This is a genomic window from Solwaraspora sp. WMMD791 (assembly GCF_029581195.1).
GTDB lineage: Bacteria > Actinomycetota > Actinomycetes > Mycobacteriales > Micromonosporaceae > Micromonospora_E.
On the sequence record NZ_CP120737.1, the window covers coordinates 2820344 to 2876749 of the forward strand.

Genomic DNA, 56406 nt, shown 5'->3' on the forward strand with positions numbered 1-56406 from the left:
ACCGAGCACAACACCACCGACGGGTACGCCGACTGGGTCGACCACGCCGACGACCTGCTGGTGATCTGCGGCCAGGAGGTCGTCACCCGTACCGGGCACTGGCTGGCCATCGGTCTGCCACCCGGCCACCTCGTCGACTGGCGGTACGGCAGTGACGACAGCGCCGACGCCTGCGCCGACCGGATCGGCCGGCAACTCGACGACGTGCACCGGGCCGGCGGGCTGTGCGTGGTGGCGCACCCGTACGCGCCCTACCCGTCGGGCACGTTCGAATACCCGTACCAGGGCTTCGACGCCGTCGAGGTCTGGAACGGACAGTGGGCATCGGACCTGCCGTGGAACGCCGACAACGAGGCGGCGTTGGCCGACTGGACCGCGAGTCTGGCGGCCGACCTCCACAGGGGTGGCTGGCGGCCGGCGATCGGTAACAGCGACACTCATCTCGCCGGCCAGATCGGCATCCCGCACACCGTCGTCCGCGCTGGTGAGCGCACGGTGGAGGCACTGTTGGCCGGCATCGCCGCCGGTCACAGCTGGATCGCCGGCTCGACACCGGCGGAGCCACGGTCACCGTCGCGGTCGAGGTCCGTGGCGTGCCGTCGGGCGTGGTCGAGATCCATACCGACCGGGGTACGGCGTACCGGGTGCCGCTGACAGCCGACGGCGCCGGCAGCCTTCGGTGGCGCACAGATGCCACGGCGTCGGTGTTCGTCCGGGTCGAGGTGCGCCACCTCGATGGGCGGCTGGCTGCCCTGACCAACCCGGTCACGCTGGCCTGATCCCGTCCGTGGCGTACGGTCGGGCGTGATCTGTTCCGACGCCGACCGGGGTACGCCATGCGCCGGGGGCTGACCTTCCTGTTCGCGGTGGCCGCCGGTGCCGCTGTCGCCAACCTCTACTGGGCGCAACCGCTGCTCGACCTCATCGCCGCCGACCTCGACGTCACCACCGCGACGGCCGGTCTGCTGGTCACCGCCACCCAGATCGGCTACGCCGTCGGGATCCTGTTCCTGGTGCCGCTGGGCGACATTCTCGACCGACGCCGGCTGGTACCGGCGCTGATGCTCTGCGCGGCGGGCACGCTGGTGGCGTGCGCGCTCGCGCCGTCGTTCGGCGTGCTGCTCGTGGCGATCACCGCGCTCGGGGTGGCCACGGTCTCCGGGCAGTTGCTGACCCCGCTCGCCAGCGATCTCGCCGACGATGCCCGCCGAGGCAGCGCGGTCGGTACGGTCGTCGCCGGGATCCTGACCGGCATCCTCGCCTCGCGGACCATCAGCGGGCTGGTCGCCGACGTCGCCGGCTGGCGGGCGATCTTCCTGTTGGCGGCGGTGGTGGCGGTCGGCTTCGCCGTGGTGATGTACCGGGCGATCCCGTCGCTGGCGCCGAAGACCCGGCTGGCGTACCCGGCGCTGATCGCGTCCGTCGCCGTGGTGGTCGCCCGCGAACGCGCGGTCCGGTGGACGTTGGTGCTGTCCGCCATTGGCTTCGCCGCGTTCACCATGTTCTGGACGGCGTTGACGTTCCTGCTCAGTGGCCCGCCGTTCGACTATCCGGTGTCGGTGATCGGGCTGTTCGGCCTCGCCGGGCTGGCTGGCGCGGTCGCCGCGCAGCGCAGCGGCCTTCTGCACGACCTGGGCTGGTCGCTGCCCGCCACCGGCGCGGCGTGGGTCCTGGTGCTCGCCTCGTTCGTGGTGGCGTTGTTCGCCGGCCGCAGTGTCCTGCTGGTGATCGTCGTGGTGGTCGTGCTCGACGCCGCGTTGCAGGCGGCCGGGATCCTCAACCAGTTGCGAGTGCTGGCCGTCTCGCACGAGGCACGCAGCCGACTGAACACGGCGTATGTGACCGCGAACTTCCTCGGCGGCGCCGCTGGCTCGGCCGCCGCCGCGATGCTCTGGGTGGCCGGCGGCTGGACGGCGGTGTCGCTGGCCGGGGTGGGGCTGAGCTGCTTCGCCCTGGCCCTGTGGGTGGTGGGCCGTCGGCACGCGCTCGTTCCGGTCGACCCACTGGCCAGATAGTCAAATGGTTTGTATATTCAACCACGTGACACGTCCAATGAGAGAACCGACGTTCTGGATCCTGACCGCGCTGGTCGACCAGCCGCGACACGGATACGGGGTGATTCAGCAGGTCACCAAGCTGTCCGGCGGTGAGACGCGGCTGCTGGCGGCGACCCTCTACGCCGCGCTGGACCGGCTGGCCGCCGAGGGCCTGGTAGCGGTCGACCGGGAGGAGGCGGTCGACGGACGACTGCGCCGCTACTACCGGCTCACCGACTCCGGCGGTGCCGCGCTGGCCGCCGAGACGCAACGGCTGAGCCGCAAGGTGGCGACCGCGTCCCGACTGCTGGACGCGCTGCGCCCACCGGCCGGGCCGGCCACGGTGGCATTCGGATGAGCCCGGCCGCGCCCGCCCGCTTCCGGCGCTACCGCCTGCTCGTCCGCGCCTACCCACCTGGGCCACGCCGCGCCGAACTGCTCGACACGATGCTGATGGTCGCCGAGGACACCGGCCGCCGCCGGCCGAGCGCCCGCGAGGTCGTCAACGTGCTCCGGCACGCCCCCCGCGCCCGGCTCGGGCGGCCGGGCAACCGCCTCGTGGTGCTGGTCGCCGTCCTCGTCTCGATCCTCAGCGGCTTCGTCGCCGCGTCGCTGACCGCCCGTGCCTTGGGCGAGACCGACCGACCGCTGCCCGGTGCAGCGGAGATGGCCACCATCGCCGGCCTGGTCACCCCGGACGTCGAGGTCCCACCGCTGCAACGGCACGACGGGGTCTTCGTCAACGGCAACGGCGAGGCACAGTTCGGCCAGGTCCGGTACGAGACCGACCACGCCGCCCCGATACCGGACCTGCGCGCGTACGACGCCGAGGTCGCCGACCGGCTGACCGCCGCTGGCTGGCGGCTCGGCCCGACGTCCTACTCGGGCACGGCGGAGACCCTGACCGCCACCAGGGACGGCTGGCTGCTGACCTTCAGCAACTTCTACTACTCCACGGAGCCGGCGGACGGCGGACGGTTCGAGGTCTCGGTGCGCCGGGTCGAGCCGACATCGATGCCGATCGGTTTCGCCGCCGGTGGGCTGCTCGGCATGGTGTTCGGCTGGTTCCTGACCGGGTGGGCCAGCCGCCGGACCGAACACAGCGCCGCGGCCAGTGGCGTCCTCGCTCTGCTGGCCATCATGGCCGCCGGCAACTCCGCTCTCCTGATCAACTCCGTCGTACGGGACTACCTGACGATCATCGACCAGGGGTTCTCCCTCCACGAGGGACCGATCTGGTCGTGGACCGTGCCCGGTGACGAAGGCATGTTGCTCCTCTTCCCGACGATCCTCGCCACCATCGTCGCGGGAGTCATCCTCGCGGTGTCCCGGCGACCGCGCGGCACCACGCCCCACCAGGTCGCCACCAGGTCGACGCCCGCCCGGGTCGGCTGGACCCTGATCCTCGTCACGTTCGGCCTGGGCGTGCTCAGCGCCTGCACCGGTTTCGGCCTGTTCGGCTTCGACCTGTTGATCGCGGCCCTGCTGATGGCGATCGGGTTGACCGTTCACCGGATACGCAACCGGCGGGCCGCCCCGACACCGGTCACCCCGGACCCGGGCCCGGACAGCGACGCCGGGCACCACCAACCTGGACTGGCCACCTAGCCGACGGCGAGCACCTCGGCCCGGCGTGGGGCACTGGCCATCGCGCCGGGCCGGGTCACCGTCACCGCCGCCGCCCGGCTCGCCCAGCGGGCCGCGTCGGCGATCGCCGCCCCGTCGAGCAGCGCGTCGGCCAGCGCCGCGCAGAAGGTGTCTCCGGCACCGGTGGCGTCCACCGCATCGACCTGCTCGGCCGGCACCAGGAGCTCCCGGTCGGCGGTCACCACCAGGGCACCGTCGGCACCGAGGGTCACCACCACCGGCCCCCGGGTGCCCAGCGACCGGGCCAGCGCGGCCAGCGTGGCGGCATCGCCGGTCCCGCCACCAGCCACCGGCGAGCCGGCACCGGCCAGCGCCGCCAGTTCGCCCCGGTTGGGCACCAACACGTCGACCCTGGCCAGGGTCGCCGCGTCGATCGGCCGGGCCGGTGCCGGGTTCACCACGACCAGGCCCCGGGCGGCGGCCACCGCCGCCGCCACCACGGCGGCATCGACCTCCTGCTGCAGCAGTACGGCGGCAGCGTCACCGATCAGGTCGGCGTACGGCCGCAGGTGCTCGGGGGCGAGCCACATGTTGGCCCCGGAGCTGACCGCGATGGTGCTGTCACCGTCGGCGGTGACCAGCACGATCGCCTGCCCGGTGGGGCGGGACGCACGCAGCACCGCCGAGGTGTCGACGCCTTCAGCGACCAGCAGCCCGGTCAGCCACTGCCCCTCAGGGTCGTCGCCGACCGCGCCGACCATCGCCACCGAGCGGCCCAGCCGGGCGGCCGCCACGGCCTGGTTGGCGCCCTTGCCGCCACCGGCCCGGGAATGGTCGGCGGCGCTGAGCACCGTCTGCCCGGGGTCGGGCAGCCGGTCGAGGGGCACCACCACGTCGACGTTGAGGCTGCCGACCACCACGATGTCGGGCATCTCGGCTCAGTCCTGCGCGGCGGGACGCCAGGCGTGCGCGAGGAAGTCGGCACGCGGCGGGGCGAACACGTCCAGGTTGATGCACGGTCCCTCGGTCGGCTCGACGTAGTGCTCGGCGCCACGCGGCACCAGCAGCATCGAGCCCGGACCCATGTCGTGCGGTACGCCGTCGACGTAGTAGTTGCACCGGCCGCCGAGGATCATCACCAGCTGGTCGAAGTCGTCGTGGGTGTGCGGGTTGAGGTCCATCCCGACGGCGAGTTCGTGCCAGGCGAGCACCACCTCGTCGGTGGCGTACACCTTGCGTCGCACACCGGGGCGCACCTGTGTGGCCGGGATGTCGTCCCAGTTGACCGAGGTGCGGTAGAGCTGCGGGTTCAGCACGTCCGGGCTCCCTTCGAGGGTTCAGCTGTCGGTGGCGAGTTGGCGCAGTCCGGCGCCGAGCAGTTGCAGATCCGAGCCGGCGACCAGGTAGTTGGCGCTGGTCAGCCCGTACCGGCGCAGGGTGTCGTCGGCGCGGCCCGGCGCCCACCCGCCCAGGGTGACACCGGCGGCGCGGGCAGCGTCGGTGATCTCGCCGACCCGGCGCAGCAGCGGCGCCTGGTCGTCGGTGGTGGCCAGGCCGAGGCTGACCGCCAGGTCGGTGGTGCCGGCGAAGGCGACGTCGACGCTGGCCGCGCCACGGGCGTTGGTGAGCAGGTCGGGCAGCGGGTCGTCGGTGTCGGCGGTCTCGATCTGGGCGACCAGCAGCGGCGGATCGGCGGCCTCGGCGGCCAGGTAGGCGTCCAGGCCGGCGGCCCCGTACCCGGCGGCCGGGTGGGCGAGGCTGATGCTGCGCCGGCCGACCGGCGCGTACCGGACGGCGGCCTGCAGCGCGGCAACCTGCCCGCAGGTGCGTACGGTGGACAGCTGCACCCCGGCCGCACCGGCCTCCAGCAGCCGGTTGACCTGTGCCGGGTCGACCGCCGCCAGCCGGACCAGGGCCGGCAGACCGAGCAGTGCGGCGTGCCGCAGCTGCCCGGCGGCGGTCCGCTCATCCAGCCCGGAGTGCTCCAGGTCGACCACGACGAAGTCGAGGCCGGCCTGGGCGGCCAGCTCGACCGCGTCGGTGCCGGGCAGCTTGAGAAACGTGCCGACCACCCGCCGGCCGCGCCGCAGCCGCTCGCGCAGCGCGGCCCGGCCGGTGTGCACCCCGGTACGCATCACGGTCGGTCCTCAGCTGGCCCGGCCGGCGGCACCGGCCTGGTCGGTGGGCAGGCCCCGCCACGGTACGGTCGGCACCCGCTCGCCGGCCAGCAGCACCACTTCCGGCTCCAGCCGGGGCGCGGTGATCTGGTTGCCGGCCGCGTCGGGCAGCACCGCCTCGTCGGCGTCGGCGAGCACGGTGACGTGCGCCGGGCCGCCTTCGACGAGGCTGCCGTAGCCTTCGGCGTCCAGGCCGGTCAGCCGGGCCGGGGCGCTGGTCACCCGGGGCACGATCTGCGCCATGGTCATGCCCAGCGCACGCAGCTTGGCCATGCTGGTGACCAGGTCGAACACCGGGCCACGCCAGTTGCGGGCGGAGGTGTCCGAGGTGATCACGTCGGGGTAGAAGCCCTGCGCGATCGCCGGTTCGGCCACCTTGAAGCTGAGGTTGCTCTTGCCGTGCGCCGACTCGAACAGCACGCCGCGCTCACGGGCGGCGTACACCTCGGGCAGTACGGTGCCGTCAGCCATGATCCCGTACGGCTTGCCGGTGTAGCAGTGCGCGACGACGTCGCCGGGGCGCAGCATCTCCAGCACGGCCGGCAGCGGCTCCGGGGTCTCCCCGATGTGGATCATCAGCGGCAGGCCGGCGTCGGCGGACAGCTCCAGGGACCGCTTGAGCAGCGGGCGCCAGTCGTGGCCGACGACGTCCTCGGAGAGCCGGATCTTGAAGCCCCGGACCCGGTGCGGGTTGTCGGCGGCGACCGCCAGGGCGTCCTCGATCACCAGGGTGTCCGGGTTGATCAGCTCGCCGAACCGGAAGTCGATCAGCCCGAGGACACTGACGTTGAGGAAGTTGACCAGCCGCATCCGCGCCGGCGCGGCCACGTACCGCTCGAAGGCGGCGAAGGTGGAGGCGCCGACGGTGCCGGCGTCGCAGGCGGCGACGACACCTCGGTGCAGGTGCGCCTCGTCCGGCGGGGCACCCACCTTGGAGACCTCGGCGAAGATGTGGGTGTGCCCCTCGACCAGGCCGGGCAGCACGTACCGGCCGGCGCAGTCGATCACTTCGCGGGCGTCGCCGGCCAGGCCGGGAGCGATCCGGGCGATCCGGTCGCCGGTCACCGCGACGTCGGCCACCTGGCTGGCGCCGGTGGCCGAGTCGAACACCTCGCCGCCGGCCAGCACCAGGTCGTACCGGGGAGCATTCTCAGTCATGGGTCTGCGGCTTTCTGTGCGAAGGAGAGTTTTCGGCGGGATCACCGGCGGGGGTTTCGGCGGGGGTTTCGGCGCAGAACCGGGTACGCAGCGGCAGCACCCCGCCGACCGAGACCTCGACCAGGTCGCCGGGGCGCAGGAAGCAGCCCCGGTCCTGGCCGGTGCCGGCCGGGGTGCCGGTGAGCACCACGTCGCCCGGTTCGAGGATCACGTACCGGGTGATCCAGGCGAGCAGCTGCGGCACCGGGAAGATCAGGTCGGCGCTGGTGGCCTCCTGGCGTACCTCGCCGTTGACGGTGGTCCGCACTTCGATGGCGTCGCGGTCGGCGACAGCGGCGATGTCGAGCACCGAGGTGCCGAGCGCACCGAAGCCGGGGAAACTCTTGGCCAGGGTCGGGTTGGCCGAGGCGGCCATCACGTCCCGGGCGGTCAGATCGTTCGCGGCGGTGATGGCGGCAACGTGCGCCCAGGCCTGTTCGGCCGGCGTACGGTGCATCCGGGCCCCGATGACCAGGGCGATCTCGCCTTCGTAGTCGGGTTGGCTGCTGACCGAGGCGGGCAGTGCCACGGTGGCGTCCGGGCCGGAGCCGGCGCTTGCCGACTTGAGGTAGAGCACCGGTTCGGTGGGTAGCGCCCGGCCAGCGGCCCGGGCCTTGCAGTGGTAGTTGAGGCCGACGCCCCAGACCGCCCGGGTGCTGCCCAGCGGGGCGACCAGGTCGGCGGTGAGGGTGTCCAGCGGTAGCCGCTCGCGTGCCGACGCGGTCGCCGCCGGGGCGAGGCCGGCACCGGCCCGCAGCAGATCGGCCACGTCACGGTACGGCAGGTCGAGCAGTTCGGCGGTGCCGTCGCCGCAGATGCGGGCCAGCCCGCGCCGGGTGGCGAGCAGCGCAAGCCCGGTCGGTGCGTCGGTACCGACGGTCTGGCCGGTGGTGGCGGCCGGACCGGTGCCGGGGGTACGCCGCGCGTCGGCGGCCGGGGCGCTCACGCGGCGTCCGAGGAGTGGCCGGGGACGGTGCTCAGTGCCGGGTTGACCAGCGGCGCCAGGTTGTTGACGGCGGCGGCTGCCTCGCCGAAGCCGACCGAGATCAGCCGCACCTTGCCGGGGTAGTCGGTGACGTCGCCGGCGGCGAAGACCCGGGGCAGGTTGGTGCGCATCGACCGGTCGACGGCGATGTGCCGGTTGGTCATCTCCAGCCCCCACTGCCGCATCGGGCCGAGGTCGGCGATGAAGCCGAGGGCGGCCACCACCGCCTGGGCGGGCAACTCCTCGCGCCCGTCGCCACGGACCTCGCTGATGGTCACCGAGGTCAGCTGCGGGTCGCCGGCGATGCCACTGACCTCGTACGGGGTGACCACCCGCACCGTGGAGGCGTGCAACTGCTCGACGCTGCGTTCGTGGGCTCGGAACTGGGGCCGGCGGTGCACCAGGGTGACGCTGGTGGCGTACGGCTCCAGGGCCAACGCCCAGTCGACGGCGGAGTCGCCGCCGCCGACGACCACCACGTCCTGGCCGGCGAGCTCCTCCAGCCGGGGCACGAAGTAGCGCAGCCCCCGACCGAGGTGGTCGTTGCCGACCGGCAGCTCGCGCGGGGTGAAGGTGCCGATCCCGGCGGTCAGCAGGACCGCCTTGGCGCGGACCTGGCTGCCGGCGTCGGTGCCGATCCGTACGTGGTCGTCGGCGCTTGTCAGCTCCACGGCGCTCTCGCCCAACAGGAAGGTGGGTTTGGCGGTGGCGGCCTGGGTGAGCAGGGCGTCGACGAGCTGCTGCCCCTTGATCGCCGGCAGGCCGGCGATGTCGAAGATCTCCTTCTCCGGGTAGAGGGCGGCGATCTGCCCACCCGGTTCGGGCAGCGAGTCGACGATCGCGACCGTCATCCCCCGGAATCCGGCATAGTAGGCGGCGTAGAGCCCGGCCGGGCCGGCACCGATGATGGCGAGGTCGACCTCGTGTTCGATGCTGCTCATCAGCTGGCCCCGCCGCTGACCGCCGGATGGTCGTGGCCGACCCGGCCGATCTTGCGGGCACCGCCCGGGGTGCCGATCTCGGTGAAGAACTCGGCGTTGATCGGGCCGAACCGGGCCTGATCGGCGGGCAGGTCGTCCAGGTGGAAGATCGAGGTGACCGGGCAGACCGGTTCGCACCGACCGCAGTCGACGCACTCGTCCGGGTTGATGTACATCATCCGGTCGCCCTCGTAGATGCAGTCCACGGGGCATTCCTCGACGCACGACCGGTCCTGCACGTCCACACATTCGTCGGTGACCACGTAGGTCATCGGTCCTCCTGCGCCAATGGGGGGCAGTCGCCGGTCCGGGCGTCCCGGCACCCTCCGCGACCTGCGCTCATCGGGTGGGGCGGCGACCTGGTTGATGTCACGTCACGCTAGAGACACCGCCCCGGCTATGTCAACATGCGAGACGTCATCTTGGATAACTGTCACGGCGGTGATGGGATGAGGCGATGAGCGAGGAGCGGATCGTCGAGACGCTGGCGGTGCTGACCGCCGGACCGACCCCGTACGGTCACGAGCAGGCGACCGCGCGTCGACTCGCCGGCTGGGGCCGGGCCACCTGGCCGCAGCTGGACTGGCGGGTCGACCCGCTTCCGGTCAGTGCCGAGGCACCACACAGCGCCAACCTGGTCGTCACCGCGCAACTCGGCCCTCAGGCACCGGAACTGCTCATCTACTCCCACCTCGACACGTCCCTGACCGGCGCGGCGGAATTCGACGAACCGGTCACCGGCACCTCCGGTGGTGCCCTCGGCCCGTGTCCGGTCGGCGGCTTCCGCCGGTCCACCGGACCGGACGGCACCGTACTGATCAGCGCCTTCGGCCTCGGTGTCGCCCGGGCCGCCGCGGCCAGCGCCCTGGTCGGGTTCACCACCGCCGCCGACGCGCTGCGGGCCGCCGGCCGGCCGCACCGGCTCACCCTGCTGCTGGCCGCCGCCGGCACCCACCGGTACCACCCGCACGGCGGCACGCCCAGTGGCGTACTGCATCACCTGGACCGCCACGCGCCGCCAGCGGCGGCAGTGGTCGCCAAGACCGGCCCGGCCGGCGTGCTCACCGCCGAACCCGGCGCGATGTTCCTGCGGGTACGGTTGAGCACCGCGTTCCACCCGGTGCTCGCCCGCGAGACCGCCGTACCACCCGGGGGCCTGCTCGCCCACCTCGGCACCGTGATCGCGGCGCTGGAGGAGTTCCGGCGCCGGCACCTGGCCGACCGCACCGACCCGACCGCACCGGTCGGCGCCGAGATCGGCATCGGCGCGGTCCGGGCCGGGCAGCCCGGCAAACCGGATCTGCTGCCCGGGCGGCTCGACCTGTACCTCTATCTGGTGACCGTGCCCGGCGACGACCCGGCGCGGATCCGGACCGGGCTGCACACCGCGCTGACCGCCGCTCTCGCCGACTCCCCACTGGCCGACTGCCGGGTCGCGGTGGACGGGCAGCTGGTGCATCCGGCCGCCGCCACCGGGGCGGACGCGCCCATCGCGCGGCACGCCGAGGACGCCTGGACGGCGGCCCACGGCACGCCGCCGTCGCCGGTCACCGGGTGGACCGGGTCCACCGACGGGGTCGTGCTGCGGGGTCGCGGCGTACCCACGGTGCGGCTCGGGCCGCCGTCGCGCGGACCGGACCCGGCCGACCCCCGGCTGGACCGGTACGCCGTCGCCGACCTCGTCCGGTTCGCCGACATCTACACCGGCATCGCGTTACGGCACGCGGGTGCATCGACAAGATAAGGTACCGTATGCCATGATGCTGTCTCACTTTCCGTGCATGTACCGGCGGTCGATGCCTCGTCGCCGTCGAGGCGCAGCCGCGACTCCGCGCCTTCGCCGCGCATGCCGCGCCTTTCGTTAGGAAGCCAGATGGCGGACGACAGCCCCCCGGCTGCCGGGCAGAGCGCCCCGGTGGCGGAGCCCGCGGTGGCCGGCCCTGTGGTGGCCGAGCAGAGCGCCCCGGCGATCCAGACCGTGCAGCGCGCCGCGGTGATCCTCAACGCCTTCACCGCCGCCCGCCCCCGGCTGAGCCTCAACGAGCTCACCGCCAGCCTCGGCACCAGCAAGGCCACCGCCCACCGTTACACCAAGGCCCTGCGGGAGAGCAACCTGCTGCGCTACGACGAGCGCGAAGGGCTCTACTCCCTCGGCCCGCAGATCCTCACCCTGTCCGCCGCCGCCCGCGCCGCGATGCCGGTGATCAGCATCGCCGGCCCGCACATGCAGCAACTCGTCCGCGAGGTCGACGAGACCGTGGTGCTCAGCGTCTGGGACGGCGACACCGCCGTGGTGGTCCGCGCCGACGACAACACCGACCGGGTGATCCGGGTCAGCGTACGGACCGGCTCCCGGCTGTCGCGGACCGAATCCGCCCAGGGGCGGGTCTTCTGCGCGTTCCTGCCGGCCGAGGACGTCCCCGGCCTCGCCGACGACCTGGCCGCCTCGGCCGAGCTGCGGCACGAGGTCGACAAGATCCGCCGAACCGGGATCTCCGCCAACACCCCGTCGGTCAACGGGGTCCGCAGCATCGCCGCGCCGATCTTCCGGGGCCAGACGCTGATCGCCGCCATGGCGATCGTCGGCACCACCACCTCGGTGCCGGAAGGCACCGACAGCCCGCTCGCCGCCGCCCTGCAGCGGGCCGCCGCGGTGGTCACCGCCGAGCTTGGCAGCGTCACCGGCAACGGCCACCAGCCGGGCAATGGCAACGGGCGTACCGCCGGCACCGGCACCGGGCGCGGCGGCCGGCGCTAACCGGCGATCGCCCCCAGCGCCTCGGACAACTCCCCCGCCGCCTGCCGCAGCCGGTCGGCCGCCGCTACCTGCGCCGCGCCGGCCAATGCCGCGCTGGTGCCGAGCACCGCGAGCGCGGCCACCACCTGGGCACGCTCGAACACCGGGGCGGCGATGACCCGTACCCCGAAGTCCTCCGGTGAGTTGACCGCGAACCCGTCGCGGCGGACCTGCGCGACCACCTCGCGCAGCGCGGCCGACAACCGCAACTGCCGGGCCACCACCGGGCTGTCCTGCTCCGGGAGGAAAGCGCAGAACACCCGGCCCTGCGCCGAGCGGGTCAGGTCCAACGGCGACCCGGTACGGACGCTGAGCCGCACGTCGCCGCTGGTGTTGTCCATGCAGCGGACCACAGTCGGCGCCTCGCCGTTCCAGACGCTGAGCACCGAGGTCTGATTCGTCGACCTGGTCAGCTGATCCAGGAAGGGCTCCGCGACGGTGACGATGGGCAGCGCCGCGCGGGCCGCCGCCTCCATCGCCAGGATCTGCGGCCCCAACGTGTAGGTGGCGGTGGCGACGTCGAAGCGCAGCAGATTGGCGGCGCGCAGCGCCCGCGCGTACCGGTGGGCGGTGGCCCGGCTGATCGCCAGGTCGGCGGTCAGCTCCGCCAGGGTGAGGCGGGGCCGTTCGACGGTGAACGCCTGCAGGATCGTCGCGGCGCGCTGCACCGTCTGGATGGCCGGCCCGTCGCCGGTCACCTCGTCAGTCGGGTTCGCCGGCCGGCCTGTGACCACCACGGCGCCACTCTACCTACCCGCACACCCCTGACCCGTGACGATCTTGCACTTATCGACCGACAAACTCGACATTTCGTCTCGATAAGCGCAAGATCGTCGCGATCTTGGAAGGTCAGCCGGCGGCGGTCCGGCCGGCGGCGAGTTGGCGGTGCACCTCGCCGGAATCCCAGTAGTCGATCCGGTGCGCGATCAGGCCGTCGGCGTCCACCTTGAAGCGGAACATCCCACGGATGCGCACCGGCACCTTGCCCGCCGAGACCAGCCGGAACGACATCCGGTACGCCACCGCCGCCCGGTCACCGGCGACCAGCAGGTCCTCGATCTCGTAGTGCAGGTCGGCGAACTCGGCCAGAAACCCGTCCAGCCGGGCCCGGTACGCGGCCCGGCCGGTGACGGTACGTCCCAACGCGGCGGTGTGCTCGTTGACGAAACCGACGCTGACGCAGTCGGCGACCGCGTCGGCGTCACGGGCGTTGAGCGCGGCCAGGTAGCGCCGCACCGCCTCACCGGTGCGCTCGCCGGTCAGGCCCACAGCCGCCGTACGGTGTCGAACACCTGCTGGTCGTGGGAGATCTCGATGACGTTGCCGTCGGGGTCCTTCAGCGCGCAGATGTAGCCGACCGGCGGCGGCATCTGCCGCGGCTCCCAGTGCAGGCAGCCCAGCTCACGGGCACGCTCGGCGATCTCGTCGACGTCGGACCGGTTCGGCACCTCGATGCCGATGTGCGCGAACGGGTGCAGCAGCCCGAGCTGGCCGCCCTTGTCCTTGTTGAACGAGACCAGTACGAGCACGAACGGTGTCTCGACCTGCTTGTCGTTGGAGAGCCAGACGCTCTCGCCGTCAGCGTCGGCGAACCGTTCGACCACCACCAGCGGGGTGAGTGAGGTGTAGAACGAGATGGCCTTGTCGAGGTCGCCGGTGGGCAGTGCCACGTGCGTCCAGCGGGCGTGGGTCAGGCCGGTGGCCACAGGAACCTCCAGGTGCCGAAAAGCTGTTACTTCCGCGTCTACCAGGCTATTCAGCACGGTACCGAGCGACCATGTGCCGGGGACACAAACCGGCGGACAGTGCTTCGATCCGGCGGGACGGTGTCCACCGCCCCCGCCCGTGCCAGCGTGGTCGGTACACGTCTGGGAGGTCAACTGATGCGCTATCGCACACTCGGCGGCACCGGGGTCGAGGTCAGCACGCTCTGCCTGGGCACCATGATGTTCGGTGCCTGGGGCAACCGCGACGAGACCGAATGCCACCGGATCGTCGACGCCGCACTCGACGCCGGCGTCAACTTCGTCGACGTGGCCGACGTGTACGCGCACGGCGAGTCCGAGGAGATCCTCGGCCGGGCGCTGCGCGGCCGGCGCGACGACGTGGTGCTGGCGACCAAGTTCCACGAGCCGATGGGTGACGACCGCAACCGACGCGGCAACTCCCGGCGTTGGATCCGCCAGGCCGTCGAGGGCAGCCTGCGGCGGCTCGGCACCGACCGGATCGACCTGTACCAGGTGCACCGGCCGGACCCGGGCACCGATCTCGACGAGACCCTGGGCGCCCTGTCCGACCTGGTCCGCGAGGGCAAGGTGCTGATGATCGGCAGCTCGGCCTTCCCGGCCGAGGAGATCGTCGAGGCGCAGTGGGTGGCACACCGGCGCCAGCGGGAGCGCTTCACCACCGAGCAGTTGCCGTACTCGATCATGGCGCGTGGGGTGGAGGCCGGCGTCCTGCCGACCTGCCAGCGGCACCGGCTCGGAGTGCTCGCGTTCAGCCCGCTCAACGGTGGCTGGCTGACCGGCAAGTACCGCACGGCGGACGTACCGGACGACTCCCGGGCCGGCCGCAACGGCGACCACTTCGACTTCCGCGACGCTGCCGCCCGGCAGCGCAAACTCGACATCGTCGGCGAGTTGGACACCCTCGCGGCGCAGGCCGGCCTCACCCTGATCGACCTGGCGTTGGGCTTCGTACTCAGCCACCCGGCGGTCACCAGCGCGATCATCGGACCACGTACGCTGCCGCAGCTGCACAGCCAGCTCGGCGCCGGCGACCTGGCGACGTTGCCGGCCGACGTGCTGGACCGCATCGACGAGCTGGTGCCGCCGGGCAGCAACGTCAATTCGGCCGACGCCGGCTACCAGCCGCCAGCGCTCACCGACCCGACGCTGCGGCGACGCTGACCGGTCCTTCACCCGAAGGGTACGGCCGACGGTACGGCGGACGGGCGACGCGGCGGGTCATGCCGCGCGGATCAGCAGCAGCACCACCGCGCCGAGGTAGATCGCCGGAATGGCGACGCCCTCGAACCCGATTCCGCGTCGCTCCCGCAGGATCAGCCCGGCGGCGAGGGTAGCTGTCAGCAGGGTCGTCGCTCCGGCCAGCAGAAGCCCGGCCGAGGCCGCGTCGCTGTAGATCGACCCTGGCCGGTACGTAGCGTCGGCGAGGAAGATCATCAGCGAGTCGAAGGCGTTGCCGCCGAGGATGTTTCCGACGCCGAGGGTCAACGCGCCGATGCGTACCGCCGCGATCAGAGCGACCAGCTCCGGCAGTGACGTGATCGCGGTGGTGATGGTGAATCCGACGAAGCCGCTGGGTAGCCCGGTCGCGGCGATCACCCCGAGGCCGCCCTGCCCGATCAGGTAGCCGGTGCCGCCGACCAGGACGGCGAGGGCGGCCAGCCGCAGCCACAGCCGGCGGGTGCTCGGCCCGCCGGCTGCCTCGCCGTTGGCGTCGTCCGGCACGTCCTGGCGGGTGTCCGAGGTCTGCTCGGCCCGCCACATCGGGTCGCGCCGCAGCCGACGCACCAGGTGCAGCCCGTACAGGTAAAGGATCGGGATGAGCAGACTCACCGGGTGCACCCAGCCGACGGTGAAGGTCGGGGTGGCGTAGGCGACGATCGGCAGACAGAGCAGCGCCACCAGCACGAGCGCCTGCATGATGTTCTCCAGCGAGGCGGCGGCGTGCTCGATGTTGGAGCGCCGGTAGAGCAGGTCGGCGATGGCCAGCCAGACCGTCTGTACGGCGATCCCGCCGATCGGATTGGCGATGGCGAACTGTGCGTCGCCCTGCCACGCCCCGATCGCGGTGGTGGCGATCCCGGGTAGCGAGGTGACCGCGCCGAGCAGCAGCGCCCCGGCGACGGCTTCACCCATGCCGGTCCGGTCGGCCAGGGTGTCGGCGGTCGTGGCCAGGGACTTGCCTGCGGCGACGATGACCACCAGGGCGACCACGAGCGCGGCGACGCTCGGGCCAAGGGGCCAAGCTGGGCCGGTCACCGCAGCGCACCCTCACCTCTCGGCGGGTGGCCCGGCGACGATGGGCACAGCCGAGCGCTGTTCGTCCGTTCAGATCCCATGATCGCTATCCCTACCCGGTCACCGTCGCGGCGAATCATCGGGCCGTGGGCCGGTGCGACGGTACGCGTTGGAGAACGTCACCCGCTGAGCGGGCGGGCGGGAGCCCAGCCCTACGCGGACGCCGGGAACCGGTCGATGTTGCGCTCGACCCACACCCGAAGCGCTGTCAGCGGCAGATTCGCGTCCGCGCCGAGCGGGGTGAGGGTGTATTCCACCCGCAGCGGCACTTCGGCGAAGACCTCGCGGGTGACCAGTCCGTGCTCTTCCAGCCGACGCAGCGTATGGGTCAGCACCTTCGGGCTCACTCCCTGCAGACGGTCGCGAAGCGCACCGAACCGCAGCGGACCGTCCTCCAGCGCACCGAGGGCCAGCGCGCTCCACTTGTTGGCCAGCAGGTCCAGCATGTCCCGGCAGGGGCAGGCGGCGGCGTAGACGTCTCTGGGGCCGCAGTCCGTCGACAGGCTCATCAGGCAATAGTACCCCTTGGATACTTGGCTCCCTTGTCGGTAACTACTACCTTCGGAATATCTTTCCGGGCATGACCGAGCAGATGCCGGCGGTGGCATACCGCCACAACCTCCCAGTTTCCGATCCGGCCAGCCTTGAGGACCTTGTCCTACCCGTGCCGGTGCCTGACCCGCGCGACCTGCTCGTCCGGGTCGAGGCGGTCTCGGTGAATCCGGTGGACACCAAGGTCAGGGCCAATGTGGCACCCGACGGTACGCCAAGGGTGCTCGGCTTCGACGCCGCCGGTGTGGTCACGGCGACCGGGGCCGGGGTCACCCTCTTCCAGCCCGGCGACGAGGTCTACTACGCCGGATCCATCGCCCGGCCGGGCACCAACTCGCGGTTCCATCTCGTCGACGAGCGCATCGTCGGCCACAAGCCGCGCAGTCTCGGCTTCGCCGACGCCGCTGCCCTGCCGCTGACCACGATCACCGCCTGGGAGACACTGTTCGACCGGTTCCGGCTCGGCCCGGACAGCGAGGGAACCCTGCTCGTCCTGGGCGGCGCCGGAGGAGTCGGGTCGATGGCCATCCAGTTGGCGCGCGCCACGACCCGGCTCACGGTGATCGCCACCGCGTCGCGACCGGAGTCCCGGCAGTGGGTCGAGGGACTCGGTGCCCACCACGTCATCGGCCACCATGATCTGGTCCGGGAACTCGGCCCGATCGCTCCCCACGGTATCGACTACGTGATCTCACCGAACACCACAGATGCCTTTGGGGCATTTGCCGAAATCCTCCGCCCCGGGGGCCAGATCACGGCGATCGACGAGCCGCAAGGACTGGACCTGCTGTCGCTCAAGAGCAAGAGCATCACGTTCCACTGGGAGTTCATGTTCACCCGACCGCTCTTCGGCGGGCCGGACATGATCGCGCAGCACCGGCTACTCGACCAGGTCGCCGACCTGGTCGAGCGCGGCGTGGTCCGCAGCACCGCGACGACGACGCTCAGCCCGATCAACGCCACCACTCTGCGCCAGGCCCACAGCATGGTCGAAACGGGACGGATGATCGGCAAGGTCGTCGTCACCGCTTGACGACCGCGCGGCACGGGCCGGGACGGCGTGGAGCGCGTCGGAGGCATCCGCCTCCGACGCGCTCCACGCCGGAGGCGCTAGGTGGTGCCGCGCTGGAACGGTTGGGCCAGGGCTCTGGGTTCGCGGTGCTGGGTGGCAAAGACCAGCATGGCGAGCAGAGCAAGCAGGTACGGCGCGGCGATCAACAGTTGCGAGTTGACCGTGATGCCGAGCGCCGGCAGGGCCAACCGCATCGCGTCAGCCAGGCCGAAGACGGCACAACCGATCATGGTCCGGCCCAGTCGCCAGGCACCGAAGATCACCGCGGCGATGACCAGGTAGCCCCGACCGGCGGTCATGTTCTGGTTGAACGAGCCGACCTCACCGACGGCGAGGTAGGCGCCGCCGAGCCCGGCGAGCAGGCCGCAGAAGAGCAGCGCCTGCCGCCGCCGGTGGTTGACCTTGATCCCGCTGACGTCGGCCGCCTGTGGGTTCTCCCCCACCGCCCGCAGCTCCAGACCCCACCGGCTGCGTTCCACAAGCCACCAGGTCAACGGGATCGCGATCAGCAGCAGGTACGCCGGCCAGCGCTGCACGAACAGCATCGGCCCGATGATGGGGATGTCGCGCAGCACCGGGATGTCCACCCGCCACACCTGGTGGCCGGTGAAGGTGCTGATGGTGATCAGATAGCTGGTGAGGCCGAGAACGAGCGCGTTGAGCACCAGACCGACCACGAAGGTGTTGATCTGTGCCCGGTGCGACAGGTTCGCGTGCACCACCGCGATCAGCAGTCCGATCAGCGCGCCGGCCGCCAACCCGACAGTCGCGCTGCCGGTGGCGCTGGCGACCGCGATCGAGCCGAACGCGGCACCGAGCATCATCGCCTCGACCGAGATGTTCAGGGTGCCGGCGCGCTGGGCGACGTACTCGCCGCAGGCGGCGAACGCGAGGGGGATGGTCAGCCGGGCCCCGCTGGACAGGATGGTGGCGATGTTGTCGGCGGCGCTCATGTCAGCTTGCCTTCCATAGCGTTCTCCTTGCTGCCGCTGGCCCCGGGGCGACCGTCGGGGTCGGACCCGTCGGCCTGCGCCACGTCGGCCTGCGCCACGTCGATCTCCGGCACGTCACGGCCGGGGGCCGCCGGGTCGTCGGAGGGTGTGGTCGGGGTGGGCAGCCCACCGGCGGGCGGTGGGGTGCCGGCCGCCTGTGCGCCGGCCCGGCGCCGGCGCAGCATGCCGATCACCACCGGCGGTGCGACGAAGGCCAGCACCAGCAGCGCCTTGACCACATCCACCAGGAACGACGGCACGCCGGTCGCGGCGAGGAAGCTGCCGCCGGCCCGCAGTACCCCGAACAGCACCGCGACCGGGATGGCCAACAGCGGATTGTTCCGGGCGACCAGGGCCACCAGCAGTCCGTCCCAGCCGATGTTCAACGACATGCCGGGCTGCAACCGGTGGCTGCCGACCGGGCTGGTCAGCAGCAGCGCCCCGGCGAGACCGGCGAACGCCCCCGAGATGGCCAACGCCATCCCGCCGAGGGCACCGACGCGCACCCCGGCGTGTTGCGCGGTGACCGGGTTGAGGCCGAGCATCTTCAGTCGGAAGCCCCAGCGGGTGCGGGTCATCGCCAGGCTGAGCGCGACGGCGACCAGGATCGCCAGGATCAGGCCGCCATTGACCTGCAGGTTCGGGTACTCGCCGAAGGAGCCCAGACGGCCGTTGTCCGGCAGCGGGTTGGACTGCGGCGAGACGACGCCACTGCCCAGCCGGGACTCCTGCAGCAGCCAGGGAGTGTTGACCGCGAACGCCACCAGCTGCTGGGCGAGGAAGGTCATCAGCAGGGTGCTGACCACGACGTTGACGCCCCGGAAGCGGTACATCAGCGCGCTCAGGCCGGCCCAGGCGCCGGAGGCCAGCAACGCGGCCAGCAGCACCACGACCAGCAGCGTCGGCCCGGGCAACGCGAGCCGCAGCCCGACCCAGGCACCGGCCAGCGCGCCGATGAGCACCTGGCCCTCCTGGCCGATGTTGAAGAACCCGCTCCGGGCGCTGACGCAGGCGCCGACCGCCACCAGCAGCAGCGGCGCGACGTAGAGCAGCGAGTTGCTCCACGCCCGCGGGCTGGACATGCTGCCCTGGTAGAGGGCCTGCACCGAGGCGCTCGGCGAGCCACCGGTGACGGCGATCAGCAGGGCGGACAGGCCGAGGGCGGCGGCCACGGTGGCCACCGTCGCGGCGGTCACCTGCCAGCCGCCGACGCCGGGGTTCAGCCGGGCGAGCAGCCGCCGGGCGGTGCCGTCGAGTCCGGTCGTCGCGGTCATCAGTGGCTCACCCCGCCGACCAGCATGCCGAGCCGCTCCGCGGTGGCCTCCGCCGTGGTGAGCACCCCGACGATGCGTCCGGAGGAGATCACCGCGATCCGGTCGGCCAGGGCCATCACCTCCTCCAGCTCGGTGGAGATCAGCAACACCGCCACCCCTTCCGCCGCGGCACGCCGCAGCCGCACGTACATGTCTTCGATGGCGCCGACGTCCAACCCGTGGGTGGGTTGGGCGGCGACCAGCACGGTGGGTCCGGCGGACAACTCGCGGGCCAGGACCACCCGCTGCTGGTTGCCGCCGGACAGGCTACGGACCGGGGTGTCCGGCGACGGGGCGACGATGTTGAACTCGGCCATCCGCTGCCGGGCGATCTGGTGCATCCTGCGCCTGCTGAGCACGCCGCCGGCGCCGGAGACCGCCGCCAGCGACTTCATCGCCAGGTTCTCGGCGATCGTCATGTCGAGCACCACCCCGGAGCGGTGTCGGTCCTCGGGCACGATGCCGAGTCCGGCGCGGTGCAGCGCACCCGGCCGGGCCAGGTCGACCGCCGTGCCGGCGATCTCGACCGTGCCGGCGTCAGGGGTCAACAGCCCGGAGAGCAGGTCCCCGAGGGTGGCCTGGCCGTTGCCCTCCACGCCGTACAGGCCGACGATCTCGCCGGCGGCGACGTCCAGGCTGAGTGTGTCGAGGATCTTCAGGTCACCGAGGAGCACGGTGACGTCGTCCAGCCGCAGCGCCGGCGCGTTCTTGGCCGGTGCGGCCGGCCGCTCCGGCTCCACCGCCGGCGGGTCGGCCGGGGCGGCGGCCTCCACCGGCGCGCCGGACTCCGTGGTCGGCCGTTCGACGGGGAGCAGGCCCAGCGCGGCGCTCTCCGCCCGTAGTGACACCTCCCGGCCGACCATCTGCCGAGCCAGCAACTGCGGGGTGGTGTCGGCGGTGGCACCGTGGAAGACCACCGCGCCACGGCGCAGTACGGTCACCCGGTCGGTGGCCGCGATGATCTCGGCCAGTTTGTGGCTGATCAGAATGACAGCCCGGTTCTCCGCCTGCACCACCCGGCGCAGCACCGTGAACAGTTCGGCCGACTCCGCCTGGGTGAGCACCGACGTCGGCTCGTCCAGGATGAGCACCGACGGGTCCCGGCGCAGGCACTTGATCAGTTCGACCCGCTGACGTTCCCCGGCAGAGAGCCGGTCCACCCGGGCCAGCGGGTCGATCGGCAGGCCGTACCGCGTGGCGACCTGCTCGACCTGCGCGCAGGCCGCCGCCTTGTCGACCCGGCCGGTGTCGCCGAGGATCACGTTCTCCCAGACCGCCAGCGGCTCGATCAGGCTGAAGTGCTGGTGCACCATGCCCAGCCCGAGTTCGGCCGCCACCTGCGGTGTGTCGATCTCCACTGGTCGGCCGTCCCGCTCGATCGTGCCGGCGTCGCGGTGCACCAGCCCGAGCAGGATCTTCATCAACGTCGACTTGCCGGCCCCGTTCTCGCCGAGGAGGCCGTGGATCTCACCGGGTCGTACGGTGAGATCCACGGCGTCGCAGGCGACGACCGGACCGTAGCGCTTGCTCACCGCGCTCAGGGTGAGCGCCGGCGCCTGCTGGTCGTCGGTGTCCACAGTCCGTTCCACCTCGTTGTCGGCTCAGGCAGCGGGGTCAGGGTGCGTTCGGTGGCGGGGTCAGTTGCCCAGCCGCTCCACCTCGGCCGCGGTGTCGATGCTGCCGCTCGCGACGTCCGCCACGAACGCGTCCATCTTCTCCGTCTGCTCCGGCGTCGGGTTGCAGATCTTGATCGCCGGGTACGGGTCGACACCGATCTGCCACACCTTCGTGGTGCCCATCTCCAGCTCGCCGTCGGCGAACAGGGTCAGCGCGGCCGCGAAGTAGGCACCCGGGTCGAAGATGACCGAGATGTCGAACTCCGGCTCGGTCGACTCGCACCGGTCGGTGCCCGGGGTCAGCGTCAACGCGTCGTTCTCGTTGGCCAGCGCGGCCGCCGCGTCGGTGGCCCCGCCCAGGTACGGGTAGACCACGCCGACGCCCTGGTCGACCTGCGCCTGCACGGCCTCACGGGCCTTCGCCGAGTCGTTGAAGTCACCGGTGTAGGTGATCACCAGGTCGGCCTCGGGGACGACCATCCGGATGCCGGCCTTGAACGCGCGGGCGGCGTTGATGGCGAAGTCGACCTCCATGCCGGTGACGAACCCGGCCTTGGTGTCGCCGCTGTCGGCCATCAGCAGGCCGGTCGCGTAGCCGGCGGCGAGCATGCTCTGGTTCGGGTCGTCGCTGGAGATGACGATCTCCGGCGTCTGCGGGATGTTCTCCGACGACGGCACGTACCAGGCGACGTTCTCGCAGGCCGGTTCCGTGGAGGCCGGGATGGCGTCCTTGAGCTCGGAGGCACCGAGGGCGACCATGTCCACGCCCTGCTGGCACAGCGCGCGGGCGGCGCTGAGCGCCTCGGTGGGCGGCACCGAGCCGCGCTTGATGACCTCCCAGCCCTGCTCGTTGGCGAACCGCTCGGCCTCGGCGACGAAGCTCTCGTAGTAGCCGTTGTCGTTGATGTCGCCGGGGCTGAGCACGCCGATCAGCACCTTGCCGTCGGCGTTGACGTCCGGCTGGCCGGCGATGACGGTGCCGCCGCCCTCGCTGCCGGCCGGGGCCGGCGCGGTCGCGTCGTTGTCGGCGCAGCCGACCAGGGCAAGGCTGACGGCGCCGGCGAGCAGCGCCGCCGCACCCTTACGAATCCGTATTGTCACTGCGGTTCCTCTCACTGTGGGGGCGTCACGCCGGCCGTGCCGGTCCGGTGTGCGCGGTACTCGGTCGCCGGCACGGCAGGCCAGCGATGCGGGATGTCGATGCCGGCCCGACGCAGCAGGTCCGCGCGGCGTCGCGTGGCCTCGGTACGCAGGGCGTCGACGTCGACGGTGGTGACTCGGCGGTCCCGGATCACCGGCCGGCCGTCGACCAGTACGTCCCGTACGGTGTGGCTGGCCGCCCCCCAGACGAGCTGGGTGGCCAGGTCACCTCGCGGGGTCCACGCGATGGTGCGGGTGTCCAGCACGACCAGGTCGGCGGCCTTGCCGACCTCGATCGAGCCGGTCAGCTGCCCGAGCCCGACGGCGGCCGCGCCGTCGATGGTGGCCAGGGCGAAAACCTCGTCGGCGCGCAGCGGGTCGGCCGCGCCCCGGTCCCGCTCCAGCCCGGCGAAGAGCCGGGCGGCGTGCCACACGTCCGGGGTGTCGCCGGCGTTGTGCGAGTCGCAGCCCAGCGCCAGCCGGCCGCCGGCGCGCAGCAGTTCGGTGTGTCGGCCAGCCCGGGTGAAGCCCTGCCCGAGCCGCAGGTAGGCGCCGGGGCAGGAGGCGACGGCGGCGCCGCTGGCGGCGAGCACGTCGACTTCGTCGTCGTCGAGCCAGACGGCGTGGCCGAGCAGCAGTCGGGGGCCGAGGACCCCGAGGTCGCGCAGGTGCAGCACCGGGCGGGGGCGACCGGCCACCGCGTACGCGGCCGGGTCGTCGGCGCTGGGCGACAGGTGCCAGGTCATCGGTACGTCGAGCCGCTCGGCAAGCTCGGCGGCGCCGGTGAACAGCGCGTCGCTGGCCAGGTCGTGGCCGACCAGGGTGACCCATCCGGTGACCCGGGGGTCACCGGCCAGGGCGGTGACCGTCTCGGCCTGGGCGGCGAGGGTGTCGGCGGCGGGCATCGCGTACGGGGCGTCGGCGACGTCCCAGCCCCAGCCGCCGACCCGGGCCCGGATCCCGGCGGTACGCAGCCCGGCGGCGACCCGCAGCGGATGCCCGACGGTGCCCGGCTCCAGCAGGGTGGTGACGCCGTGACTGAGCGCTTCGACGGCGGCGAGGGTGGCGGACAGTTCGTCGTCGTCGCCGGTGACGGCGGCGTGCAGCGGCACGATCCAGTCGAAGATGGCCTGCCGCGCGGGGACGTGGTCGGGGATGCTGCTGCGGATCAGCGGGTCGGCGGTGGTGTGCTGGTGGGCGTCGACCAGGCCGGGGACGACCAGGCAGCCGGCGGCGTCGAGTTCCGGGCTGTGCGGGTACGCCACCCGCAGGGCGCCGGTGGGGCCGATGTCGGCGATCCGGCCGTCGACGACGGCGATCGCGCCGCCGGTGACCACCTCCCGGCCAGGGGCCATGGTGACGATGTCGGCGTCGACGATCAGCAGGTCGGCGGTGCCGGTGGCACCGTCGACGGGCTGGGCGGAGGTCGGGGACGTGGTCATGGCCGGATCAGGATCTTGCCGACGAGGTCACCGGACTCCTGCCGGGCGTACGCCTCGGCGAGGTCGGTGAGGGGGTATTCGGCGGCCCGGACCACCCGCATGCCACCGGCGAAGAAGACGTCGAGCATCGCGGCGAAGTCGGCCGGGGTGTAGGCACCGGCGCCGAGCAGCCGCAGGCCCCGGTGGTAGACGTTGGCCAGTGACAGGCTGACCTGGTCACCGCTGGTGTTGCCGAGCAGGACCAGCCGCCCCTCGGTGCGCAGCATGCCCAGCGAGAGGTTCCAGGTGGCCGCGCCGACGTGGTCGACGACCAGGTCGACGCCGTGGCCGTCGGTGTACGCGGCGACGGCGGCGGCCGTCCGGTCGTCGAGGTCGAGCACGACGTCGGCCCCGAGGTCGGTGGCGGCGGCGCGCTTGGCCTCGGTCCGGGCGATCGCGACGACCCGGGCACCCGCCCGGCGGGCGAGCTGAATGGCGGCCATGCTGACCGCGCTGGTGGCCGCCGGGATCAGCACCGTCTCACCGGAGCGCAGTTGGCCGACGCGGTGCAGGGCGTTGAAGGCCACCGCCCAGGCGGTGGGCAGGGCGGCGGCGTCGGCGAGCGCGATGTGGTCGGGCACCCGGTGGGCGAGCGCGGCCGGTACGGCGACGTACTCGGCGAAGCCGCCGGGGCGGTTGCCGCCGATGACCGCGACGGTGGCGCAGTAGCCCGGGTTCCCGCTGACACAGTGGGCGCAGCGTCCGCAGCCGGTGGTGGGGTCGACGACGACCCGGTCGCCGACCCGCAGGCTGGTCACGGCCGAGCCGGCCGCGACCACCCGGCCGGCGAGGTCCATGCCGGCGATGTGCGGCAGCGCGAATCCGGGAAGCAGCCCGGGGCCACGTCGTTGCAGCAGGTCGAGCCGGTTGAGTGCGGCGGCGTCGACGGCGACGACGGCGTCGGTCGGGCCGGCGACGGGCTCGGCGAGGTCGTGCAGGCGCACGACCTCGGGCCCACCGAAACCGGTCTGAACCATCGCTCGCACGGTGCCCCTCCGCTGTCTACCAAACGATATGCCGTCTTGCATTGTGATGCAGGTTGCTTAGCGACGTACTTTGCCTGCGGGCCGGCGGCCTGTCAACGCCTCGACCGAAACTGGCTCAGCGACGTAACGTGCCCGTGATCCGCGGGCCGCCAGCGGACCGTCAAGATCGCGATCGACCTGCGGTTATCCGGCACCGGCCGCAGTGATCAGCAGCTCCCGCGCGACCAGCGCGGTACGCAGCACGGCAGCCGTCGACGGATCCAGCGGATCCACCCCCAACAGCCGCTTGATCAACCCGACCCGGTAACCCACCGAGTTACGGTGCAGATGCAGTTGCTCACTCACAGCTTGCCTGCTGCCCCCGCTGGCCAACCAGTGGTCCAGGGTGTGCAGCAGATCGTCACGCCCGGCGATCGGCCCCAGATGGCGGTCCACGAACCAGTGCAGCCGCTCGTCAGGCACCGCCAGCAGCAGTTGCGCCACCCCGGCCCGGTCGAACGGCAGCTCACCGGCTGGTGCGCCCGGCGACAGCCCCGACGGGCCCCCCGGATGGCGCAGCAGCAGCCCCAGCAGCAGCCGTGCGTCGCGGAACGACTCCGGCGTCCGGCCCGGGTCGGCGACCGCGCGACCGCAGGCGACCAGGACCTGCCCGGCGCCGACGATCTGCTCCAGCCGGCGGCGCAACCGGGTGACCTCCCGCTGCGGGTCGTCGTGCAGCAGCGTCCAGCCGTACCCGTCCTCGGTCAGCACCGGCCGGTCCAGCCAGGTCAACGCCGAGGCCCACCGCCGCCGCTGGGCACCCGTGTAGCCCAGGGCGACCGCCGCGTGCGGCTGGTCCAGCCGCCAGCCGTACCCGGCGGCGGCCCGCAGCAGCTCCTCGCGCCCGGCCACGGCTCCCGCACCGGGGCCGTCACGCAACGCCCGCAGCACCGCCTCGGCACCGACCGGTACGGGCGGTTGCGGCGGCTCACGGCGTACCGCCTCGATCAGCAGCGCGGTGACGGCGGCCCGGCCATAGTCGATCTGGCGACCGTCGACCGGCTCGGCCAGCAGCAGTACGCCGATTCGCCGACTGCCGGTCCCGACCGGTACCACCCGACCGAGCCAGCCGTCGGTGCACCGCACCCGCTCGGCACCGAGCAGCTCGGGATCCGCCACCCGCCCACCGGGCCAGCCGCCCCGGCGGCGGTCGACCCCGCTACCCGATCCCCCTGCACCATCGTCCCGGCCGCTGTCGCCGCTGTCGGCCAGCAGGTCCCCGGTCGGGCCGACCAGGCGCGCCCCGGTGCCGGCGACCTCGGCCAGCCGGGCCAGCAGCACCGGCCAGCCGGCACCGCCGAAGGCCAGATCGGTCAGCCACTGGGCGAACTGCTCCGGGTCCGGCTCGGCCGCCACCGACAGCCGTGGCCGGGCCGGCACCGGGCGTTCGGCCGGGCCGGTCACGTCGGTGGTCGATCGAGCAGCCGGACCGCGACGGCCTTCTCCTGGGTGTACTCACGCAGCGCCGCGTACCCGCCGCCCCGGCTGAACCCGCTCTCCTTCTGCATGTTGAACGGGAACCCGATCACCCCGGCGTCGTGGAACTGATTGACCGCCACCTGGCCGCTGCGGGCCTGTCCGGCGATCCGCAGGGCGCGGGACACGTCCGAGGTCCAGATGCAGGTCAGCAGACCGAAGTCGGTGCCGTTCATGATCGACACCGCTTCCTCGGCGGTCCGGAAGCTCTGCACCGCCAGGACCGGGCCGAAGACCTCCTCGCGGGCCAGCCGCATCGACGAGTCGACCCCGTCGAAGACCGTCGGGGCGACGTACCAGCCGTCGCCGGACCCGGACGCCGCCGACGCCCCGCCGGTGACCAGACGCGCCCCGGCCGCCGGGGCCTCGGTCAGGAAGTCCCGGACCCGCTCGTACTGCGCCTGGCTGACCAGCGGACCCATGTCGAGATCCTGGTCCCAGGAGCCGACCCGGACCTGCGCCATCGCGGCGGCGACCCGCTCGACCACCTCGGCGCGGATCGACTCCTGCACCACCAGGCGGGATCCGGCGTAGCAGTTCTGCCCGGCGTTCTCGGTGATCGACGCGACGATCGCCGGCACCGCGGCGTCGAGGTCGGCGTCGGCGAAGACGACGTTCGGCGACTTGCCGCCGAGTTCGAGTTTGACCGGTACCAGATGCTCGGCGGCGGCCCGCATCACCGCGCGGCCGGTGACCGTGGAGCCGACGAAGCTGATGTGGTCGATGTCGGGATGCCCGGTCAGGGCCACCCCCGCCTCGGGCCCGAGCCCGGTGACGACGTTGAGCACCCCGGGCGGCAGGCCGGCCCGTCGGGCCAGCTCGGCCAACGCGAACGGTGCCAGCGGTGCGATCTCCGAGGGCTTGAGCACCACCGTGTTGCCGGCGGCCAGGGCCGGAGCGACGTTCGCCGCGGTCAGCACCGCCGGTACGTTCCACGGGATCACCACGGCGCAGACCCCGTACGGCTCCGGCCGGGTGTAGCCGAAGTAGTCCGGGGTACGGGTGGGCAGGGTGACGCCGGTGAGCTTGTCGGCGGCACCGGCGAAGTAGTCGACGATGCCGTGCGCGATGTACATGTTGAGCCGGCCACCGGAACGGGGTTTGCCCACGTCACGGGCCTCATGGACGGCGAGGTCCTCGACGTGGGCGGCGATCAGGTCGGCCCACCGACGCAGCATCGCGCCACGCTCGCTCGGGGACGTGGCCGCCCAGGCGGGGGCTGCCCGGCGGGCGGCGGCGACGGCGCGGTCCACGTCGGCGGCGCGGGCCCGGGCCACCGGCTGGATCGTCTCCCGGGTGGCCGGGTCGAGCACGGGGAGTTCCCCACCGTCGGCGGCCGCCTCCCAGGCACCGTCGATCAGCTGGCGGGCAGCGGGAATGTCCAGGTCAGCCATGGTGGAATCCTTGACCCTTCATGTTCCGCATGTCAAGATGCAGTCTCGCTTTGTGAGTCATCGGGGAGGTCGTGTGCGTATCACGGCGGCGGTTGTGAACAACGCGGGGGGCCCGTTCACCCTCGAGGAGGTCGAGCTGGCCGAACCTCGTCCGGACGAGGTACTGGTGCGGGTGCACAGCGTCGGCATCTGCGGAACCGACCTGGAGTTCGCCACCTTCTTCCCCACCCCCGCCGTCCTCGGCCACGAGGGCGCCGGCGTGGTCGAACAGGTCGGCGAACGGGTCACCGGGATCTCGGTCGGCGACCACGTCGCGATGAGCTTCACCTCGTGCGGCACCTGTTCGCTCTGCCTGACCGGCAGCCCGGCCTACTGCCGCAGCTTCGACGCGGTCAACTTCACCGGCCGCCGACCCGACGGCAGCAGCGCCCTGTCGCGCGACGGCGAACCGGTCAACGGCCACTTCCTCGGCCAGTCGGCGTTCGCCAGTCACGTCGTCGCCCCCGCCCGCGCGGTGGTGCCGATCAGCAAGGAGATCGACCTACGCCTGGTCGGACCGTTCGGCTGCGGGTTCGGCACCGGCGCGGGCGCGGTGCTCAACGTGCTCCGGCCACCGGTGGGGTCGACGATCGCCGTGTTCGGTGCGGGCGCGGTCGGCGTCGCGGCGATCCTGGCCGCCCGGGTCGCCGGCTGCTCGACGATCGCCGCCGTCGACGTCAACGCCGACAAGTTGGACACCGCCCGGCTGCTCGGTGCCACCCACGGCGTCGACTCGCGCACCGGCGACACCAGGGAGTTGCTGGCCGCGATCGCACCGCACGGCTTCGACTTCACCATCGACGCCACCGGCCGCGAAGAGGTGGCGCGGACCGCGGTCGAGGCGTTGGGCCCGCTGGGCCGGTGCGGGATCGTCGGGGTCGGCCCTAGTGAGCAGATGAGCTTCGACTGGCGCAGCATCCTCAACGGGCGCAGCGTCACCGGCATCATCGGTGGCGCCAGTCTGCCCCAGGTGTTCCTGCCGAGGCTGCTGGATCTGCACACCGCCGGCCGGTTCCCGGTCGACCGGCTGCTGAGCTACTTCCCGTTCGCGCAGATCAACGAGGCGGTGGCGGCGGTCCGCAGCGGTACGGTCGGCAAGGCCGTCCTGACCTTCTGAGCGCCCCCACCGGCCCGACGATCTTGCAGATATCGAGAGCTTTTGTCCGATATGTTCGTTGATAAGTGCAAGATCGTCGGGATCATGGGGATCATGGGGCAACGCGGCCACCCTGGCACGACAGACCAGGCGAGTTACGGTGTCTCAGAGTGAAACATTGTCTCGCAATGTGAACCCGATTACTCTCGGCGACAGACACCCAGTGGCGCGGCTGGGAAACACCGCGCGGTAGCCAGCATCCGTGGAGCTCGTGCGCCATGACTGACTTCGACCACCACTCCGCCACGTGCAACGCCGACCCGGTCGGCTACTACCGGACGTACCGGGAAAAATGCCCGGTCGGGAGGACCACCGCGCACGGCGGCTTCGTCTACACCACCCGGTACGCCGACGTGGTCCGCGTCGCCCGCGACGACGACACCTTCTCCTCCGCCCGGGCCACCGCCGGCGGCGACGGCACCGCCATCGTCATACCCCGGGGACCCGGCCTGGAGCAGTACCCGATCGAACTGGACCCGCCGGCCGCCACCGGCTACCGGGACCTGATCAACCCGCTGCTCACCCAGGACGCGGTGGCGAAACTCGCCCCGATGATCGCCCGGCACACCACCCGGATCATCGACGCCTTCATCACCGAAGGCTCCGTCGACTTCGTCCGCGACCTGACCAACCCGCTGCCGGCCGCCGTCACCCTGGACTGGCTCGGCTTCCCCGAGTCGGACTGGGCCAAGCTGGCCAAGCCGATCCACGACATCTTCGCCGCTCTGCCCGGCAGCGACCGCGCCATCCGGGGCGCGCAAGGGCTGGCGTACCTGGACGAACGGATCCGGGACCTGATCCGCGACCGCCGCGCCGAACCCGCCGACGACGCGGTCAGCTACCTGGCGGCCCAGCGACGCGCCGACGGTGAACCGTTCAGCGTCGACGAACTCGTCTCGGTGATCGGGCTGCTGGTCGCCGGCGGCGTCGACACCACCACGTCGCTGACCGGGTCCACCCTGGTGCACCTGAGCCGTCACCCCGAGCAGCGCCAGCGGCTCATCGACACCCCGGACCTGCTCGACAGCGCCACCGAGGAGTTCCTGCGGGTCTTCGCCCCGTCGCAGTCGATGGCCCGCACGGCCCGTGCCGACGCGGAGGTCGGCGGCTGCCCGGTCAGCGCCGGTGAGCGGGTCCTGATCCCCTGGGTCGCCGCCAACCACGACCCGGCGGTCTTCCCCGACCCGGAACAGGTCCGCCTCGACCGCGACGCCACCCGCCACCTCAGCTTCGGCATCGGCAGCCACCGCTGCGCCGGCGCGCACCTGGCCCGGCTGATGTTCCGCGAGATGATCACCCAGGTGCTGACCCGGCTGCCGGACTACCAGGTCGTCGACGACGGTCTCGTCGGCTACCCCACCAAGGGGAACCAGACCGGCTGGGACGCCATCCCGGCCGTGTTCACCCCCGGCCGCCGCGCCGCCGACGCGGCGGCCGGAGGTGCCCCGGTGGCCACCCGCCCCGGCGGGGACCGGGATCTGGTCGTCGAGGCGGTCGCCCGGGCCGCCGACGAGGTGCTGGAGGTACGGCTGGCCGCCGCCGACGGCGCACCGTTGCCGACCTGGGCACCCGGTGCCCACCTGGAGGTCCGGCTGCCGTCCGGTCGACTCCGGCAGTACTCGCTCTGCGGTGACCCGGCCGAGACCGGGCACTACCGCATCGGCGTGCTGCGCGAGACCGCCGGCCGGGGCGGCTCCGTCGAGCTGCACACCGTCGCCACCGCCGGCGCGACGCTGACGGTACGGGGGCCACGTAACCACTTCCCGCTGGTCGACGCGGACGCGTACCTCTTCCTGGCCGGCGGCATCGGGATCACCCCGATCCTGGCCATGGTCCGCGAAGCCGTCCGGCGCGGTACGCCGTACCAGGTCGTCTACGGCGGCCGCAGCCGCGCCTCGATGGCCTTCGCCGACGAGCTCGCCGCCCTCGCTGGCGACCGGGCCGTCCTGCTACCGCAGGACGAGGCCGGACTGCCCGATCTGGCCGCGCTGATCGGTGGCGTCGGCGACGGCACCGCCGTCTACTGCTGCGGCCCCGGCGCGATGATCAACGCGGTGGAGCAGGTGTGCGCCGACGCCGGACGTAGTGCGCAGCTGCACGTGGAACGCTTCGCCGCCGGCGACGACCTGGAGGTGCCGTTCGACCCGGCTGCCAACACCGAGTTCGACGTGCACCTGGCCCGTACCGGCGTCACCCTGCGGGTGCCGAAGGACAAGCGGATGATCGAGGTGCTGCGCGAGGCGGTGCCCGGCCTGACCTACGACTGTGAGAAGGGGTACTGCGGCGCGTGCGAGACGCGGGTGCTGGCCGGTACGCCGGAGCACCGCGACTCGCTGCTCACCGCCGACGAGCGGGCCGCTGGCCGCAGCATGATGATCTGCGTCGGCCGGTGCAGCTCCGACCGCCTGGTGCTCGATCTCTGACCGCAGGTGTACGGCGAAGGGGCGGGACCGGTCGACCGGTCCCGCCCCTTTCCACGTCACGAACGTTCGTGGGTTCGTGGTCACGAACGTTCGTGGGTTCGTGCCATGGGCACGGATGGCCAGGCGACATGCGGACGGCCCGCCACGCTGCGACATTGGAGCGTGACGGGCCGTCCACGTACCGGGAGTGGTCAGTTACCCCACTCGAGGTTCACCTCGGCCGCCTCGGCGATCCGGAACCGGCCGCCCGGCACCACGTCCGCCGCGCCCCGGTCGCTGACCACGTTCTTGCCGAAGCCGTCCACCAGCGGGCGGCCGACGTCGCGCTTGAGCCACAGCCGCAGCAGGTGCCGGCGGCGCTCCGGCTCCGGGTAGTCGACGTAGCCGGTCCGCGAGTGCAGGGCGGCGTAGTTCAGCAGCCACTGCACGTCGCCGGGCTGGAAGTTCATGTCCAGCGCCAGGCCGGGCTCCTGGGAGATCTCGTCGTAGAGGTGCAGCAACTCGATCTGCGCCTCGGTGAGCCGGGGCACCTCGGGGTAGTCCTGCGCCGAGAAGATCATCGAGCTGCCGGCGTACGTGCTGAAGATGCCGTCGACGTAGCTGCAGATCGGCGACAGGTAGGTCTTCGCCGGGGCGTCGTGGTCCTGCTTGTACCAGTCCCAGTGCCACGGCTCGAACAGCAGCGGCGCCAGGTCCGGGCGGCGGCGCAGGATCTCGTTGTAGATGGTGGTACCGCTGACCAGGCTGCTCGCCCCGCCGTCCTTCGCCGCGCGCAGGCACATCAGCGCGACGACGTCGGAGCTGTCGGAGTGGAACGGCAGCCGGTCCCGCACCCGCGACGGCAGCGCCGACGGGTCGTCGAGGGTCTTGTTGGAGGTGGCGATGACGTGGTCGAGCACGTCGCCCATCTGGTTCTGCGCCATCGGTACGCCGAGGTGCAGCCCCATCAGGAAGAAGATCGCGCCGGCCAGGGTGTCGCCGTACTCCTCGGTGCGCAGCCCGCGGACCAGGATGAAGCCGCGGCCGGAGTCCATCTGCTGGGCGCACTCGGCGTTGAGGCCGGCACAGACCGGCAGCGGGTAGTCGGCGGCGGTCACCGTACGCAGGTCGGGGTCGTCGGCGACGAACTGACGGCCGACGGTCTCCAGTTCGGTCCGCTCGGCGTCACTGAGGTGGTAGATCCATTCGGTGGACGTGCTCAGCTCGTCGCCGCGCCAGGCGGACGGGCCGGAGATCGGGGCGAGGTCGATTGCGGTCGTCATGATGATGCGCTCCGAGGTCGTCGATTCTGATGGGAGAGTTGCCGGTGTCCCGGTGCGACGCGGGTGGGCATCGGTTGCACCGGTGCTTCAGGACAGGGCTGGCTTCCCGCCGTACCAGCGGCGCACACGTGCGCGTGCGCGGCGGTCGACGGGACTCGAATCAGAACGGGGTCTGCGGGTCCCCGGCAGCGGTCCCGGGGCGCATGCCCTCGCGCGGCGGGTGGACCCGCAGCGGCTCCTCGTAACCGCGCACCAACAATCCAGAGCCTTGCGGAACTCGGATCATGGCGGTCTCCTGCGGCTATGTGGTCGTGCCGTCCAGCCTAAGCCAGCACCAGCCAGCCGTCAACAGAGACGCCATCTCGCAATACGATCAGCCATCCCGTCGTTCCGTTACCGCCCGACCGGAATCCTCCTGCTCGCCGGCCGTCGTGTACAGCGGCGGCAACGTGGCCGATGGTCCGAGCTGGCTGCCGGAGCACGTCGGCGGCGGTGAAGCGCAGGACCAGCCAGCCGAGATCGCGTAGGGCGTTGAACCAGCCCAGCCGAGATCGCGTAGGGCGTTGAACCGGCCCAGCCGAGATCGCGTAGGGCGTTGAACCGGCCCAGCCGACCCGGTCGGCGCACACCGGGTCAGCTGCCGGACGACCCTCAGCGGCGGACGGCGGCGACCGCGTCGTCGTAGAGGGCTTCGATGTCGAGTTGACCGTCGCTGCGCACCCAGGCCGTGGTGGCCACCTCCATGCAGGAGATGGCGGCGGCGACCACCGCGCCGGCCCGCAGCTCGGCGATCGGGTCCGACGCGGTCGACGCGGTCCGGGCCATGATGCCGGGGACCAGCACGTCGATCCACTGCTGCTGTTTCTCGATGTGCCGGGCACGCAGCGCCGGCGACTGTTTGAGCATGCGGTTGATCTGCAGGAACTCCTGCAACGAGTACGGCATGGCCTCGAGGAGCGTCTTCAACGCCGCCCGGATCGCCGTCCAGGGGTCCTCGTCGGCAGGTCGGGCCGCCAGCGCGGCTCGGACGATCTCGCCCTGTTCGGCGTGGTCCCCGAGGACCATGTCCTCCTTGGTGCCGAAGTAGTGGAACAGCGAGCGCCGCGAGATACCGACCTGGCGGGCGATCTGGTCCATCGTGGTGGATTCGTAGCCCTGTGCCAGGAACAGCCGCATCGCCGACGCCGCGATCTCGGCGCGGACCGCCCGACGGGTGCGGTCCCGCAGCCCTTCCTGGGGAGCCGCCTCGTCAACCATGCAGCACAGCGTACCCATCTTGCACTTGAAACATGTATTGCACTGAGTGCAGATTGCGGATAGAGTGCAGGAAACATCGGCTTCGAGGAGATGGCATGCCGCCCGTCGACTACCGCGACCAGACCACCCTGATCACTGGCGCGAGCTCCGGCATCGGTGCCGAGTTCGCCCGCCAGTTCGCCGCGCGCGGCTCCGACCTGGTGCTCGTCGCCCGCCGTGAGGAGCGCCTGCACCGGTTGGCCACCGAGTTGACCGCAGCGCACCGGGTTCGGGTCGAGGTGCTCCCGGCAGATCTGAGCCTGCCCGGGGCCGGCGAGCGGCTCGCGGAGCAGACCAACAGCCGAGGAATCACGGTGACGAGCGTGGTCAACAACGCCGCCTTCGGCACCGCCGGCCCGTTCCACCGGGAGGACCCGGACAGACTGCGGGACGAGATCGCGGTCAACGTCACGGCCGTGGTCGACATCAGCCGGGCCTTCATCGGCCAGCTGCACACCGCCGCCAACGGCGTACTGATCAACGTCGCCAGTCTCGCCGGCTACCAACCCAGCCCGAACCTGGCGGTGTACGCGGCAACGAAGGCGTTCGTGCTGCACTTCACCGAAGCCCTCTGGTACGAGAGCCAGGGCACCGGCCTGCGGGTGCTGGCACTGACCCCCGGCGTCGTCCAGACGGAGTTCTTCGAGGTGCTCGGCACCGACGAGGTCAACGGCCCGCTGCCCGCGCAGACGGCGTCCGAGGTGGTCGCGACGGCGCTGCGCGCCCTCGGACGACGCAACGGCCCGCCGAGCGTGGTCTCGGGCCGGCTGAACCGGCTGGCCGCCCACGGTGCCCGGCTGCTCAATCGCCGGCAGGCCGTCCAGATGATGGGCCGGATCAATGCCCGGTACGACACTGCCACGACAGACAGCGCCAGCAACACAGCGGCGTGACGGCCGCCGGGGACATGGTCAGCAGCGGTCGAGGTCGGCGCGGGTCAGCAGCGACCGCAGCCGGATGCCCTCGGCGGCCAACGCCGATGCCCCACCCTCCTGGCGGTCGATCACGCACAGCGCGGCGTCGACCACGGCACCGAGCTCACGCAGTTGGCGCGTGGAGCTCACCACCTGCCCGCCGGAGGTGACCACGTCCTCGACGACCAGCACCCGGCGGCCGACTACCGCCGCGCCTTCGGCCAGCCGGGCGGTGCCGTACTCCTTCGCCGTCTTTCGCACGAAGGCGCACGGCAGCCCGGTGTGGCGGCCCACGGCGGTCACCACCGCGATGCCACCCATTTCCAGCCCGGCGAGCACCTCGGTCTCCGCCGGCACCAGCGCCGCCATCCGCTCGGCCAGCGCGTCGAGCAGGACCGGATCAGCCTCGAACTGGTACTTGTCGAAGTATTCGTCGGCCACCCGCCCGGAGCGCAACACGAACCGGCCGGTCAGCCGGGCGGTGGCGTCGACCCGGCGGGCCGGATCCGCAATGTCCACCCTGGCATCGTCCCAGCCGAGCGGGCCCGTCGCTGACGCAGGCAGCGGCCTCGGTAAGGGCTGAAGAGTTGGGCGACGTGGTCAACAGTCGTCGAGGTCGGCGTAAGAGGCAGCCTCAGCCTGCGGTGTAGCGGATTCCACCAGCCACCACCGTGGCCAGCACGGTGCCGGCGGGCAGCGCGTCGGCGTCCGGGGTGAGCGGATCGACGTCGAGCAGGGTCAGGTCCGCCGGCTCACCGACCCGCAGCACCCCGCCGCCCCAGCCGGCCCCCGGGTTGCCGGCCACCTGCGCCGCGCCGGTGGTGAACAGCGCCAGCGCCTGCGCGGCGCTGACCGCCTGGTCCGGCCCGAGTGGCTCGTCGCGGCCCCGGACCCGACGGGTGCGGGCCTGCCAGATGCCGTGCAGCACCGACATCGGCGGACCCGGTCCGTCGGAGCCGCCGCCGACCGTCACCCCGGCGTCCAACCAGGCCCGAAGCGGGTTCGCGGCGGCGGCCGCTGGCTCACCGAGCCGCTCGATCAGGTTGAGCCCGAACGCCCATTGCAGCGCCGGATGCGCCGACACCGGCACGCCGAGCCGCCGCGCGGTCGCCATCGCCTCCGGTCCGGGCCCGAGGTAGGCGTGGATCAGGTGGAAGCCCAGTCCGGCGATCGGCGTACCGGCCGCGACCTCGGCGAAGACCGCCAGGGTCAGGTCGATCGCGGCGTCGCCGACGGCGTGCACGCCGACGCCCCGACCGTGCGCCGCCGCCGCCACGCAGTGTGCCCGCAGCGTCTCGGTGCGCAGACTCTGGTTGCCGTGGTAGCCGTCGGTGCCCGGCCACGGCGACGAGCGCAGTGCGGTGCCGAGCGAGCCGCCGCCGTCGAGGAAGAGCTTCGTCGGCCCGGCGCGCAGCAGCCCGGGTGCGACCCGATCAAGATCAAGTTCATCGAGGGTACGTCGCAACTGCGCGTCGTCCACGTCGTCGCCGCCGAGCGGCATCGCGACGGTACGCAGCCGCAGCGCACCGGACCGCCCGGCCGTCGCGTACGCGGCCAGTTCGGCGGCCGGCACCGCCGGATCGACGGCGGTGGTGATGCCATGGGCGAGCAGTTCCGCCTGGCCGGCGGTGATCCAGTCGATCCTCGTCCGCTGGTCCGGCTCCGGAATCACCGCACGGACCAGGGCGACCGCCGGATGCTCGACGAGCAGCCCGGTCGGGGTGCCGTCGGCGTACCGGTCGATCCGTCCACCCGGCGGGTCCGGGGTGGCGGCGGTGATCCCGGCCAGCCGCAACGCGGTCAGGTTGGCGATGCCGTCGTGGCCCTTCCGGTCCAGCAGCACCGGCCGACCAGGGGCGGCGGCTTCCAGCTCGGCGGCCGACGGCAACCGGTGTTCGGCCAGGTCACCGGGGTCGAAGCCGGCGTCGGCCTCGATCCACCGACGGGTGGGGTACCGGCGGGCGTACCGGGTGATCCGGTCGCAGATGTCGCGGACGCTGGTCGCGTCGTCCAGGCCGACACGGGCGGCGGCCCGGCCGGCCCAGATCAGGTGCACGTGGCTGTCGACGAAGCCAGGCAGCACGACCCCGCCGGGCGGGGCGAGGTGCGGCGTACCGGTGGGGACGGCGTCGCGGACCGCGCGCAGGTCACCGACGGCGACGATCCGACCGGAGCGCACCGCCACGGCCTCGGCGCGCGGCGCGGTCGGGTCCATCGTGTGCACGTCGCCGACGACGAGCAGGTCACCGCCGGTCACGATGTCACCTGCCGGGTGGCGAGCGTTTCGTGCAGGCTCCGGGCGGTGTCCGCTCCGGCGTGCACCGCGTCGTGCAGCCGTGCCGGACGCAGCGCGTCGCCGCAGCGCAGCACGGGACGGCCGGCGGCGACCTCGGCCGCCGCGTCGTACAGGTCGTGTCGGGGCCGCCGGCCGATCGCCGCGACGATCAGTCCGGCCGGCACGGTCTCTCCGTTCACCTGCACCTGCCGTTCCTCGGTGATCCTGGCCCGGCCGCCGAGAACGAGCCGGACGCCGAGGTCGGCGAGCAGGTCGGTCCAGGTCGGTGGGTCGTCGGGGGGCTCGGTGTCGAGCACCCGGGTGGTGTCGCCGATCAGGGTGACGTCGGCACCCCGGCGGGCCAGCGCGGCGGCGGTGCTGGTGCCGGTCCGGCCGGCGCCGATCACCACCACCGGGCCGTCGGACGGCGGCGGCACCGTGCCGCGCAGGACGTCGAGCGCCGGTACGGCACCAGGCAGCAGCCGCTGATCGCTGCCGGTGGCGACGAGCAGCCCGGCCCACCCCCGGCTCAGCTCGCCGGGGTGCAGCGGGGCGTCGACGACCTCGACGCCGCTGGCCGCCACCCGGGCCGTCAACCAGCGCAGGTACGGGGCGAAGCTGTCGTGCACACCGGTGTCCACAGCGTCCCGCAGCGCGCCGCCGAGCCGGCCGCCGGTGTACAGCCGGACCCGGTGGCCGTGCCCGGCAAGTGTGTGGGCGGCTTCCAGACCGGCCGGTCCGGCCCCGGCGACGATCACCGACCGGTCCAGTGCGGGCCGGGGCGACAGGGTGCGAGGCGGCCGGCTCAGGGTCGGGCTCGACGCCGGACCGGCGGGCAGCCGGCTCAGCGTCGGGTTGACGGTGCAGGCGACCGGACGGCCGACCAGAGCGGCGCGGGCGTGGCAGCCGTCGTTGCCGCGTACGCACGGGCGGATCCGGTCGGCGGCGCCGGCCAGGGCTTTCGCCGCCCAGTCGGGGTCGGCGAGGAAGGCCCGGCCGAGCGCGACCAGGTCGGCGGTGCCGTCGCGGATCAGCGTGGCGGCCTGCGCCGGGTCGGTCACCCCACCGCAGGCGATGACGGACAGTCCGTACCCGCGTAGCTCACCGGCCGACCGCCAGGCGGCACCGGGCGGTACGGCGGCCGGCGGCACCTGCCGTACCCGGGTCTCGTGGTTGCCGGACGAGACGTGCACCGCGTCGACCTGACCGGCGGCGGCCAGGGTGCGCACCAGGGCGGCGGTCTCGGCGAGGACCTGGCCGCCGGGTTCGTGGTCGAGATCGGACAGCCGTACGGTGAGCGCCACCTCGGGCGGCAGCGCGGCCCGGCAACGGGCGACGACCTCCAGCAGGATGCGGCGTCGCCGGGCCGGGTCGCCACCGTAGCCGTCGGTACGGCGGTTGGTCTGCGGCGACAGGAACCCGGCGAGCAGGTAGCCGTTGGCGGCCTGGATCTCCACGACCCGGAATCCGGCCCGGGCGGCGCGGTCGGCGGCCCGGGCGAACCCGGCGACGACCTCGGCGATCTCGTCGACGGTGATCGCGCGCGGGCGCAGCCCGAGGCGGCGTTCGATGGTCGGCCAGGGCACCTCCGAGGCGGCCACTGCCTCGCCGGGCAGGGTGCGCTGTCGGCCGGCGTGGGCGATCTGCAGACCGGGCACCGACCCGGCGGCGACGATCCGTTCGGCGACGGCGGCGAGCGCGGCGGCGTGGTCGTCGCTGGCGATGCTGAGGTGACCGGGGAAGCCACGAGCGGTGTCGTCGTCGATCGCGGTGAACTCCACGATGGTCAACGCGCTGCCTCGGCCGACCCGACCGTAGTGGTCGCGGTGCCACGGCTGGGCGAACCCACCCGGGTCGGCCGCGCCGGTCGAGGTGGGTGCCTTGACGATCCGGGACCGCAGCCCGACCGGCCCGAGTCGGTACGGGGCGGCGAGCACCGCCGCCGATTCGGTGGGGTCCATCAGCCGCCCCGCAGCACCCGCGCGGCACCGTCGGCGCGGGGGTCGCTGGCGGCGTCGAGGCCGGCCGGGGTGAGCCGGGCCAGTTGCACGTGCCCGGCGTCGTCGTGACGCTGCGGTACCTGGACCACCTGCAGGTCGAGGTCGCCGGCGGTGGCGCGCAGCGTGGCGGCGTCCGGGGTGTCGGGCTCCAGCAGCAGGCTGGGCCGGTCCTGGCCGACGTCGCGGGCACCGATCACCCACCGGGGCCGGGCCAACAGTCCGGCCGGGTCGGTGGTGGTCAGCGCGTCGGCGGCGACCTGGGCCAGGATCCACGGCTGGGCCCGGCCGCCCTGGCAGCCCAGTGCGAGCACCCGGTCCGGGCCGACGGCGATCGCCGGGCACAGGGTGTGCGGTGGGCGGGCACCGGGGCGCAGCCGACCGGGGTGGGCCGGGTCGAGGCTGAACACCGACCCCCGGTTGTGCAGCACCAGGCCGGTGCCGGGCTCGCAGATGCCGGCGCCGAAGGTCTGGAACACGCTCTGGATCAGGGTCACAGCGGTGCCGTCACTGCCGACTGCGGTGACCGCGACGGTGTCCCCGGCCGGCTTCGGACCGGTCGGCAGGGTCGGCCCGGTCGGGGCGTCGGTGCGCAGCAGCAGTCCGTCGAGGTCGATCGGGCCGGTCCGGGGATCACCGAGCAGGGTGTCACGGCTCTGCTCGGCGATCCGGGCGGTGGTCAGCGCGGCCGACGGGTGGTCGGCGGGGGCGGTGGCGGTCGCTGTGGCGAGCATGGCCAGCAGGGTGGCCCCCTGGCTCGGCGGCGGGGCGACCGACCAGGTCACCTCGGAGCCGGCGGCGGCGTACCGCAGTGGGTCGGTGATCTCGGCGGCGTGCCCGGCGAGGTCGGCGGCGGTCAACGGGCTTCCGAGGGCGGCCAGCCCGGCGGCCAGCGTTTGGGCGAGCTCGCCCTGGTAGTAGTCGCGCCAGTCGGCACCGATGGTGCCGAGGGAGCGGGCCAGCGCCGGCTGGCGCAGCACCGACCCGGCTGGCAGCGGCGTACCGTCGCCGTCGAGCAGCAGCGCCGCCAGGCCGGGGTCGGCGCGGATCACGTCGATGCGGCGCAGGATCGCCGCGGCCAGACCGGGGCTGACCGGTACGCCGCCGACGGCCAACTCGACCGCAGGTGCGAGCACCCGGGCCAGTGGCAACTGGCCGCCGAGGCCGGCCAGCGCGGCCCAGCCGGCGACGACACCGGGCACGGTGACGGTGAACGGCCCACCTGGCGGCATCCGGTCCCCTGCGGCGCGCAGCGCCGCGACGTCGATGCCGGCGGCGGCCGCACCGATCGACAGCACCGCCCGGACCCGGCCGTCGGGGGTGCGGACCAGGGCGGTCAGGTCACCACCGGCCGAGCACTGGTGCGGGTAGGCGACGGTGAGCGCGGCAGCGGCGGCGAGGGCGGCGTCGACGACGCCACCTCCGGCGGCCACCACGTCGGCGGCGGCGTCCAACGCGGACGGGTGTGGTGCGGCGAGCGCGATCTCGGTCGACATGCGGATCAGTCTCGCCGGGGTCAGCCGCGCTGGATCAGGATGGTACGGGCGAACGCCCCGTCGGCACCGACCAGCTTCGTCGGCAGGCAGACCAGTTCGTACTCCCCCGGCGGTACGGCGTCCAGGTCGGCGTTCTCCAGGATGATCACGCCGGAGCCGAGCAGCGCGTGGTGGGCGTCCCAGGTGTCGGTGCGCCGGTGGCTCTCGATGGTCAGGTAGTCGATGCCGATCAACGCGACCTGCTGGTCGATCAGCCAGCGGGCGGCTTCCGGGGAGAGCCCGACCCAGGAATCGGCGCGCTCGGTCTCGCGCAGCGGGCCGGCGGAGTTGCTGGTCTTCAGCAGCACCCGCGACGCTCCGGCGACACCGGCGGCGACCAGGTCGTCGACGGTGACGTCACCGTCGACACCGGTCAGGTCGGCGACGATCGCCGGGCCGACCAGGGTTTCCAGGGCGACCTCGTCGATCGGGGTGGCACCGTCGACGAAGTGCGCGGGGGCGTCGACGTGGGTGCCGGTGTGTGCGCCGAGCCGCCACCTTGTGACGTTGGAGGCGTCGCCGTTGGCCAGCGACTCGACGATCTCCACCTCGGGCTTACGGCCCCAGTGCAGCATCTTCGGATGGATCGGCAGGGTGATGTCGTAGATCTTCACGCGGGTCCTCCGGGCGTGGCGGGACGGGCAGGGCGTGGCGGGACGGTCAGGGCCGGCGCGACGGTCAGGGCCGGTGGGTGGGGTCGGGCCAGGGTTCGCGGACGGCGGCGGCGACGGCCCGGGCGGTGGTGGCCACGCAGCGGTCGAACTCGGCGCGGCCGTGTTCGGCGGTGGCGTCGGCGACGTCGCGGCCCCACACGCCGGTGTCGCTGACCTGGTCCATCCGGTAGTCCCAGAAGGAGTCGACGTCCCGGTGCGAGGTGGCCTTCTCCATCTGGACCAGGTCCGGGTGCAGGTGCAGCATCACCGAAGTCTCGAAGTAGTTGGCGTGCATCAGGCCGCGGCCGTAGTAGACGTGCCCGTCGACCTCCGGCCCGGGGTACATGGTCACGTAGGCCAGGGCCCGCACCCGCGCGTCGCGGTGACGTACCCGCAGTTTCTCGGCGGAGACGTCGAGCGACCCGGCGTTCCAGATGTGCCCGTTGAGCAGGATGAACTGCCGGACACCGCTGGCGTGCAGCGAGTCGATGACGTCTTCGACGACGGCGATGAGGGTTTCCGGCCGCAGCGCGATCGTGCCGGCGAAGTCGCCGTGCGAGGCGGAGACGCCGTAGCCGATCGGCGGCACCACGGGTACGCCGGTGAGCGCGGAGACGTCGCGGGCGACCGCGTCGCAGATGAGGGTGTCGACGGCGAGCGGCAGGTGCGGGCCGTGCTGTTCGGTGGCACCGACTGGGATGATCACCGCGTCGACCATGGTCGCCGTCTGGCCGGCCTCCGGCCAGGTCAGATCGGCCCAGGCGACCGGAGTGCCGGGGCCGCCGAGTTCGGCGGCGAGCGCCGCCCGGTCGAGGTCGGTGTGGGACGGGTCGGACACGGTGTTCCTCTCGGTACATGGACGGGGTCGAAAACGGCGCGGGGGCCCGACGGCCGGATCGGACCGAGCCGCGTCGGGTCGGCGCCGGTCAGTTCGCCTCACCAGGCGCGGCGGGACTTCTCCGGGAGCAGGTCGATGGCCGCCATGGCGGTGACGGCACCGTCGACGGTGGTGATCCAGACGCGGGTCTGCGGGCTGTAGTCGCTGATCAGCTCCCGGCACACGCCGCACGGGGCGATGATCCGGAACCGCCCGGCGGGTTTGATCTGGACGGAGACGACGCTGTCGACGGTGAGCGGCGCGTCCGGTGCCAGCGCGCCACGGGCCGCCCCGAGGGCGACCCCCTCGGCGCAGATGGAGCTGCGCCGGCACGACCCTTCCAGGTGGACGCCGGTGTGGATGGCACCGTCGGGGGTGCGCAGCGCGGTGGCGACCTCGTGCCGGCCGGCGACCCAGACCTTCGACAGCAGTCGCTGGGCGACGTCGAGCAGTTCGACGTCGCCAGGGGCCATGTCGGCCGGCGGCGGCACCGGCGTGACGTCGGTGGCGATCATGTGGAGATCCCGAGCAGTTTCGCCATGTTGCCGCCCTCGACCAGGGCCCGGTCGGCCGCGCTCGGGATCGCCTTGGCGATCTTCATGCGTTCCAGGTCGAAGTCGGAGCCGGGCCACTCGCTGCCGAGCAGGATCTGCGTCGGGCCGAGCCGGGCATAGGCCCGCCGGACGTCGCTGATCAGCGTCGCCGAGGTCTCCAGGTAGATGTGCGGGTTGCGTTCGGCGACGATGATCGCCTCCGGGACGTTCCACACCGCGCCCATGTGGGCGATGATCGTCGGCACCTGCGGGTGGCCCTTGGCGATCTCCTCGATCGCCAGGGGGGCGCAGAACGCGTCGTCGAGCGCGTTGATCAGCACCATCAGACCGTGTTCGGCGCAGGCGGCGAAGACCGGGTCGAGCAGACCGTGGTCGGCGACGTGGTAGCCGTGCATGCTCGGATGCAGTTTGAGGCCCTTGAGGCCGGCGTCGGCGATCCGGGCGATCTCGTCGAGTGCGTCGTCGTCGGCCGGGCGGACCTGCCCGAACCCGAACAGCCGGTCGGGATGTGCCTTGGTCAGGCCGATGATGAAGTCGTTCTCGATCCGCTGGGCCAGCGAGCAGACCATCGCCATGTCCACCCCGGCGGCGTCCATCCGGTCCAGGATGCGTCGCGGGTCGAACGGTGTGTACGGCGGCGGTGCCTGGCCGGGACGGGCACCGGTGAGGTAGTCGGACCTGCCCCGGACGTCCTGGGTGGTGTTGTACGCGTCGATGATCATCGTGGTGCGCCTCCGGTGGTGACGGTCGATGGTGCCGGGATGTCGGCCGGCACCAGGGGCAGGTGGCAGCGGACCGTGCGGTCCGCGGCGATGGGCCGCAACGCGGGGGGTTCGCTGCGGCAGCGGTCGACGGCGTACCGGCATCTGGTGTGGAACAGGCAGCCGGCCGGCGGGTGCGCCGGATCGGGCAGCTCGCCGGCGAGCACGATCCGCTCCCGGCCGCCGGCGCGGTCCAGCGTCGGTACGGCCGACAGCAGCGCCTCGCTGTACGGGTGCGCCGGGCCGGCGAAGAACGCGTCACGGTCGGCGATCTCGATGATCTGGCCGAGGTACATCACGGCGATCCGGTCGGCGATGTGCCGTACCACGCCCAGGTCGTGCGAGATGAACAGCATGGTCAGACCGCGCTGCCGGGTGAGATCGGCGAGTAGGTTGACCACCTGGGCCTGGATGGAGACGTCGAGGGCGGAGACCGGCTCGTCGGCGACGATGAACCGGGGGGACGGCGCGAGTGCCCGGGCGATGCCGATCCGTTGCCGCTGCCCGCCGGAGAACTCGTGGGGCCGGCGCCGGCCGGCGTCGCGGCCCAGCCCGACGAGGTCGAGCAGGTCGTCGACGGTACGGCGGGCCTGCGCCCGGCTCATGCCCCGGCCGCGCAGCAGCGGCTCGGCGACGCTGTCGGCGATCCGTCGCCGGGGGTTGAGCGAGCTGAACGGGTCCTGGAACACCATCTGCAGGTCGGCGCGGGTCTGCCGGAACACGGTCCCCCGCAGACCGGTGATCTCCTTGCCGAGCAGTCGGATGCTGCCGGCGGTGGGTTCGGTGATCCGCAGGATGGCCCGGCCGAGGGTGGACTTGCCGCAGCCGGACTCACCGACCAGGCCGAGGGTCTCCCCCGACCGGATCTCCAGGTCGACGTCACGCACGGCGCGGACCGGGTCGCCGCCGCGCCCGGGGTACTCCACCCGAAGGCCGGTCAGCTGGATCAGCGGTACACCGGTCACGGGTGACCTCCGACTCGTGCGGGGGTACGGGCGGCGTGGCGGGCCGCCGCGTCGAGCAGGCAGGCGTCGAGGTGGCCGGCGTCGCCGTACCGGCGGGTCAGCTCGGGTGGTGAGGTGTCGCAGCCATCGTGGTGAAACGCGCAGCGCGGGGCGAAGCCGCAGCCGGGCGGGCGGGTGACGCCGGTGAGCGGGCTGCCGGGGATGGCCGGCAACTGGTCGGCGACCGGCCCGTCGACCCGGGGCACCGAGTCCAGCAGACCCATCGTGTACGGGTGTTGCGGCTGGTACAGCACCTGGTCGCGGGTGCCCTGCTCGACGATACGGCCGCCGTACATGACGGCGACCCGGTCGGCCACCTCGGCGACCACCCCGAGGTCGTGGGTGATCAGCACGATCGAGGTGCCGTGCTCGGCCTGCAGCCGTTTGAGGGTGGCCAGCACCTGCGCCTGGATGGTCACGTCCAGGGCGGTGGTCGGCTCGTCGGCGATGAGCACGGTCGGGTCGTTGGCCAGCCCGATGGCGATCATCACGCGTTGCCGCATCCCGCCGGAGAGCTGGTGCGGGTAGGCGCGGGCGTTGCGGGCCGGGTTGGCGATGCCGACGTCGGCGAGCAGCTCCTCGGCCCGCCGCCAGGCCTGCGCCCGACTGACCCGCTGGTGGGTGCGGATCATCTCGGCGACCTGGGCACCGGCGCGTTGCAGCGGGTTGAGCGCGGCGAGGGCGTCCTGGAACACCACCGAGACGTCCCGGCCCCGGACCTGACGCAGGGTGGCCTCGCTGGCAGTGGCGAGGTTGCACCCGTTGAAGTCGACCTCGCCGCTGATGTGGGTGCCCGGTGCCCGGTTGAGCCCCACCAGGCTCATCGCCAGGGCGGACTTGCCGGAACCGGACTCGCCGACCAGGGCGAGGATCTCCCCGGCGTACAGGTCGAGGTCGACGCCGGCGACGGCGGGCAGCCGTCCGGCGGGCACGTCGAACTCGACCCGTAGCCCGCGTACGGACAGCACGGGCGGTGCCGGGGCCGCCGGGGCGGAGGTCACCGGGGCGCTCCGGCGAGGCTGGCGGCGGCCCGCTCCACCAGGTCGGCCACGTCGCGGGGCCACACCCGGGGGGTGAAGTGGCTGCCGGTGATCTCGGCGACGGTGGCGCCGGCGCGGGCCGCCATGTCCCGTTGGGTGTCCGGCCGCAGCGTCTTGTCCTGGGCGGCGACCAGGTACCAGGCAGGCAGATGGCGCCAGGCGGGGACCCCGGTGGGCTCGGCGAAGATGGCGTCGGCGCTGGGTCGCGAGTCGGCGTCGAAGCTGGCCCGTTCGTCCTCGGGCACGTCCCAGCCGATCTCGGCCCAGTACTCGGGGCTGTGGTCGGAGAACCATTCGCCGTCGGGCCCACGCCGCATGTGCCGGCTGACCTCGGCCGGCGGATACCGGCCGATGATGTCCTGGATCGACTCGCCCTCGTCGGGGGCGAACGCGCAGACGTAGACGAGCCCGGCGACCCGCTCGTCCCGGCCGACGTTGGTGATCACCGCGCCGCCGTAGGAGTGGCCGACCAGCAGCACCGGCCCGGTGGTGGCGTCGAGAAGGGCGGCGGTGTTGGCCACGTCCTCCCGCAGCGAGTTCATCGGATTGGTGACCAGTTGCACCCGGTGGCCGGCGGCGCGCAGCAGCGGTGCGACGCCGGACCAGGTGCTCGGAGTGCCGCCGGCACCGTGCACCAGCACGATATCCATGGTGGACTCATCCTTTCCGCAGGCGGGGATCGAGGACCAGGTAGAACAGGTCGACCGCGGCGTTGACCAGCACGAAGAGCAGCGCGATCGCCAACGCGGCCCCTTGGACGACCGGGTAGTCGCGTTGCAGCACCGAGCTGACCAGCAGGTTGCCGACGCCGGGATAGGAGAAGACGGTCTCGGTGATCACCGAGCCGCCGAGCAGCGAGCCGAACTGCAGGCCGAGCACGGTGACGATGGGCAGCCCGGCGTTGCGCAGCACGTGCCGGCGCAGGATGGTCCGCTCCCGCAGGCCCTTCATCCGGGCGGTCCGGACGAAGTCGTCGCTGAGCACCTCCAGTACCGAGGCCCGCACGATCCGGGTGATGAACCCGGCCATCGCCAGCGCCAGGGTGGTGGCCGGCAGGATCAGGTACTGCAGCCAGGGCCAGACCAGCTCCGGCCGGTCCTGCAGGATCGCGTCGAGCAGCACGAAGTTGGTGGTGGGCCGGTAGTCGAGCTGGCTGGGCAGCCGACCGATGACCGGCAGCCAGCGCAGCCACACCCCGAAGATCACGATGCTGAGTACGCCGAGGGCGAACCACGGCAGCGAGAAGCTGACGGTGGCGATGGACCTGGTGGTGGTGTCCACCCAGGTGTCCTTGCGCAACGCGGCGATCACCCCGGTGACCACGCCGAGCGCCACGGCGATCAGCATCGCGGCGACGGTCAACTCGATGGTCGCCGGCAGCGCCCCGCCGAGCAGGGCCAGTACGTCGTTGCCGCCGTAGAACGACCGGCCGAGGTCCAGCCGGGCCAGGTCACCGAGGTAGGTGAGGTACTGCTCCCAGACCGGCCGGTCCAGGCCGAGTGCCTCGTTGATCCGGGCCTCGTTGGCGGAGATCTGCTCGGCGCTCAGCCCCTGGGTGCCGCTGGCCGCGAGAGTCGACGACGGCGAGCCGGGCAGCCGGCGGATGGCCAGGAACACCAGGGAGGCGAGGACGAACAGCACCAGCGGCACGCTGGCCAGCCGGCGTACCGTCAGCATCGGCAGTGACCTGCCGCGCAGCAGCCGGATCATCGGCGGCTCCTCGGGTCCAGCGCGTCACGCAGGTCGTCGCCGACGAAGTTGCCGGCGACCACGAAGATCAGCGTCAGCGCGGCGGGCAGCACCACCAGCCGGGGCGCCGAGTAGATGAACTCCTGCCCGGCCTGCACCATGTAGCCCCAGTCCGGGGTGGGCGGCTGGATGCCCAACCCCAGGTAGGACAGGCCGGCGGCGAACCCGGCGGCGACCGAGAGGGTCATCACCACCTGGGCGAGCATCGGGCCGGCGATGTTCGGCAGGATCTCCTGCACGATGATCCGGGGCGACCGGGTGCCGCCGAGGCGGGCGGCGAGCACGTAGTCCCGGGCTGCCTCGCGGGCGGTCAGCGCCCGGGCCAGCCGGGCCAGGCCGGGCGACAGGGCGATCCCGACGCCGGTCACCAGGCTGGTCACGCCGGGGCCGCTGGCCGCGACAACCAGGATGATCAGCAGCATCGAGGGGAAGGCGAGCCCGATGTCGGTCAGCCGCATCAACAGTTGCTCGCCCCAACCGCCGAGGTAGCCGGCGAGCATCCCGACGGTGACGCCGATCGCCGCGGCGAGGCCGGTGGCGAGGAACGCGACCAGGAGCAGGGGTCGGGCGCCGTACACCAGCCGGGCGAGGAAGTCGCGGCCGAGGTCGTCGGTGCCGAGCGGATGCCCGGCCGCGCCGATCCCGGCCAGCGTCACGTTGGTCTGGCGTTCCGGGTCGGCGCCGACGAGCAGCGGGCCGACCAGGGCGATCAGGATGAACCCGATCAGGACCAGCCAGGAGACGGCGGCCAGCCAGGACCGGGCGATGGAGCGCCGGGCGTAGCCGGCTCTCCATCGCCCGACCGGCCGCGCCCCTGCGACCGTCACTGGTCCCCCGGACGGGCTGAGGGGGTGGCCTCACACACTGGCGTTCTCCATGAAACAGCGGTGGTTGCCCAACGCGTCGACGTTGGCGCCTTCGACGTTGGCACCGGTGACCACCGGGTTGGCCGAGTAGCAGAGCATCGACAGCACCATGTACTGCTCGGCGAAGCGCCGCTGGATGTCGCTGTACGCGGCGGTGCGTTCGGCGCCGTTGGGCAGGTTCTTCGCCGCGGCCAGGTCGGTGGCGAACGCTTCCGCGCCGGGCAGCGTGTTCAGTCCGGAGGTGAAGTCGCCGTAGACACCGGACGGCAGGGCCATCGCGCCGATCATGTTGTCCGGATCCGGGATGTAGGAGTTGCGTTCCCAGATCATCAGCTCGTGGAACGGGTCGTCCGGGTCGAGCAGCCGGCTGAAGTAGGTGGCCGGGTCGACCGAGTCGGTGACCACGGTCAGCCCGATGTCGGTGAGGTTCTGGGCGACGATCTGGGCGGCACGCGGGTGCCACGAGTCGCTGGCGGCCATCAAGGCGACCTGCCGGCCGGTGGCACCGGCGGCTTCGATGAGCCGGCGGGCCTCGTCGGGGTCGAACCGGCTCAGGTCGGCCAGGCTGGGGTCGTAGCCCTGCTGCGACGGTGGGATGGCGAAACCGTCGGGCAGCGCGGCGATGCCGAAGAACGCCTGGGCGATGATCGCTTCCCGGTCGATCGCCAGGTTGATCGCCTGGCGCACCTCCAGCTCCGGGATCCGCCGTGCGTCGATCATCATCATCGCGTCGAAGCTGTACGGCGTCTCGTGGAAGGTCACCGCGTCGTCGGCCTTGAGCTGCTCGACGGCCGAGTACGGAGTGAACTGGGTGGCCGACAGGTCACCGCTGAGCAGCGAGCTGACGATCGTCGACGGGTCCTGCACCTGCTGCATGACCAGCCGGTCGATCTTGGGGCGGCCGCTGCGGTAGTCGTCGAACGCGGTCAGCACCACCTGCTGACCGGCAGTGGCGGAGGAGAACTTGAACGGCCCGGTGCCGACCAGGTTCTTGCCGATGTCGGCGCCGTACTCGTCGAGGGCGGCGGAGGAGATGATCCGGCCGCCGATGTCGGACAGCCGGTTGAGCACCGTGGCGTCGGGGCTGGCGAGCACCATGACGACGGTGTAGTCGTCCGGGGCGTCGAGCGACGCGACGTTGGCTCCGAGGCTGCGCAGCGGCCGCGACGACCCCTCGGGCAGGGTCGGGTCGTCCTCGTTGAACTGCCGGCCGAGGCTGGCCAGCACGTCGGCGGAGGTGAAGGTGGTGCCGTCGTGGAAGGTGACGCCCTCGCGCAGCTTGAACGTGTAGGTAAGCCCGTCGTCGGAGATCTCCCAGCTCTCGGCGAGATCGGCCTGCGGCTCGTTGGTCTCGAACGAGATGAAGGTCAGCCCACGGCAGATGCAGTCGACGGCCATCCAGTCACCGAGCGAGGTGTAGAACGCGGGATCGAAGACGGCGCTGGTGGCGTCGATCCCGAGGGTCAGGGTGCCGCCGGTGGTGCCGCTGTCGTCGCCGTCGTCGTTGCCGTCGGACGCGACGCCACAGGCGGCGAGCAGGCTGCTGGCGCCGAAACCGAGGCCGAGCAGGCCGGCGCCGCGCAGCATCGCGCGACGAGATATCAGGTTCTGCGGGAGATTGCGGGAATCGTCCGACATGGTGCGCTCCTCGGCAGGGTATGGGACGAAGATGGATTAAATTTCATCAGGATTGGATCCAAAACCATGATCTGCGGTACCCAATTCGGGCCCGTATCGCGATTGTGAACGTCTGATGTCAGTACGTTCGGGCCAATGTGGACAGGTCCCCGTGGCCGGCGCCTCGGCCGGCGTACCGGCCGTCAGTCGGCCGGCACCACGTCAGAGTCGGTCGCACAGCAGGCGTCCGCGGTGCCCCGCGCCGCCGCCGGATCCGGCACGTCCATCGCCGGATTGCGGTCGAAGAAGCCGTCCGGCTCCAGGATCATGTGGATGGCGTCCACCGGCATCACCGGCCACTGCTCCGGGCGGGGGAAGTGATGCGTGCCGAGCACCGGCCACAGCACCAGCTCGGTGCCGTCGATCGACCGGTCCTGACGCTGCCAGACCTGGACCCCGTCGGAGCCGGGCTCGGCGTGGTTCGGGTACTGGCCGCCGAGGAACTGCTCGCTCGGGTCGTACGGCGTGGCCCACAGATGCTGGTGGATGAAGGGCGCTCGGCGGGCCATCACCGAATCGGGCCGGGCGAACGACCGGGTGGTGTTCGGCAGCAGCAGCCGGTAGGCGGTCGGTTCGCCGTACCGGTTGGTCCGGGTGGTGCTCTCCACCCGCCAGCGCCGGGCGGTCGCCGGGTCGGTGCGCCGCGCGGCCTGCGACTCGCGCAGCAGCGGGGTCCGCACGTTGCGCACCGCGTTGCCGTACGGGTCGAGCGCCGGATCGGTCTCGCCCTCGGCGTGCTCCTCGACGAGGCGGTTGTGCGGGCCGTCCACCGCCATGTCCAGGCGCAGCCCGAAGTAGTGCTGGTGGGTGGGGGTCTGCACGTTCGGCGCGACGACCCGGCCGTAGCGCACCTCGTCGCCGTCGTGAATGCCGGAGGCGGAGAGCATCCCGGTGAGCTTGACCTCCAGCTCGATACGGCCGTCCTGGTACAGCGACCAGTAGAAGCCGTAGTCGTAGTTGGCCACCGTCTGGAAGTTGGAGATCACCAGTCGCCGGGAGCGACGCACCTGGCTGACCCCACGGCGCAGGTCGTTGTGCTTCCAGAGGATGCTGTGGTCCTCCTCGTGCATGCAGATCGCGTTCGGGATGGTCACCGGGTCGCCGTCGCCGCCGAGGTAGGCGGTGTCGAAGTAGTAGATGACGCCGAGGCAGTCGCAGCCCAGGGCCAGCGAGTTGGTCAGCGGTCCGGCACCGTACTCGCCCCAGTCGAAGAAGTTCTTGCGGTACTGGGTGGAGTTGGGGTCCAGGTACGGCACGTACATTTCGTTGCAGGCGGCCCGCTTGACCACCGGTCGCCCCTGGAACTCCAGGTCGTGCAGGACCAGGCCCTCCCGGTGGGTGAACCCGACCCGCAGCCGCCAGCCCTGCCAGGAGACCTGCCAGCCGTCGACGGTGAAGCTGGGCCCGTCGGGCTGCACCACGTCCAGCGGCTTGAGGCCGGGTCGGGTCGGCCAGGCCGCCGCCTCCAGCGGGCCGGCCTCGTCGGAGATCGGGACCACCCCGTGGTCCTCGACCTCCAGCACCTCCATGGTGGCCATGTCGATGATCGGCACCACGCCCTGCACCGGGCGGACGTAGCCGTTGTCCCCCTCGTCGACCCGGTGCCAGACGGTGCCCCAGGTCAGCCGGCGGTCGGCGTAGCGCTTCGGCTCGAAGCCGCCCATCGACTCGGCGTCGACCATCACCAGGGAGACGTCGTGGATGCCCCGCTTGGCGAGCACCTCGCGGAACAGCGGGCTCTGCCGGCAGGCCTGGGCGGCGGCCCGGGCCTCCTCGGAGGTGATGCCCGGCCGGCGTGGATCGAGCGGACGCCAGTCGAGGCAGCGGTCGGCGGTGCCGTCCGCGCCTGCGGTCAGCGCGACGTCGATCTCCCAGGCGGTGCCGGCGGCGTGGTCCATGGCCACCAGGCCGATGCGGACCTCGCCGGCAGCGGCGGCACCGGCGACGACGGCACGAGCGTGGGCTTCGTCCAGCGTGGCGCCCCAGAAGCGGGTCCGCTCGCCGAGCCGACCGTCGGCCCGGGCGGCGGCCACGGCACGGGCGATCTCCGCCGGGCTCGGCGGGTCGAGCGGGTGGCTGCGGTGGGTCCGTGCGTCCGGGGTGGGGTGGCAGGCACTCACGGTTGCTCCTGTCGCCGTCGCGGGAGTCGTCCCGGTGCGGTCCGGCTCGCCTGGGGTCGGTCTGCGTCGGTGTCGGTGCGGCTGCGGCGGGCCGGTGCTTCCGGAAAACTCCCTGGCCAAGGTAGTCTCGGATACTACCGCAGGATGTTTGGATCCAAAACCGGGATCCAAAGGCAAATGTACGGGACCCGCAGCTCTCCGGGCGGGCTTGCTATCGTGACACCCACATCGCACCACTGTGGAGGCGATGGCAGCCGGCCTGACGCGCGGCCGGCTGCGCCGTACACCGATCAGACAGGGGCACCGGGCATGCCAGTCAGCTCGACGGAAACGACCAGCAGTGCCCTCGTCGACGCCACCGCCGCCGCCATCCGCGCAAAGATCATGTCTGGCGAGATCCCGATCGGTGCCCAGCTGCGTCAGGCGGAGCTGGCCAAGCTGCTCGGCGTCAGCCGCACCCCGGTCCGCGAGGCGCTGCGACAGCTGCAGACCGGTGGGCTGATCGAGGTGGTGCCGCACCGGGGTGCGGTGGTGCGGGTGCCGGCGCCCTGGGAGGTCCGCGAGGCCTACGAGGTCCGCGCCGAGCTCGAGGCGCTGGCCTGCGAGCGGGCGGTCAGCCGGATCACCGACGACGTCCTCGACGAGCTGCGGGCGGCCAACTCGCTGCTGCGTCGCACCGAGCAGGCGGCCCGGGGCAACATCCCGCAACGGCGCGTCGAGGACGACCCGGGGGTCGCCCGCGCCCGGGTGGCCCTGGCGACGTCGACCAACGCCGCGAACGACCGGTTCCACACCCTGATCCACCAGGTGGCCGGCAACGACTGGCTGGCCCGGGTGATCAAGGAGATCAACGAGGCGTTCCCGCGTAACGTCTCCGCGCTGGTGCTGCAGGACAACCCCCGGCACCGCGACGACAACTTCCACGAGCACGAGCGGATCATCGCGGCGCTGACCGAAGAGGACGGTGACCGCGCCCGACGCGAGATGCAGGCCCATGTGATCAGCGCCGGTGAGCAGTTGGCTCGCTGGTACGAGCGGCGGTCGGCGACGGTGTTCCGGGGGTGACCGGGCCGGGGCGGTGCGGGTCGCCGGGCACGATCCCGGCCACGCCCATCGCCGCCGGGGCGAGGAAGTCCAGATCCGGCCGGGGCACACCGGTGACCAGGTCGGCCAGGGCCGTACCGATCGCCGGGCCGAACTTGAACCCGTGTCCGGAGCAGGCCGCCGCCAGCAGGACCTGCGGATGCGCCGGCAGCGCCCCGACCGCGAACCGGTTGCCCGGGGCCATCGTGTAGCGGCAGGCCACCTCGGCGGTGACCGGGCCGTCGGCGGCCGGCAGGAACCGGCGCGCGACGGTGAGCAGCGCGTCGCGTTCGGCGGCGGTGACCGGGCCGGGCGGCCGGTCAAGGTCGTCGACGGGCCCGTGGTCGAAGCCGACCTTGACCGTGTCCGGGCCGAACGCCGGGATGCCGTAGAGCAGCCCGACGCCGGGGACCTCCACCGAGAAGGGGCCGAGCGCCGGCGGGGCCAGCAGCGCCGGGGTCGACGAGCCGATGTGGATGTTGACGATTCGCACGACGGAGAGTTGGTCGGCGAGATCCGGCACCAGATCGGTGGTCCACGGGCCGGCGCAGATCACCAGCCGGTCGGCGAGCAGGTCGCCGTCGTCGGTGCACACCCGGACCCCGGCACCGTCGGGGCTCCAGCCGGTGACGGCGCAGCCGTCGCGGCGGTCCACCCCGGCGGCGGCACCGAGCGCGGCCAGCGCCGTCATCGACGCCGCCGCGTCGATGACACCCGCCGCCGGGTCGTGGACGGCGACCATGTCGGTACCGAGGACCAGGCCGGGCAGGATTCCGGCGGCCTGGTTGGCGTCGACCAGCGTGCACCCCGGGCCCCGCAGGGTGCCGCTGGACCGGGCCGGCCGGGCGTAGAGCCCACCGACGGTGGTGATCAGCCGGCGACCGGCGGCCTGTTCCAGCTCGTGCCAGCCGGTGTACGCCCGCTGCACCAGGTCGTCCCAGACCGGCGACGGGTAGGCGCGCCGGATCATCCGGGTCTGCCCGTGCGAGGAGCCGTCGGTGTGGTCGGCCGGGTGCCGGTCGAGCTGCACCACCCGGGCCCCCCGGGCGGCCAGCGACCAGGCCGCGCTGCGGCCGTGGATGCCGGCGCCGACCACCACCACGTCGGCGCGCCGGTCGGTACCGGTGACCAGGGCGGGGGCGGCACCGGTAGCGAGGGCGCCGGCGCCGGTGGGCGCAGCGACGACCGGCGGCGGCGCCGGTTCGGGCGGCGTCGCCTGCCCGGTGGCGGGCGGGACCGGTCGGGCCAGCTGGGCGAGCAGCGCGTCGACGTCGCGGTCGTCGTTGTAGACGTGCACCGAGGCGCGGACCACGGCCGGCAGGCCGCGTCGACCCAGGTCCCACTGCCCGTGGCTGGCCGGCACGGCGACCAGGTGCAGGCCGGCGGCCCGCAGGGTACGGACCGTCCGCGCCGGTTCCTCGCCGTCGCGGACGAACGTGACGATGCCGCCGCCGGCCGCCGGCGGGTCGACCACCCGTACCCCGGCGAGTCCGGCCAGGCCGGCGCGCAACCGGGCAGCCAAACCGCTGACGTACGTGGAGATCGCGTCGACGCCGAGGGCGAGCGCCTCGGTGAGGGCGGCACCCAGACCGAGTCGCAACGCGTGCGACGCTTCCCAGGTCTCGTAGCGTCGCGCGCCGGGCAGCAGGTCGTACTCCTCGTCGCTGGTCCACCGGGCACCCCGCACGTCCGGGGTCAGTGGGCGGGCCCGCTCGTGCAACGCCGGGTCGAGGTAGAGCAGCCCGGTGCCGCGCGGACCCCGCAGGAACTTGCGGCCGGTGGCGACCACGATGTCGGCCCGCATCGCCCGTACGTCGACCGGCAGCTGACCCACCGACTGGGTCGCGTCGACCAGCAGCGGCACCCCCGCGGCGGCGGACAGGGCGCCGACCTGTGCGACGGGCTCGATCAACGCCGACGAGGTCGGTACGTGGGCCACCGTGACCAGCGCCGCCGGTCGGCGCAGCGCCTGCTCCAGCTGGTGCAGGTCGACACCGCCGGAGTCGTCGGTGGGCAGGACCTCGACGACGATGCCCCGGGTACGGCGCAGTTCGAGCAGATGCAGCGCCGAGCTGACGTAGCTGGACGCCGAGGCGAGGATCCGGTCCCCGGCCTGCAGCCGTAGCGCGTCGATCGCCCGGTGCCAGGCGACGGTGGCGCTCTCCACCAGGGCGATGTCGGCGGCGGAGGCACCGATGAGGTCACCGACGAGCTGGTACACCTGGGCGGTCCGCTCGGCGGCGGCCTCGGCGGCCTCGTAGCCGCCGAGGCGGGACTCCAGCCGCAGGTGGGCGATGACCGTGTCGAGCACGGTGAGGCTGGGCAGGGCGGCACCGGCGGAGTTGAGGTGGTGGGCCAGGGCCGCGCCGGGGGTGGCGGCGCGCAGGGCGGCGACGTCCAGGGCGGAACGAACGCCGATCTGGGATGCGGTGTCTGTCAAAGTGGATCCCATCAGTGTCCAGGGCGGTGCCCGTACCGGCCGTAGCGGTTGACCGGTGCCGGCACCGCCGGTCAGAGCGCGACCACGACGCCCTTGCGTTCGCAGTACGAGTACAGGGCGTCGTCGCCCAGGTCCCGGCCCAGACCGGAGTCACCGACCCCGCCGAAGGACAGCGCCGGGTCGAAGATGTTGTACGTGTTCACCCAGACCGTGCCGACCCGCAGCGCGGCGGCCATCCGGTGGGCGCGGGACAGATCCCGGGTCCACACCCCGGCGGCCAGCCCGTACGCCGTGTCGTTGCCGATCGCCACCGCCTCGTCCTCGTCGTCGAAGGCGATCACCCCGGTCACCGGCCCGAAGATCTCCTCCCGGGCGATGACCATGTCGTTGCGGACCCCGGTGAACAGGGTCGGCTCGACGAAGTAGCCCGGCCGGTCCGGCACCCCGCCACCGACGGCGACCGTGGCACCCTCCCGGATGCCGGTCTCGATGTACGACAGCACCTGCTGCCGCTGCTCCTCGGAGACCAGCGGGCCAACGGTCACCCCGCCGTCGAGACCGTTGCCGACCGGCACCCGGCGGGTCGCCTCGGCCAGCCGCTCGGTCATCTCGTCCAGGATGGAGCGCTGCACCAGCAGCCGGCTGCCGGCGGTGCACATCTGCCCGGAGTGGCCGAACGACGCCCGCATCGCGGTCAGCACCGCCGCGTCCAGATCGGCGTCGGCGAAGACGATGTTCGGGCTCTTGCCGCCCAACTCCAAGGTGAGCCGCTTCATCGTCGGTGCCGCTCCGGCCATCACCACCCGGCCCACCTCGGTCGAG

General features: G+C 72.5%; 53 protein-coding genes (2 of these 53 only partly in view). 14 read left to right on the top strand and 39 right to left on the bottom strand.

Annotation, left to right across the window (positions count from 1 at the left end):
• The 5 genes in view from O7623_RS12410 to O7623_RS12430 are tightly spaced (at most 57 nt apart) and all read left to right on the top strand, a layout consistent with a single transcriptional unit that may run on beyond the window.
• Positions 1–654: the 3' portion of a CehA/McbA family metallohydrolase gene (locus O7623_RS12410; protein ID WP_282228765.1), read on the top strand. The gene continues 120 nt to the left of window position 1, outside the view; 654 of the gene's 774 nt are visible here — the last part of the coding sequence; the start codon falls outside the window, past its left edge; it ends in the stop codon at positions 652–654.
• Positions 645–779 carry a hypothetical protein gene (locus tag O7623_RS12415; protein ID WP_282228766.1) on the top strand — a complete coding sequence of 45 codons (135 nt, stop codon included), beginning with the start codon at positions 645–647 and terminating at the stop codon, positions 777–779. The genes O7623_RS12410 and O7623_RS12415 overlap by 10 nt, the downstream gene beginning before the upstream one ends.
• Positions 780–836: 57 nt before the next feature.
• The gene (locus O7623_RS12420; protein ID WP_282228767.1) at positions 837–2015 is read left to right on the top strand and encodes an MFS transporter; all 1179 of its coding nucleotides are present in this window, start codon (positions 837–839) and stop codon (positions 2013–2015) included.
• A 37-nt stretch (positions 2016–2052) separates the two neighbouring features.
• Positions 2053–2394, top strand: a complete 342-nt coding sequence (locus O7623_RS12425) for a PadR family transcriptional regulator (RefSeq protein ID WP_282228768.1) — start codon at positions 2053–2055, stop codon at positions 2392–2394.
• Positions 2391–3644: a hypothetical protein gene (locus O7623_RS12430; protein ID WP_282228769.1), complete on the top strand. Its 1254-nt coding sequence runs from the start codon at positions 2391–2393 to the stop codon at positions 3642–3644. The genes O7623_RS12425 and O7623_RS12430 overlap by 4 nt, the downstream gene beginning before the upstream one ends.
• Here O7623_RS12430 and O7623_RS12435 read toward each other — a convergent pair.
• The 7 genes from O7623_RS12435 to fdxA are packed head-to-tail and all read right to left on the bottom strand — an operon-like array spanning position 3641 to position 9234.
• Complete coding sequence (locus O7623_RS12435; RefSeq protein WP_282228770.1) at positions 3641–4555, bottom strand: ribokinase; 915 nt, start codon at positions 4553–4555, stop codon at positions 3641–3643. The two genes, O7623_RS12430 and O7623_RS12435, sit on opposite strands and share 4 nt — an antisense overlap.
• 6 nt (positions 4556–4561) lie before the next feature.
• Complete coding sequence (locus O7623_RS12440) at positions 4562–4939, bottom strand: cupin domain-containing protein (RefSeq protein WP_282228771.1); 378 nt, start codon at positions 4937–4939, stop codon at positions 4562–4564.
• Between the two features lie 21 nt (positions 4940–4960).
• Complete coding sequence (locus O7623_RS12445; RefSeq protein WP_282228772.1) at positions 4961–5758, bottom strand: aldolase/citrate lyase family protein; 798 nt, start codon at positions 5756–5758, stop codon at positions 4961–4963.
• A 12-nt stretch (positions 5759–5770) separates the two neighbouring features.
• Positions 5771–6958, bottom strand: a complete 1188-nt coding sequence (locus O7623_RS12450) for a hypothetical protein (RefSeq protein WP_282228773.1) — start codon at positions 6956–6958, stop codon at positions 5771–5773.
• Complete coding sequence (locus O7623_RS12455) at positions 6951–7943, bottom strand: fumarylacetoacetate hydrolase family protein (protein ID WP_282228774.1); 993 nt, start codon at positions 7941–7943, stop codon at positions 6951–6953. The genes O7623_RS12450 and O7623_RS12455 overlap by 8 nt, the downstream gene beginning before the upstream one ends.
• A complete protein-coding gene (locus O7623_RS12460) occupies positions 7940–8923 on the bottom strand; it encodes an NAD(P)/FAD-dependent oxidoreductase (RefSeq protein WP_282228775.1) in 984 nt (327 codons plus the stop codon). The genes O7623_RS12455 and O7623_RS12460 overlap by 4 nt, the downstream gene beginning before the upstream one ends.
• Positions 8923–9234: a ferredoxin gene (gene fdxA / locus O7623_RS12465; RefSeq protein WP_282228776.1), complete on the bottom strand. Its 312-nt coding sequence runs from the start codon at positions 9232–9234 to the stop codon at positions 8923–8925. Before fdxA ends, O7623_RS12460 begins: the two co-directional genes overlap by 1 nt.
• Positions 9235–9419: 185 nt before the next feature.
• On the opposite strand from fdxA, the gene O7623_RS12470 reads away from it, so the two are divergent.
• Together O7623_RS12470 and O7623_RS12475 are read left to right on the top strand one after the other, a co-directional pair.
• Complete coding sequence (locus O7623_RS12470; RefSeq protein ID WP_282228777.1) at positions 9420–10706, top strand: hypothetical protein; 1287 nt, start codon at positions 9420–9422, stop codon at positions 10704–10706.
• A gap of 129 nt (positions 10707–10835) precedes the next feature.
• A complete protein-coding gene (locus tag O7623_RS12475; protein ID WP_282228778.1) occupies positions 10836–11720 on the top strand; it encodes an IclR family transcriptional regulator in 885 nt (294 codons plus the stop codon).
• Here the strand turns inward: O7623_RS12475 and O7623_RS12480 are convergent.
• From O7623_RS12480 to O7623_RS12490, 3 genes are all read right to left on the bottom strand, one after another.
• Positions 11717–12496 carry an IclR family transcriptional regulator gene (locus tag O7623_RS12480; protein ID WP_282228779.1) on the bottom strand — a complete coding sequence of 260 codons (780 nt, stop codon included), beginning with the start codon at positions 12494–12496 and terminating at the stop codon, positions 11717–11719. The genes O7623_RS12475 and O7623_RS12480 overlap by 4 nt on opposite strands.
• A gap of 112 nt (positions 12497–12608) precedes the next feature.
• The gene (locus O7623_RS12485) at positions 12609–13028 is read right to left on the bottom strand and encodes a nuclear transport factor 2 family protein (RefSeq protein WP_282228780.1); all 420 of its coding nucleotides are present in this window, start codon (positions 13026–13028) and stop codon (positions 12609–12611) included.
• Positions 13019–13465, bottom strand: a complete 447-nt coding sequence (locus tag O7623_RS12490) for a VOC family protein (protein WP_282228781.1) — start codon at positions 13463–13465, stop codon at positions 13019–13021. Before O7623_RS12490 ends, O7623_RS12485 begins: the two co-directional genes overlap by 10 nt.
• A 177-nt stretch (positions 13466–13642) precedes the next feature.
• On the opposite strand from O7623_RS12490, the gene O7623_RS12495 reads away from it, so the two are divergent.
• Positions 13643–14668: an aldo/keto reductase gene (locus tag O7623_RS12495; protein WP_282228782.1), complete on the top strand. Its 1026-nt coding sequence runs from the start codon at positions 13643–13645 to the stop codon at positions 14666–14668.
• A 57-nt stretch (positions 14669–14725) separates the two neighbouring features.
• Here the strand turns inward: O7623_RS12495 and O7623_RS12500 are convergent, their stop codons facing one another.
• On the bottom strand, positions 14726–15763 hold the full coding sequence (locus O7623_RS12500) for a sodium:calcium symporter (RefSeq protein WP_282228783.1): 1038 nt from the start codon (positions 15761–15763) through the stop codon (positions 14726–14728).
• Positions 15764–15954: 191 nt separating this feature from the next.
• Entirely contained in the window at positions 15955–16311 is a 357-nt protein-coding gene (locus O7623_RS12505) for a helix-turn-helix domain-containing protein (RefSeq protein ID WP_282228784.1), read from the bottom strand.
• Between the two features lie 71 nt (positions 16312–16382).
• Here O7623_RS12505 and O7623_RS12510 point away from each other — a divergent pair, with 71 nt between their 5' ends.
• The gene (locus tag O7623_RS12510) at positions 16383–17387 is read left to right on the top strand and encodes a zinc-binding alcohol dehydrogenase family protein (protein ID WP_282228785.1); all 1005 of its coding nucleotides are present in this window, start codon (positions 16383–16385) and stop codon (positions 17385–17387) included.
• A 77-nt stretch (positions 17388–17464) separates the two neighbouring features.
• Here O7623_RS12510 and O7623_RS12515 read toward each other — a convergent pair whose 3' ends face one another.
• From O7623_RS12515 to O7623_RS12550, 8 genes are all read right to left on the bottom strand, one after another.
• Positions 17465–18379: an ABC transporter permease gene (locus O7623_RS12515; RefSeq protein WP_282228786.1), complete on the bottom strand. Its 915-nt coding sequence runs from the start codon at positions 18377–18379 to the stop codon at positions 17465–17467.
• On the bottom strand, positions 18376–19692 hold the full coding sequence (locus O7623_RS12520) for an ABC transporter permease (protein WP_282228787.1): 1317 nt from the start codon (positions 19690–19692) through the stop codon (positions 18376–18378). Before O7623_RS12520 ends, O7623_RS12515 begins: the two co-directional genes overlap by 4 nt.
• Positions 19692–21308, bottom strand: a complete 1617-nt coding sequence (locus O7623_RS12525; RefSeq protein WP_282228788.1) for an ABC transporter ATP-binding protein — start codon at positions 21306–21308, stop codon at positions 19692–19694. Before O7623_RS12525 ends, O7623_RS12520 begins: the two co-directional genes overlap by 1 nt.
• A gap of 60 nt (positions 21309–21368) precedes the next feature.
• Positions 21369–22448 carry a BMP family ABC transporter substrate-binding protein gene (locus O7623_RS12530; protein WP_282228789.1) on the bottom strand — a complete coding sequence of 360 codons (1080 nt, stop codon included), beginning with the start codon at positions 22446–22448 and terminating at the stop codon, positions 21369–21371.
• 11 nt (positions 22449–22459) lie between these two features.
• Positions 22460–23929: an amidohydrolase family protein gene (locus O7623_RS12535; RefSeq protein WP_282228790.1), complete on the bottom strand. Its 1470-nt coding sequence runs from the start codon at positions 23927–23929 to the stop codon at positions 22460–22462.
• Positions 23926–24945 carry a zinc-binding dehydrogenase gene (locus O7623_RS12540; RefSeq protein ID WP_282228791.1) on the bottom strand — a complete coding sequence of 340 codons (1020 nt, stop codon included), beginning with the start codon at positions 24943–24945 and terminating at the stop codon, positions 23926–23928. Before O7623_RS12540 ends, O7623_RS12535 begins: the two co-directional genes overlap by 4 nt.
• 192 nt (positions 24946–25137) lie before the next feature.
• Positions 25138–26397, bottom strand: a complete 1260-nt coding sequence (locus tag O7623_RS12545) for a helix-turn-helix domain-containing protein (protein ID WP_282228792.1) — start codon at positions 26395–26397, stop codon at positions 25138–25140.
• Positions 26394–27863 (bottom strand): aldehyde dehydrogenase family protein, encoded by a 1470-nt coding sequence (locus O7623_RS12550; protein ID WP_282228793.1) that lies wholly within the window; start codon positions 27861–27863, stop codon positions 26394–26396. Before O7623_RS12550 ends, O7623_RS12545 begins: the two co-directional genes overlap by 4 nt.
• 94 nt (positions 27864–27957) lie before the next feature.
• Here O7623_RS12550 and O7623_RS12555 point away from each other — a divergent pair, with 94 nt between their 5' ends.
• Positions 27958–29019: an NAD(P)-dependent alcohol dehydrogenase gene (locus tag O7623_RS12555; RefSeq protein ID WP_282228794.1), complete on the top strand. Its 1062-nt coding sequence runs from the start codon at positions 27958–27960 to the stop codon at positions 29017–29019.
• Positions 29020–29276: 257 nt separating this feature from the next.
• Positions 29277–31481, top strand: coding sequence for a cytochrome P450 (locus O7623_RS12560; RefSeq protein ID WP_282228795.1), 2205 nt, complete (start codon positions 29277–29279; stop codon positions 31479–31481).
• A gap of 191 nt (positions 31482–31672) precedes the next feature.
• Here the strand turns inward: O7623_RS12560 and O7623_RS12565 are convergent, their stop codons facing one another.
• Entirely contained in the window at positions 31673–32743 is a 1071-nt protein-coding gene (locus tag O7623_RS12565; protein ID WP_282228796.1) for a TauD/TfdA family dioxygenase, read from the bottom strand.
• A 284-nt stretch (positions 32744–33027) separates the two neighbouring features.
• Between O7623_RS12565 and O7623_RS12570 the strand changes: the two genes are divergently transcribed.
• Positions 33028–33270, top strand: a complete 243-nt coding sequence (locus tag O7623_RS12570) for a hypothetical protein (RefSeq protein ID WP_282228797.1) — start codon at positions 33028–33030, stop codon at positions 33268–33270.
• Positions 33271–33394: 124 nt separating this feature from the next.
• Here O7623_RS12570 and O7623_RS12575 read toward each other — a convergent pair whose 3' ends face one another.
• The gene (locus O7623_RS12575) at positions 33395–34000 is read right to left on the bottom strand and encodes a TetR/AcrR family transcriptional regulator (RefSeq protein WP_282228798.1); all 606 of its coding nucleotides are present in this window, start codon (positions 33998–34000) and stop codon (positions 33395–33397) included.
• Between the two features lie 95 nt (positions 34001–34095).
• Between O7623_RS12575 and O7623_RS12580 the strand changes: the two genes are divergently transcribed.
• Positions 34096–34932: an SDR family oxidoreductase gene (locus O7623_RS12580; RefSeq protein WP_282228799.1), complete on the top strand. Its 837-nt coding sequence runs from the start codon at positions 34096–34098 to the stop codon at positions 34930–34932.
• Between the two features lie 18 nt (positions 34933–34950).
• On the opposite strand, the gene pyrE is transcribed toward O7623_RS12580, so the two are convergent.
• The 15 genes from pyrE to O7623_RS12655 form a co-directional block, all read right to left on the bottom strand.
• The gene (gene pyrE, locus O7623_RS12585; protein ID WP_282228800.1) at positions 34951–35472 is read right to left on the bottom strand and encodes an orotate phosphoribosyltransferase; all 522 of its coding nucleotides are present in this window, start codon (positions 35470–35472) and stop codon (positions 34951–34953) included.
• Positions 35473–35587: 115 nt separating this feature from the next.
• Positions 35588–37210: an amidohydrolase family protein gene (locus O7623_RS12590; protein ID WP_282228801.1), complete on the bottom strand. Its 1623-nt coding sequence runs from the start codon at positions 37208–37210 to the stop codon at positions 35588–35590.
• A complete protein-coding gene (locus O7623_RS12595; protein ID WP_282228802.1) occupies positions 37207–39189 on the bottom strand; it encodes an FAD-dependent oxidoreductase in 1983 nt (660 codons plus the stop codon). The genes O7623_RS12590 and O7623_RS12595 overlap by 4 nt, the downstream gene beginning before the upstream one ends.
• On the bottom strand, positions 39189–40721 hold the full coding sequence (locus O7623_RS12600) for a gamma-glutamyltransferase (protein WP_282228803.1): 1533 nt from the start codon (positions 40719–40721) through the stop codon (positions 39189–39191). The genes O7623_RS12595 and O7623_RS12600 overlap by 1 nt, the downstream gene beginning before the upstream one ends.
• Positions 40722–40741: 20 nt before the next feature.
• Complete coding sequence (locus O7623_RS12605) at positions 40742–41374, bottom strand: cyclase family protein (RefSeq protein WP_282228804.1); 633 nt, start codon at positions 41372–41374, stop codon at positions 40742–40744.
• A gap of 64 nt (positions 41375–41438) precedes the next feature.
• A complete protein-coding gene (locus O7623_RS12610; protein ID WP_282228805.1) occupies positions 41439–42251 on the bottom strand; it encodes a creatininase family protein in 813 nt (270 codons plus the stop codon).
• A 98-nt stretch (positions 42252–42349) separates the two neighbouring features.
• Positions 42350–42805 carry a hypothetical protein gene (locus tag O7623_RS12615; protein WP_282228806.1) on the bottom strand — a complete coding sequence of 152 codons (456 nt, stop codon included), beginning with the start codon at positions 42803–42805 and terminating at the stop codon, positions 42350–42352.
• Positions 42802–43566: an amidohydrolase family protein gene (locus O7623_RS12620; RefSeq protein ID WP_282228807.1), complete on the bottom strand. Its 765-nt coding sequence runs from the start codon at positions 43564–43566 to the stop codon at positions 42802–42804. The genes O7623_RS12615 and O7623_RS12620 overlap by 4 nt, the downstream gene beginning before the upstream one ends.
• The gene (locus O7623_RS12625) at positions 43563–44570 is read right to left on the bottom strand and encodes an oligopeptide/dipeptide ABC transporter ATP-binding protein (protein WP_282228808.1); all 1008 of its coding nucleotides are present in this window, start codon (positions 44568–44570) and stop codon (positions 43563–43565) included. Before O7623_RS12625 ends, O7623_RS12620 begins: the two co-directional genes overlap by 4 nt.
• Positions 44567–45610: an ABC transporter ATP-binding protein gene (locus O7623_RS12630; protein ID WP_282228809.1), complete on the bottom strand. Its 1044-nt coding sequence runs from the start codon at positions 45608–45610 to the stop codon at positions 44567–44569. Before O7623_RS12630 ends, O7623_RS12625 begins: the two co-directional genes overlap by 4 nt.
• Positions 45607–46299, bottom strand: a complete 693-nt coding sequence (locus O7623_RS12635) for an alpha/beta hydrolase (RefSeq protein ID WP_282228810.1) — start codon at positions 46297–46299, stop codon at positions 45607–45609. The genes O7623_RS12630 and O7623_RS12635 overlap by 4 nt, the downstream gene beginning before the upstream one ends.
• A 7-nt stretch (positions 46300–46306) precedes the next feature.
• The gene (locus O7623_RS12640) at positions 46307–47359 is read right to left on the bottom strand and encodes an ABC transporter permease (protein ID WP_282228811.1); all 1053 of its coding nucleotides are present in this window, start codon (positions 47357–47359) and stop codon (positions 46307–46309) included.
• Entirely contained in the window at positions 47356–48225 is an 870-nt protein-coding gene (locus O7623_RS12645; protein WP_282228812.1) for an ABC transporter permease, read from the bottom strand. Before O7623_RS12645 ends, O7623_RS12640 begins: the two co-directional genes overlap by 4 nt.
• A gap of 30 nt (positions 48226–48255) precedes the next feature.
• The gene (locus tag O7623_RS12650) at positions 48256–49902 is read right to left on the bottom strand and encodes an ABC transporter substrate-binding protein (protein ID WP_282228813.1); all 1647 of its coding nucleotides are present in this window, start codon (positions 49900–49902) and stop codon (positions 48256–48258) included.
• 182 nt (positions 49903–50084) lie between these two features.
• Complete coding sequence (locus O7623_RS12655) at positions 50085–52061, bottom strand: primary-amine oxidase (RefSeq protein ID WP_282228814.1); 1977 nt, start codon at positions 52059–52061, stop codon at positions 50085–50087.
• 309 nt (positions 52062–52370) lie between these two features.
• Here O7623_RS12655 and O7623_RS12660 point away from each other — a divergent pair, with 309 nt between their 5' ends.
• Positions 52371–53126 carry a GntR family transcriptional regulator gene (locus O7623_RS12660; RefSeq protein ID WP_282228815.1) on the top strand — a complete coding sequence of 252 codons (756 nt, stop codon included), beginning with the start codon at positions 52371–52373 and terminating at the stop codon, positions 53124–53126.
• Here the strand turns inward: O7623_RS12660 and O7623_RS12665 are convergent.
• Together O7623_RS12665 and O7623_RS12670 are read right to left on the bottom strand one after the other, a co-directional pair.
• A complete protein-coding gene (locus tag O7623_RS12665) occupies positions 53062–55584 on the bottom strand; it encodes an aminotransferase class V-fold PLP-dependent enzyme (protein ID WP_282228816.1) in 2523 nt (840 codons plus the stop codon). The two genes, O7623_RS12660 and O7623_RS12665, sit on opposite strands and share 65 nt — an antisense overlap.
• 71 nt (positions 55585–55655) lie before the next feature.
• Positions 55656–56406, bottom strand: partial view of an aldehyde dehydrogenase family protein gene (locus tag O7623_RS12670; RefSeq protein ID WP_282228817.1) — the 3' portion only. It continues 704 nt past the right edge of the window; the window shows 751 of its 1455 coding nt (coding positions 705–1455); the start codon falls outside the window, past its right edge — the gene reads right to left on this strand; it ends in the stop codon at positions 55656–55658.

What these genes read in the sequence shown, in the direction of transcription:
- O7623_RS12420 (WP_282228767.1), top strand. Translation starts at nt 837, where the DNA reads ATGCGCCGGGGGCTGACCTTCCTGTTCGCGGTGGCCGCCGGTGCCGCT.
- O7623_RS12425 (WP_282228768.1), top strand. Translation starts at nt 2,053, where the DNA reads ATGAGAGAACCGACGTTCTGGATCCTGACCGCGCTGGTCGACCAGCCG.
- O7623_RS12430 (WP_282228769.1), top strand. Translation starts at nt 2,391, where the DNA reads ATGAGCCCGGCCGCGCCCGCCCGCTTCCGGCGCTACCGCCTGCTCGTC.
- O7623_RS12435 (WP_282228770.1), bottom strand. Translation starts at nt 4,555, where the DNA reads ATGCCCGACATCGTGGTGGTCGGCAGCCTCAACGTCGACGTGGTGGTG.
- O7623_RS12445 (WP_282228772.1), bottom strand. Translation starts at nt 5,758, where the DNA reads ATGCGTACCGGGGTGCACACCGGCCGGGCCGCGCTGCGCGAGCGGCTG.
- O7623_RS12450 (WP_282228773.1), bottom strand. Translation starts at nt 6,958, where the DNA reads ATGACTGAGAATGCTCCCCGGTACGACCTGGTGCTGGCCGGCGGCGAG.
- O7623_RS12460 (WP_282228775.1), bottom strand. Translation starts at nt 8,923, where the DNA reads ATGAGCAGCATCGAACACGAGGTCGACCTCGCCATCATCGGTGCCGGC.
- fdxA (WP_282228776.1), bottom strand. Translation starts at nt 9,234, where the DNA reads ATGACCTACGTGGTCACCGACGAATGTGTGGACGTGCAGGACCGGTCG.
- O7623_RS12470 (WP_282228777.1), top strand. Translation starts at nt 9,420, where the DNA reads ATGAGCGAGGAGCGGATCGTCGAGACGCTGGCGGTGCTGACCGCCGGA.
- O7623_RS12475 (WP_282228778.1), top strand. Translation starts at nt 10,836, where the DNA reads ATGGCGGACGACAGCCCCCCGGCTGCCGGGCAGAGCGCCCCGGTGGCG.
- O7623_RS12495 (WP_282228782.1), top strand. Translation starts at nt 13,643, where the DNA reads ATGCGCTATCGCACACTCGGCGGCACCGGGGTCGAGGTCAGCACGCTC.
- O7623_RS12505 (WP_282228784.1), bottom strand. Translation starts at nt 16,311, where the DNA reads ATGAGCCTGTCGACGGACTGCGGCCCCAGAGACGTCTACGCCGCCGCC.
- O7623_RS12510 (WP_282228785.1), top strand. Translation starts at nt 16,383, where the DNA reads ATGACCGAGCAGATGCCGGCGGTGGCATACCGCCACAACCTCCCAGTT.
- O7623_RS12515 (WP_282228786.1), bottom strand. Translation starts at nt 18,379, where the DNA reads ATGAGCGCCGCCGACAACATCGCCACCATCCTGTCCAGCGGGGCCCGG.
- O7623_RS12520 (WP_282228787.1), bottom strand. Translation starts at nt 19,692, where the DNA reads ATGACCGCGACGACCGGACTCGACGGCACCGCCCGGCGGCTGCTCGCC.
- O7623_RS12535 (WP_282228790.1), bottom strand. Translation starts at nt 23,929, where the DNA reads ATGACCACGTCCCCGACCTCCGCCCAGCCCGTCGACGGTGCCACCGGC.
- O7623_RS12540 (WP_282228791.1), bottom strand. Translation starts at nt 24,945, where the DNA reads ATGGTTCAGACCGGTTTCGGTGGGCCCGAGGTCGTGCGCCTGCACGAC.
- O7623_RS12550 (WP_282228793.1), bottom strand. Translation starts at nt 27,863, where the DNA reads ATGGCTGACCTGGACATTCCCGCTGCCCGCCAGCTGATCGACGGTGCC.
- O7623_RS12560 (WP_282228795.1), top strand. Translation starts at nt 29,277, where the DNA reads ATGACTGACTTCGACCACCACTCCGCCACGTGCAACGCCGACCCGGTC.
- O7623_RS12565 (WP_282228796.1), bottom strand. Translation starts at nt 32,743, where the DNA reads ATGACGACCGCAATCGACCTCGCCCCGATCTCCGGCCCGTCCGCCTGG.
- O7623_RS12570 (WP_282228797.1), top strand. Translation starts at nt 33,028, where the DNA reads ATGGCGGTCTCCTGCGGCTATGTGGTCGTGCCGTCCAGCCTAAGCCAG.
- O7623_RS12575 (WP_282228798.1), bottom strand. Translation starts at nt 34,000, where the DNA reads ATGGTTGACGAGGCGGCTCCCCAGGAAGGGCTGCGGGACCGCACCCGT.
- O7623_RS12580 (WP_282228799.1), top strand. Translation starts at nt 34,096, where the DNA reads ATGCCGCCCGTCGACTACCGCGACCAGACCACCCTGATCACTGGCGCG.
- O7623_RS12595 (WP_282228802.1), bottom strand. Translation starts at nt 39,189, where the DNA reads ATGGACCCCACCGAATCGGCGGCGGTGCTCGCCGCCCCGTACCGACTC.
- O7623_RS12600 (WP_282228803.1), bottom strand. Translation starts at nt 40,721, where the DNA reads ATGTCGACCGAGATCGCGCTCGCCGCACCACACCCGTCCGCGTTGGAC.
- O7623_RS12615 (WP_282228806.1), bottom strand. Translation starts at nt 42,805, where the DNA reads ATGATCGCCACCGACGTCACGCCGGTGCCGCCGCCGGCCGACATGGCC.
- O7623_RS12620 (WP_282228807.1), bottom strand. Translation starts at nt 43,566, where the DNA reads ATGATCATCGACGCGTACAACACCACCCAGGACGTCCGGGGCAGGTCC.
- O7623_RS12635 (WP_282228810.1), bottom strand. Translation starts at nt 46,299, where the DNA reads ATGGATATCGTGCTGGTGCACGGTGCCGGCGGCACTCCGAGCACCTGG.
- O7623_RS12640 (WP_282228811.1), bottom strand. Translation starts at nt 47,359, where the DNA reads ATGATCCGGCTGCTGCGCGGCAGGTCACTGCCGATGCTGACGGTACGC.
- O7623_RS12650 (WP_282228813.1), bottom strand. Translation starts at nt 49,902, where the DNA reads ATGTCGGACGATTCCCGCAATCTCCCGCAGAACCTGATATCTCGTCGC.
- O7623_RS12660 (WP_282228815.1), top strand. Translation starts at nt 52,371, where the DNA reads ATGCCAGTCAGCTCGACGGAAACGACCAGCAGTGCCCTCGTCGACGCC.